Source organism: Effusibacillus consociatus, from assembly GCF_042652925.1.
In the GTDB taxonomy this organism is placed as follows: Bacteria; Bacillota; Bacilli; order Tumebacillales; family Effusibacillaceae; genus Effusibacillus; species Effusibacillus consociatus.
Map to the genome: position 1 here is coordinate 1 of NZ_JBHSHC010000097.1, position 56,700 is coordinate 56,700.

61 protein-coding genes and 3 pseudogenes are annotated in these 56,700 nt (G+C 47.6%); 53 read left to right on the plus strand and 11 right to left on the minus strand.

The window, feature by feature from the left end; translation table 11 throughout:
- Positions 1–130 precede the first annotated feature (130 nt).
- From ACFO8Q_RS12410 to ACFO8Q_RS12425, 4 genes are all read left to right on the plus strand, one after another.
- A complete protein-coding gene (locus tag ACFO8Q_RS12410; protein ID WP_380026102.1) occupies positions 131–283 on the plus strand; it encodes a hypothetical protein in 153 nt (50 codons plus the stop codon).
- A gap of 125 nt (positions 284–408) precedes the next feature.
- Entirely contained in the window at positions 409–822 is a 414-nt protein-coding gene (locus tag ACFO8Q_RS12415) for an RHS repeat domain-containing protein (protein ID WP_380026103.1), read from the plus strand.
- Between the two features lie 100 nt (positions 823–922).
- Positions 923–1,105 carry a hypothetical protein gene (locus ACFO8Q_RS12420; RefSeq protein WP_380026104.1) on the plus strand — a complete coding sequence of 61 codons (183 nt, stop codon included), beginning with the start codon at positions 923–925 and terminating at the stop codon, positions 1,103–1,105.
- Between the two features lie 145 nt (positions 1,106–1,250).
- Positions 1,251–1,580 carry an SCP2 sterol-binding domain-containing protein gene (locus ACFO8Q_RS12425; protein ID WP_380026105.1) on the plus strand — a complete coding sequence of 110 codons (330 nt, stop codon included), beginning with the start codon at positions 1,251–1,253 and terminating at the stop codon, positions 1,578–1,580.
- An 87-nt stretch (positions 1,581–1,667) separates the two neighbouring features.
- Here ACFO8Q_RS12425 and ACFO8Q_RS12430 read toward each other — a convergent pair whose 3' ends face one another.
- Together ACFO8Q_RS12430 and ACFO8Q_RS12435 are read right to left on the minus strand one after the other, a co-directional pair.
- On the minus strand, positions 1,668–2,942 hold the full coding sequence (locus ACFO8Q_RS12430; RefSeq protein WP_380026106.1) for a cation:dicarboxylate symporter family transporter: 1,275 nt from the start codon (positions 2,940–2,942) through the stop codon (positions 1,668–1,670).
- A 305-nt stretch (positions 2,943–3,247) separates the two neighbouring features.
- A pseudogene (locus ACFO8Q_RS12435) lies at positions 3,248–5,129 on the minus strand (gamma-glutamyltransferase).
- Positions 5,130–5,350: 221 nt separating this feature from the next.
- Between ACFO8Q_RS12435 and ACFO8Q_RS12440 the strand changes: the two are divergent.
- From ACFO8Q_RS12440 to ACFO8Q_RS12455, 4 genes are all read left to right on the plus strand, one after another.
- Positions 5,351–7,393, plus strand: a complete 2,043-nt coding sequence (locus tag ACFO8Q_RS12440) for a molybdopterin-containing oxidoreductase family protein (protein ID WP_380026107.1) — start codon at positions 5,351–5,353, stop codon at positions 7,391–7,393.
- The gene (locus ACFO8Q_RS12445) at positions 7,383–7,535 is read left to right on the plus strand and encodes a hypothetical protein (protein ID WP_380026108.1); all 153 of its coding nucleotides are present in this window, start codon (positions 7,383–7,385) and stop codon (positions 7,533–7,535) included. Before ACFO8Q_RS12440 ends, ACFO8Q_RS12445 begins: the two co-directional genes overlap by 11 nt.
- Positions 7,536–7,578: 43 nt before the next feature.
- Positions 7,579–8,703 (plus strand): tRNA 2-thiouridine(34) synthase MnmA, encoded by a 1,125-nt coding sequence (gene mnmA / locus ACFO8Q_RS12450; protein ID WP_380026109.1) that lies wholly within the window; start codon positions 7,579–7,581, stop codon positions 8,701–8,703.
- A gap of 121 nt (positions 8,704–8,824) precedes the next feature.
- Positions 8,825–9,283, plus strand: coding sequence for an MFS transporter (locus ACFO8Q_RS12455; RefSeq protein ID WP_380026111.1), 459 nt, complete (start codon positions 8,825–8,827; stop codon positions 9,281–9,283).
- Positions 9,284–9,330: 47 nt separating this feature from the next.
- Here ACFO8Q_RS12455 and ACFO8Q_RS12460 read toward each other — a convergent pair whose 3' ends face one another.
- The 3 genes from ACFO8Q_RS12460 to ACFO8Q_RS12470 all read right to left on the minus strand — a co-directional run bounded on the left by ACFO8Q_RS12460 (position 9,331) and on the right by ACFO8Q_RS12470 (position 10,582).
- A complete protein-coding gene (locus ACFO8Q_RS12460) occupies positions 9,331–9,954 on the minus strand; it encodes an undecaprenyl-diphosphatase (RefSeq protein ID WP_380026112.1) in 624 nt (207 codons plus the stop codon).
- Between the two features lie 153 nt (positions 9,955–10,107).
- On the minus strand, positions 10,108–10,245 hold the full coding sequence (locus ACFO8Q_RS12465) for a hypothetical protein (RefSeq protein WP_380026113.1): 138 nt from the start codon (positions 10,243–10,245) through the stop codon (positions 10,108–10,110).
- Positions 10,246–10,435: 190 nt separating this feature from the next.
- The gene (locus ACFO8Q_RS12470) at positions 10,436–10,582 is read right to left on the minus strand and encodes a putative holin-like toxin (protein WP_380026114.1); all 147 of its coding nucleotides are present in this window, start codon (positions 10,580–10,582) and stop codon (positions 10,436–10,438) included.
- Positions 10,583–11,048: 466 nt separating this feature from the next.
- On the opposite strand from ACFO8Q_RS12470, the gene ACFO8Q_RS12475 reads away from it, so the two are divergent.
- The 10 genes from ACFO8Q_RS12475 to ACFO8Q_RS12520 all read left to right on the plus strand — a co-directional run bounded on the left by ACFO8Q_RS12475 (position 11,049) and on the right by ACFO8Q_RS12520 (position 18,723).
- Complete coding sequence (locus ACFO8Q_RS12475) at positions 11,049–11,231, plus strand: class I SAM-dependent methyltransferase (RefSeq protein ID WP_380026115.1); 183 nt, start codon at positions 11,049–11,051, stop codon at positions 11,229–11,231.
- 131 nt (positions 11,232–11,362) lie between these two features.
- Positions 11,363–12,406 (plus strand): low-specificity L-threonine aldolase, encoded by a 1,044-nt coding sequence (gene ltaE / locus ACFO8Q_RS12480; RefSeq protein WP_380026116.1) that lies wholly within the window; start codon positions 11,363–11,365, stop codon positions 12,404–12,406.
- A complete protein-coding gene (locus tag ACFO8Q_RS12485) occupies positions 12,407–13,762 on the plus strand; it encodes an AAA family ATPase (protein ID WP_380026117.1) in 1,356 nt (451 codons plus the stop codon). It abuts the gene before it with no gap.
- Positions 13,740–14,417 carry a YczE/YyaS/YitT family protein gene (locus tag ACFO8Q_RS12490; protein WP_380026118.1) on the plus strand — a complete coding sequence of 226 codons (678 nt, stop codon included), beginning with the start codon at positions 13,740–13,742 and terminating at the stop codon, positions 14,415–14,417. The genes ACFO8Q_RS12485 and ACFO8Q_RS12490 overlap by 23 nt, the downstream gene beginning before the upstream one ends.
- Positions 14,414–14,821, plus strand: coding sequence for a cysteine metabolism transcriptional regulator CymR (gene cymR / locus ACFO8Q_RS12495; protein ID WP_380026119.1), 408 nt, complete (start codon positions 14,414–14,416; stop codon positions 14,819–14,821). The genes ACFO8Q_RS12490 and cymR overlap by 4 nt, the downstream gene beginning before the upstream one ends.
- A gap of 152 nt (positions 14,822–14,973) precedes the next feature.
- On the plus strand, positions 14,974–16,110 hold the full coding sequence (locus ACFO8Q_RS12500) for a cysteine desulfurase family protein (protein ID WP_380026120.1): 1,137 nt from the start codon (positions 14,974–14,976) through the stop codon (positions 16,108–16,110).
- Positions 16,111–16,198: 88 nt separating this feature from the next.
- Positions 16,199–16,702, plus strand: coding sequence for a PRC-barrel domain-containing protein (locus ACFO8Q_RS12505; protein WP_380026121.1), 504 nt, complete (start codon positions 16,199–16,201; stop codon positions 16,700–16,702).
- 16 nt (positions 16,703–16,718) lie between these two features.
- Entirely contained in the window at positions 16,719–16,910 is a 192-nt protein-coding gene (locus ACFO8Q_RS12510; protein WP_380026176.1) for a hypothetical protein, read from the plus strand.
- A gap of 25 nt (positions 16,911–16,935) precedes the next feature.
- On the plus strand, positions 16,936–17,772 hold the full coding sequence (locus ACFO8Q_RS12515; protein WP_380026122.1) for a DUF116 domain-containing protein: 837 nt from the start codon (positions 16,936–16,938) through the stop codon (positions 17,770–17,772).
- Between the two features lie 81 nt (positions 17,773–17,853).
- Positions 17,854–18,723, plus strand: a complete 870-nt coding sequence (locus tag ACFO8Q_RS12520) for a UbiA-like polyprenyltransferase (protein WP_380026123.1) — start codon at positions 17,854–17,856, stop codon at positions 18,721–18,723.
- Between the two features lie 82 nt (positions 18,724–18,805).
- Here ACFO8Q_RS12520 and ACFO8Q_RS12525 read toward each other — a convergent pair whose 3' ends face one another.
- Entirely contained in the window at positions 18,806–19,606 is an 801-nt protein-coding gene (locus tag ACFO8Q_RS12525) for an aspartate dehydrogenase (protein ID WP_380026124.1), read from the minus strand.
- Between the two features lie 291 nt (positions 19,607–19,897).
- Here ACFO8Q_RS12525 and ACFO8Q_RS12530 point away from each other — a divergent pair, with 291 nt between their 5' ends.
- Complete coding sequence (locus ACFO8Q_RS12530; protein ID WP_380026125.1) at positions 19,898–20,572, plus strand: GntR family transcriptional regulator; 675 nt, start codon at positions 19,898–19,900, stop codon at positions 20,570–20,572.
- A gap of 25 nt (positions 20,573–20,597) precedes the next feature.
- Here ACFO8Q_RS12530 and ACFO8Q_RS12535 read toward each other — a convergent pair whose 3' ends face one another.
- Positions 20,598–21,728, minus strand: a complete 1,131-nt coding sequence (locus ACFO8Q_RS12535) for a hypothetical protein (protein WP_380026126.1) — start codon at positions 21,726–21,728, stop codon at positions 20,598–20,600.
- A gap of 502 nt (positions 21,729–22,230) precedes the next feature.
- Between ACFO8Q_RS12535 and ACFO8Q_RS12540 the strand changes: the two genes are divergently transcribed.
- From ACFO8Q_RS12540 to ACFO8Q_RS12640, 21 genes are all read left to right on the plus strand, one after another.
- A complete protein-coding gene (locus tag ACFO8Q_RS12540) occupies positions 22,231–22,974 on the plus strand; it encodes a creatininase family protein (RefSeq protein ID WP_380026127.1) in 744 nt (247 codons plus the stop codon).
- Between the two features lie 266 nt (positions 22,975–23,240).
- Positions 23,241–24,695, plus strand: coding sequence for a hypothetical protein (locus ACFO8Q_RS12545; protein ID WP_380026128.1), 1,455 nt, complete (start codon positions 23,241–23,243; stop codon positions 24,693–24,695).
- A 225-nt stretch (positions 24,696–24,920) separates the two neighbouring features.
- A complete protein-coding gene (locus ACFO8Q_RS12550; protein WP_380026129.1) occupies positions 24,921–25,640 on the plus strand; it encodes a TenA family transcriptional regulator in 720 nt (239 codons plus the stop codon).
- A 100-nt stretch (positions 25,641–25,740) separates the two neighbouring features.
- The gene (locus tag ACFO8Q_RS12555; RefSeq protein WP_380026130.1) at positions 25,741–27,204 is read left to right on the plus strand and encodes an aldehyde dehydrogenase family protein; all 1,464 of its coding nucleotides are present in this window, start codon (positions 25,741–25,743) and stop codon (positions 27,202–27,204) included.
- Between the two features lie 34 nt (positions 27,205–27,238).
- Positions 27,239–27,718, plus strand: coding sequence for a GlcG/HbpS family heme-binding protein (locus tag ACFO8Q_RS12560; protein ID WP_380026131.1), 480 nt, complete (start codon positions 27,239–27,241; stop codon positions 27,716–27,718).
- Between the two features lie 26 nt (positions 27,719–27,744).
- Positions 27,745–28,323, plus strand: a complete 579-nt coding sequence (locus ACFO8Q_RS12565; protein WP_380026132.1) for a chromate transporter — start codon at positions 27,745–27,747, stop codon at positions 28,321–28,323.
- Positions 28,320–28,850, plus strand: a complete 531-nt coding sequence (locus ACFO8Q_RS12570) for a chromate transporter (protein ID WP_380026133.1) — start codon at positions 28,320–28,322, stop codon at positions 28,848–28,850. The genes ACFO8Q_RS12565 and ACFO8Q_RS12570 overlap by 4 nt, the downstream gene beginning before the upstream one ends.
- Positions 28,851–28,880: 30 nt before the next feature.
- Positions 28,881–29,564, plus strand: coding sequence for a GntR family transcriptional regulator (locus tag ACFO8Q_RS12575; RefSeq protein WP_380026134.1), 684 nt, complete (start codon positions 28,881–28,883; stop codon positions 29,562–29,564).
- 3 nt (positions 29,565–29,567) lie between these two features.
- On the plus strand, positions 29,568–29,840 hold the full coding sequence (locus ACFO8Q_RS12580) for a DUF1450 domain-containing protein (RefSeq protein ID WP_380026135.1): 273 nt from the start codon (positions 29,568–29,570) through the stop codon (positions 29,838–29,840).
- A gap of 15 nt (positions 29,841–29,855) precedes the next feature.
- Entirely contained in the window at positions 29,856–30,194 is a 339-nt protein-coding gene (locus ACFO8Q_RS12585; protein WP_380026136.1) for a 2Fe-2S iron-sulfur cluster-binding protein, read from the plus strand.
- Positions 30,195–30,371: 177 nt separating this feature from the next.
- Positions 30,372–31,436: an AI-2E family transporter gene (locus tag ACFO8Q_RS12590; RefSeq protein WP_380026137.1), complete on the plus strand. Its 1,065-nt coding sequence runs from the start codon at positions 30,372–30,374 to the stop codon at positions 31,434–31,436.
- 113 nt (positions 31,437–31,549) lie between these two features.
- Positions 31,550–31,810 (plus strand): IreB family regulatory phosphoprotein, encoded by a 261-nt coding sequence (locus tag ACFO8Q_RS12595; protein WP_380026138.1) that lies wholly within the window; start codon positions 31,550–31,552, stop codon positions 31,808–31,810.
- Positions 31,807–32,220 (plus strand): Holliday junction resolvase RuvX, encoded by a 414-nt coding sequence (ruvX, locus tag ACFO8Q_RS12600; protein WP_380026139.1) that lies wholly within the window; start codon positions 31,807–31,809, stop codon positions 32,218–32,220. The genes ACFO8Q_RS12595 and ruvX overlap by 4 nt, the downstream gene beginning before the upstream one ends.
- A 12-nt stretch (positions 32,221–32,232) precedes the next feature.
- On the plus strand, positions 32,233–32,505 hold the full coding sequence (locus ACFO8Q_RS12605) for a DUF1292 domain-containing protein (RefSeq protein WP_380026140.1): 273 nt from the start codon (positions 32,233–32,235) through the stop codon (positions 32,503–32,505).
- Between the two features lie 84 nt (positions 32,506–32,589).
- Positions 32,590–33,639: an endolytic transglycosylase MltG gene (gene mltG, locus ACFO8Q_RS12610; RefSeq protein ID WP_380026141.1), complete on the plus strand. Its 1,050-nt coding sequence runs from the start codon at positions 32,590–32,592 to the stop codon at positions 33,637–33,639.
- A 72-nt stretch (positions 33,640–33,711) separates the two neighbouring features.
- Positions 33,712–33,912 carry a hypothetical protein gene (locus tag ACFO8Q_RS12615; RefSeq protein ID WP_380026143.1) on the plus strand — a complete coding sequence of 67 codons (201 nt, stop codon included), beginning with the start codon at positions 33,712–33,714 and terminating at the stop codon, positions 33,910–33,912.
- A 31-nt stretch (positions 33,913–33,943) separates the two neighbouring features.
- A complete protein-coding gene (locus tag ACFO8Q_RS12620; RefSeq protein WP_380026145.1) occupies positions 33,944–34,573 on the plus strand; it encodes an O-methyltransferase in 630 nt (209 codons plus the stop codon).
- A gap of 240 nt (positions 34,574–34,813) precedes the next feature.
- Positions 34,814–35,524 carry an MIP/aquaporin family protein gene (locus ACFO8Q_RS12625; RefSeq protein ID WP_380026147.1) on the plus strand — a complete coding sequence of 237 codons (711 nt, stop codon included), beginning with the start codon at positions 34,814–34,816 and terminating at the stop codon, positions 35,522–35,524.
- 61 nt (positions 35,525–35,585) lie between these two features.
- On the plus strand, positions 35,586–37,088 hold the full coding sequence (gene glpK, locus ACFO8Q_RS12630) for a glycerol kinase GlpK (RefSeq protein WP_380026148.1): 1,503 nt from the start codon (positions 35,586–35,588) through the stop codon (positions 37,086–37,088).
- A gap of 157 nt (positions 37,089–37,245) precedes the next feature.
- Positions 37,246–38,913: a glycerol-3-phosphate dehydrogenase/oxidase gene (locus tag ACFO8Q_RS12635; protein WP_380026150.1), complete on the plus strand. Its 1,668-nt coding sequence runs from the start codon at positions 37,246–37,248 to the stop codon at positions 38,911–38,913.
- A 47-nt stretch (positions 38,914–38,960) separates the two neighbouring features.
- Positions 38,961–39,521 (plus strand): glycerol-3-phosphate responsive antiterminator, encoded by a 561-nt coding sequence (locus tag ACFO8Q_RS12640; protein WP_380026153.1) that lies wholly within the window; start codon positions 38,961–38,963, stop codon positions 39,519–39,521.
- A gap of 320 nt (positions 39,522–39,841) precedes the next feature.
- On the opposite strand, the gene ACFO8Q_RS12645 is transcribed toward ACFO8Q_RS12640, so the two are convergent.
- A complete protein-coding gene (locus tag ACFO8Q_RS12645) occupies positions 39,842–40,177 on the minus strand; it encodes an efflux RND transporter periplasmic adaptor subunit (RefSeq protein WP_380026155.1) in 336 nt (111 codons plus the stop codon).
- Between the two features lie 195 nt (positions 40,178–40,372).
- Here ACFO8Q_RS12645 and ACFO8Q_RS12650 point away from each other — a divergent pair, with 195 nt between their 5' ends.
- Together ACFO8Q_RS12650 and ACFO8Q_RS12655 are read left to right on the plus strand one after the other, a co-directional pair.
- On the plus strand, positions 40,373–42,130 hold the full coding sequence (locus tag ACFO8Q_RS12650) for a peptidoglycan D,D-transpeptidase FtsI family protein (protein ID WP_380026157.1): 1,758 nt from the start codon (positions 40,373–40,375) through the stop codon (positions 42,128–42,130).
- 96 nt (positions 42,131–42,226) lie between these two features.
- Positions 42,227–42,655 carry a hypothetical protein gene (locus tag ACFO8Q_RS12655; RefSeq protein ID WP_380026159.1) on the plus strand — a complete coding sequence of 143 codons (429 nt, stop codon included), beginning with the start codon at positions 42,227–42,229 and terminating at the stop codon, positions 42,653–42,655.
- Positions 42,656–42,877: 222 nt separating this feature from the next.
- Here ACFO8Q_RS12655 and ACFO8Q_RS12660 read toward each other — a convergent pair whose 3' ends face one another.
- Both ACFO8Q_RS12660 and ACFO8Q_RS12665 read right to left on the minus strand, forming a co-directional pair.
- Complete coding sequence (locus ACFO8Q_RS12660) at positions 42,878–42,970, minus strand: putative holin-like toxin (RefSeq protein WP_380026161.1); 93 nt, start codon at positions 42,968–42,970, stop codon at positions 42,878–42,880.
- A 109-nt stretch (positions 42,971–43,079) separates the two neighbouring features.
- Entirely contained in the window at positions 43,080–43,304 is a 225-nt protein-coding gene (locus ACFO8Q_RS12665; RefSeq protein WP_380026163.1) for a DUF1450 domain-containing protein, read from the minus strand.
- A gap of 297 nt (positions 43,305–43,601) precedes the next feature.
- On the opposite strand from ACFO8Q_RS12665, the pseudogene hppD reads away from it, so the two are divergent.
- The 11 genes and pseudogenes from hppD (at position 43,602) to ACFO8Q_RS12720 (ending at position 56,061) form a co-directional block, all read left to right on the plus strand.
- A pseudogene (hppD, locus tag ACFO8Q_RS12670) lies at positions 43,602–44,554 on the plus strand (4-hydroxyphenylpyruvate dioxygenase).
- A 13-nt stretch (positions 44,555–44,567) separates the two neighbouring features.
- On the plus strand, positions 44,568–45,509 hold the full coding sequence (locus tag ACFO8Q_RS12675; protein WP_380026165.1) for a hypothetical protein: 942 nt from the start codon (positions 44,568–44,570) through the stop codon (positions 45,507–45,509).
- 17 nt (positions 45,510–45,526) lie between these two features.
- Positions 45,527–46,804, plus strand: a complete 1,278-nt coding sequence (gene fahA / locus ACFO8Q_RS12680) for a fumarylacetoacetase (RefSeq protein WP_380026167.1) — start codon at positions 45,527–45,529, stop codon at positions 46,802–46,804.
- 34 nt (positions 46,805–46,838) lie between these two features.
- Entirely contained in the window at positions 46,839–47,996 is a 1,158-nt protein-coding gene (locus ACFO8Q_RS12685; RefSeq protein WP_380026168.1) for a homogentisate 1,2-dioxygenase, read from the plus strand.
- Positions 47,997–48,007: 11 nt separating this feature from the next.
- Positions 48,008–49,129 carry a histidinol-phosphate transaminase gene (gene hisC / locus ACFO8Q_RS12690; protein ID WP_380026169.1) on the plus strand — a complete coding sequence of 374 codons (1,122 nt, stop codon included), beginning with the start codon at positions 48,008–48,010 and terminating at the stop codon, positions 49,127–49,129.
- Positions 49,126–51,237, plus strand: coding sequence for an aromatic amino acid hydroxylase (locus ACFO8Q_RS12695; RefSeq protein WP_380026170.1), 2,112 nt, complete (start codon positions 49,126–49,128; stop codon positions 51,235–51,237). Before hisC ends, ACFO8Q_RS12695 begins: the two co-directional genes overlap by 4 nt.
- Positions 51,234–51,924, plus strand: a pseudogene (locus ACFO8Q_RS12700) (amino acid permease); the annotation flags it as partial. The gene ACFO8Q_RS12695 and the pseudogene ACFO8Q_RS12700, both read left to right, overlap by 4 nt.
- A gap of 214 nt (positions 51,925–52,138) precedes the next feature.
- A complete protein-coding gene (locus ACFO8Q_RS12705) occupies positions 52,139–53,272 on the plus strand; it encodes a plasmid pRiA4b ORF-3 family protein (RefSeq protein ID WP_380026171.1) in 1,134 nt (377 codons plus the stop codon).
- Between the two features lie 104 nt (positions 53,273–53,376).
- Positions 53,377–54,579 (plus strand): HEAT repeat domain-containing protein, encoded by a 1,203-nt coding sequence (locus tag ACFO8Q_RS12710; protein ID WP_380026172.1) that lies wholly within the window; start codon positions 53,377–53,379, stop codon positions 54,577–54,579.
- Positions 54,580–54,620: 41 nt separating this feature from the next.
- Positions 54,621–55,439, plus strand: coding sequence for an NYN domain-containing protein (locus tag ACFO8Q_RS12715; RefSeq protein WP_380026173.1), 819 nt, complete (start codon positions 54,621–54,623; stop codon positions 55,437–55,439).
- Between the two features lie 37 nt (positions 55,440–55,476).
- Positions 55,477–56,061, plus strand: coding sequence for a Uma2 family endonuclease (locus ACFO8Q_RS12720; RefSeq protein ID WP_380026174.1), 585 nt, complete (start codon positions 55,477–55,479; stop codon positions 56,059–56,061).
- 287 nt (positions 56,062–56,348) lie between these two features.
- Here the strand turns inward: ACFO8Q_RS12720 and ACFO8Q_RS12725 are convergent, their stop codons facing one another.
- Positions 56,349–56,624 (minus strand): hypothetical protein, encoded by a 276-nt coding sequence (locus ACFO8Q_RS12725; RefSeq protein ID WP_380026175.1) that lies wholly within the window; start codon positions 56,622–56,624, stop codon positions 56,349–56,351.
- Positions 56,625–56,700 lie beyond the last annotated feature (76 nt).

The window sequence follows — 56,700 nt, forward strand, 5'->3', positions numbered from 1 at the left end:
CTTCTTCAGCCGGGAAGATCGGGAGTTGTTTCAGGTTCTCTCGCACGGCGAGTTCAACATCAACGGACTTTAGAACAAGTCGATTCGCAAGCTGCTGCCTGAACTTAGTCCGGCTTCGGTTTCCCGTATCTTGAAGCGCCTTCGTGTTCACGGGATTGTGAAGAAAGTCCCCGGTACAAGGAAGTACTACCTGACCAAGCTGGGAAAGAGCGTCATTACGCTCGGTCTCAAAACCAGGGAACTCTTCATCATTCCCGGACTGACGGAAGTTGCTGCAAACTGATTACCCGATCATGTGACACGGGCTGTTTACGGCAGCCTTGCTTTAACGCTGTCTTTTCAAGGTTTTTACGAGTTTCTTTCCACTTTTCGAAGATCTTTGAATTTAAGAGCCTAAGAACAGGGATCTTGAGCGAGCAAAGGAAAAGAAAAGTTGAACGGAAACGGACTCTTACAAGCGGAGATTTGAACCGCAGTAAACAACTAATATCCCTTGATCCGTCCGAATTCTACTATCTCCAAGACCGTTTAGGCTCCGTCATCGGTTTAACCGACCCAACCGGGAAGATGATCACCAAATATCATTACGATGAGTTTGGTATCCCGCATCCGAGCAAGAAGTTTGACAAGAACTGGCCGGGTCCGAACAACACATTCGGTTATACGGGATTGGAGTACGACTATACAACCGGTTTGAACTATGCCCGTGCCCGTTACTACATGCCGGAGATAGGACGGTTTATCTCGAAGGATCCGGTCCAGGGAATTGCCCAACTGCCTTTGACCCAAAACGGATATACCTATACGGAGAATATCCTATAAATTAGTTGATCCTTGTTCTTTCGAGGTGTGAAGGATATTGTAAAATCATATCGAACTCTGTAGTCAGGAAATTCTTATCAATTGAAGCGGGTAGGGGAACATGTCTGGAACTAAGCATTGGATACGGCTAATCGGTTATGTAAGAGTGGGAGAACACCGAGGGGTGCTTTATCAGCATGTACATAACAAATCACTCTGGAAATGGAGAAATTGCATCGTCAAAGCTGATGATTACCGATCCGCCATTCAGAAGCTGAATGAGCAAAACGTCATTCCAAAATAAAGGCAGCGGATGCAAATTGGGGTGAGGACTCTGACGAAAAACGTGTGAAGTTCCTATTTTTTTGCGTAAAGAAGCGCCCAAATTGCTGAATTCCGTGTATAATGAAGAAAACTGGCTGATTAGTCAAAAGTGAGGAGGTTGTTTTATGTCAGTTCAGGAAGTGTTCTCCACCTTAACAGAGAAAATGAATACTGTGCCAAATGGAATTGCAGGTGTCAATACGGTGTATCAATTCGATTTGAGCGGGGATCAGGGCGGCACCTACCAATTGAAAATCGAGGATGGGAAAGCCGAGTATGTACAAGGGACTTCGTTTGATGCGAAATGCAGCCTTCAGATGTCCGATGAGAGCTTTTTAAAACTGATGAAGGGCAAACTCAACCCGACAATGGCCTTCATGACCGGCAAGTTAAAAATTAACGGGGATGTCGGATTGGCAATGAAACTCCAATCGATCCTTCAGAAATATCAATAACATGAAGACAGCAGAATAGCTTCGCTATAAAGAAAACGACCTTGGAGAATTTCCCGCAAGGTCGTTTTCTTTATGCTTGTAAGTGCTTTATCTCGCAGCGCTGCTGCCAGCTTGAATGCTTTTCAGATACTGCTGAGCCTGCTTGGTGTCATATTGACCTTCCCATTTTGACATTACGACAGCTGCCAATGAGTTCCCCATTACGTTAACTGCAGTACGTGCCATATCCAAGATCCGGTCGATCCCTGCAATGAACGCCAAACCTTCTACCGGGATGCCGACAGAACCAAGGGTTGCCAACAATACTACAAAGGATACGCCCGGTACACCCGCAATACCTTTTGAAGTAACCATGAGCACCAGCATCAGAGTGATTTGTTGACTCAGTGACAAATCAATTCCATACATCTGCGCGATAAAGATCGCAGCGAGTGCCTGGTACAAGGTAGAACCATCGAGATTAAACGAATACCCGGTAGGGATCACGAATGACGTAATTGCTTTCGGGCAGCCGAACTTCTCCATTTTTTCGATAAGCTTTGGCAGTACCGTTTCAGAGCTGGCTGTAGAGTACGCCAGAAGAAGTTCGTCTTTCAAAATCTTGATGAGGGTGACAATGCTTGTACCCGCCATCTTTGCGATTACGCCCAATACAACTGCCACAAAGAATAACATGGAACCATAGACAGTCAGAACGAGTTTTCCAAGCGGAATCAAAGATGCAACGCCAAATTTGGATACGGTGACTCCGATCAGGGCAAATACGCCGAATGGAGCAAACTTCATGATTTGATTGGTTACCCAGAACATTGTGTCGGCGACACCTTCAAAGAAATGAATGACAGGCTTCCCTTTTTCGCCGATTGCGGCCACACCCAAACCAAACATCACAGAGAAGAAGATGATTGCCAGCATATCCCCGTTTGCAAGGGACTGTACGATGTTTTGGGGAACTATATTCACAAATGTGTCCGCCATGCTGTGGCTTGCCTTGTCGGCAGTATCTACGTATTTCTTAATGTCTGTTTTGGCCAGTTCAGCCAGATTGATACCGGAACCCGGTTTGAACAGATTGGCAGCCAACAATCCGACGACAATTGCAATCGTAGTCACAATCTCGAAGTACAGAATCGTCTTTCCGCCAAGTTTACCCAGTTTTTTGGTATCCCCAACGCCTGCGATTCCGATAATCAGAGTGGAGATGACAATCGGGACAACAATCATCTTAATCAGGCGGATAAAAATGTCGCCGATCGGCTTTAAATACGTTGCAACCTCCGGGCTGCCGTAGAAGACAGCACCGACGATAATACCGAGCACGAGCCCAACGAGGATTTGTGCTGCCAAACCAAATTTTTTCATTACTTTCACCTCTCGATTCTATTTATGTTGATTGAACATTCCAATCGGTTGTTTGGCCGCCGGGTGACTGTCGAATACTGAAACAACGGTTCCCCTACCAACCCCGGATCGGAATTGTGAACTGCATATAACATGCATTGTAAAAGCATTGTAAACGGTAACCTACAAAAAACGACTTGAATCGACAAAATGAAAATTTATTGGTCCAATTTTTTTTGAGGCAATTCAATTCAGCAACGCATAGGCGGGTATACCACAAAAAGACTGCCGTTAAATCCGGCAGTCTTTTCCTTCAGACGGTTCAATTATTTCGTGATCCGAAATTTATCATCCTTGTAGTAATCCTGTACATCGGTGTTTGAGGATTGAGGCAGCTCCTTTGCAAGAAGAACTGTCACACTGGCTGCATCCCAGGAAACTTGATAACCTAATGACTCGGCGATCTTTCGAACCGGGAGGTAGGACTTTCCATCAATTTCAACTATGTCTTTTTTATAGGTTCCCGTATTTTTCATTCCGAGACCTACCAGCAGCTTATCGGAGAGAATATAGCTCTTTCCGTCCTTGAGCAGCATCTGACCAGCATAGTAAGGGAACACAACACCGTTGATTTTCAGGGTAAACGGCCCTTTGTCCGGTTGTGGAACCTCTTGCGGTTGATCGACTGTAAATTTTACATTGTCTACTCCAAGAACTGTTCCTTGCCGGGTGTTATCGGCACCGCCATACATCTTGTTATTCTCAAAATCATAGATTACAGCCTGCACGTTTCCTGTTCAATTCCGGCTTCCCATCGCACCGTGGGATAGCTGCTCGAGTAAATGCGAGGTGCAAGGATGGCATCCTGAATCGGCATCTTATGGTCAATGACATTCATTATGGTCTGCGCAACAGAGGCGATAATGGTCGGACCACCCGGAGATCCAAGCGACATAAACGGCTTTCCATCCTTTAAAATCAATGTGGGTGACATACTGCTGCGGGGACGCTTGCCGGGTTCAACTTGATTGACTCCACCGGGTGTTGCGTCAAAATCGGTCATCTCATTGTTCAACATCAATCCATATCCCGGAACCATAATACCGGATCCGAACACCTGTTCAATCGTCGTGGTATAGGAAACCATATTGCCCCATTTGTCCATGACTGAGAAATGAGTGGTTTGACCGATTGGTTTCTGTTCGTTATCTGCTTTGATTGTTACAGACGGCTTTTTTGTGTCGTATTTCCATGGATCCCCGGCTGTTACTGCAGCGTTTGCAAGGTCCGGGTTGATCAGTTTTCTTCTTTCCTTGGTGTATTTTTCATCCACGAGCCCCAGTTTCGGTACAGAATAAAAATCTTCATCGGCCATATATTTTGCACGATCCGCATAAGCCAAATGCATGGATTCAAGTAAACGATGCAGGGTATCGACCGAGTTCAGACCCATTTTCTCTACATTGTAACCTTCCATTAATTTCAGGATTTGAAGCACGGTTAACCCGCCTGAACTCGGAGGAGCCATCGAAACGACTTCGTATCCCCGATAGTCGGCTCTTACCGGCTCTCTTTCTTTCACGGTGTAATTTTTCAAATCTTCGGAGTTCCGTTTGGCGCAAATACTTGGGCGGCTGTACCATACTTTTGCAGCTTCTGAACCTCTTCTTTGATGTACTGGGCGGTAATCCAATTGACAGGTACCCCTTTTTCAGCTTGCTCAATTGCCGGATCGATCACTTCCGCCAGCTTCATGGAACCGTATTTGGTTAAAGCGGTCTCAACTCCCTTAAGGGTACCGGGAACACCTACCGCTTTTCCGTTGGTATGACGCTCATCAAAAGGAACAGGCTTTCCATTCTGATCGAGAAACAGCTTCGGATCGACGTTTTTGGGAGCCGTTTCGCGGCTGTCGAGAATGGTGATTTTGTTTTGATCTTTCAGGTAGATAAAACCGCCACCGCCAATACCAGACATCATCGGTTCCACAACATTTAACGACAATTGAATTGCCGCTGCCGCGTCTACCGCATTCCCACCTTTCTCCAGGATCATTTTTCCAGCTTGTGCCGCTAAGGGATGGGAAACTGCAACGATTCCCTTTGTTGCTGCCGGCATTTTGTCATCTACACCGGGCACCTGGGCAAAAGCAGGTGTAATGCTGGACAGCGTAAGGGCTGCCAATAGAAGCAAAGATTTTAATTTCATACAATCCCTCCTGAAAGTTATTCAAATATGTAAAGATTTCCTGAAGAAATTCTAAATCCGAATCTACAGAAAACTACTGAAACCTACAGGAAATAAAATTTAAAGAGTGAATTTTTTTTATTTTCTCTCTTGCCAGGGAGAATTTTGGGTCTGTTCCAGTAATTTACTCTTCTGATACACTAGAGGAATGAAGGCGTTTTGAATGGAGGGAGGGAACTGTGATGCAAGAGTTGAAAACGGTTTGTCCCCACGATTGTCCGGATACCTGTTCGATCATTGCGAAGGTGGAGGACGGGAAAGTCGTCTCGACAAAAGGAGATGCGAATCATCCTTTTACTCGGGGAGCTCTTTGTACCAAGGTACGTCACTATGACGAGCGGATTTATTCACCTGATCGGGTTCTATATCCAATGAAAAGAGTGGGAGCAAAAGGAGAAGGGGTATTTCAGCGAATTACATGGGACGAAGCTCTGCATGCAATTGTTGAGAAGTTACAAAATACGATCGACACATACGGCGGCGAGTCTGTACACCATTTTAAAGGAAGCGGAACCATGGGACTGATTCAGTCCAATATTCACTTTCCGTTCCTCCATAAAATTGGAGCCAGCCGAGCGCGTGGCGGGTTATGCTGTCCGGCCGCCGGCATCGGTTGGAAATATACAGTCGGCGAGAATGTCGGGAATCGGCCGGAGTCCGTCGCCCATACGGATCTGCTGATCGTCTGGGGCATGAACATGGCGTCCACTAATATGCACATGCTCGCTTTTTACCAGCAGGCGAAAAAGAACGGAGCAAAAATGATCGTGATCGATCCCTATCGACACCGCACGGCGAAACAGGCAGATTGGTTCATCCCGATTCGTCCCGGGACAGATGCCGCGTTGGCGCTTGGGATGATGCATGTGTTGGTGGAAGAAGGAATGACGGATAACGACTATATTGAGAAATATACTTTTGGATTTGAGGAACTGAAAAAGGAGCTTCCTCGCTACACCCCTGAATATGTGGAAGAGATTACCGGCGTACCGGCTGATGATGTGCGGAAATTGGCTCGCATGTACGGGCAGGCGAGAGCCCCTTTTATACGGATGGGAATGGGATTATCCCGTAACCGGCGCGGCGGAATGATTGTCAGAACCATAGCTTGCCTGCCAGGATTGATCGGGGCTTTTCATAAAAAAGGCGGCGGGGCCTTGATGTTCACCACAGGTGTGTTTCCACTGCGTACTGAGGCGGTAACTCGCCCGGATCTGCTGCCGAAACCAGCCCGGGTACTCGATAAAGTTCGGCTCGGTCACAGTTTGCTGGAGGAGCAGGAGCCACCTGTTACATTTCTGTTTGTCACGGGGGGCAATCCGGCGCTGTCCTGCCCGGATCAGGGGGCGGTTCGAAAAGGGCTTGCACGGGAAAATCTGTTCACGGTTGTGCATGAGCAGTTCATGACGGATACGGCGAAGTTCGCGGATATTTTATTGCCGGCGACAACGTCATTTGAATCCTATGACGTTTATCAAAGTTTCGGACATACGTATTTCCAAAAAGCGGAACCTGTGATATTTCCGATTGGCGAAGCATGGAGCAACCATGATTTTTACTGCGCTCTTGCGCGAAAAATGGGCTTTGCTGATGACGTGTTTACCAAACCGATACAGGAGCTGGCTTTGGAACTGCTGCCCGACACAATCACAGATGCCCAAAAGGAAGCGTTTCTTGCCGGAGAACCGGTAGAGCTTGTTGAAATCGAGAAATTTTTCGAGGGAGGATTCCCAACTTCATCGGGAAAACTTGAATTTTATTCGGAACAGATGGCAAGGGACGGATATCCTCCATTACCGACATACAGTGAAATCGAAGACGGGGAAGACGAAGGTGACCTTCATTTATTGACGCCGCCTGCCCACTATACTCTGAACACATCGTTTGGCGGAGTTCAGTCGCTTCGTGAGAAGGAAGGTCGGCCGACGGTCCGGATTCATCCGGAGGATGCGAAAGTAAGGGGCATCACAGAAGACGGATGGGTAAAGGTATACAATGACCGTGGAAGTATTCGTTTATGGGCGCGGTTGGTTGAGGATGCACCGCGTGGAGTAGTGGCTGCGGAAGGTGTTTGGTGGACGGCGCATGTGCCGGATGGCAATCCGTTGAATCTGCTTCCAAGTGACCGGCTAACCGATATGGGATGGGGCAGCACGCTGCATGACAATCGTGTTCGGGTCAGGAAAATTAACAAGGAGGAAGAGGTGGGCTGCCGTGAAGTATGAATGGTCAAAATCCATGCCTGTGGTACAAGTACGAATCGCCCGTCCTACCGATCAATTGGCAAAAGTGGCCGAGTTTTATAAAGAGGTGCTATATGCCCGCCCCTTGAATTTATGGTATAACATGGTGGAAAGCTATTTCTGAATGAGATGGCTGACTGACTGCAGGAGTAAGGATGGCGATTGCAATGAACAAGAGACCTGAAGATACACGTGTCATTTGCGGGATGTCCGGTGGAGTCGACTCTTCCGTAACCGCGCTGCTCTTGAAGCAGCAGGGGTATGATGTTGTTGGAGTCTTTATGAAGAACTGGGACGATACGGATGAGTTCGGGCACTGTACGGCAGAAGACGATTTTCACGATGTCAGACGCGTCTGTGACCATATCGGGATTCCCTATTACACGGTAAATTTTGAAAAAGAATATATGGACAAGGTGTTTGCCTATTTTCTTGACGAGTATCGAAAAGGGCGGACTCCAAATCCTGACGTCATGTGTAACCGCGAAATCAAATTCGGGGAGTTCCTGGAAAAGGCGTTAGACCTTGGAGCGGATTACATTGCGACCGGTCACTACGCCCGGGTGGATTTTGTCGATGGGGAATACCGCTTGCTGCGGGGGGCGGATCCGAATAAGGATCAAACCTATTTTCTGAATGCTTTAAATCAGTATCAGCTTTCCAAGGCTATGTTCCCGATCGGACACTTAACGAAACAACAAGTGCGGGAAATTGCGTTGGAGGCAGACCTGCCGACCGCGAAAAAGAAAGACAGTACCGGGATTTGTTTTATTGGCGAACGGAATTTCCGGGAATTCCTAAGTAACTATCTTCCCGCAAAGCCCGGTGAAATGCGCACCTTATCAGGGGAAGTGATGGGACGTCATGAAGGCTTGATGTACTATACGCTGGGGCAGCGGCATGGAATCGGGTTGGGCGGTGCGGGTGATCCCTGGTTTGTAGTCGACAAAGACATTGAAAACAACATTCTTTACGTGGAGCGGGGTTCCGATCATCCCCGTCTGTACTCCAAAGGGCTGTTTGCGACAGATGTCAATTGGGTCAGCAATAAAATGCCTGAGGAACCTTTCACATGTACGGCAAAATTCCGCTACCGTCAACTGGATCAAGGGGTAACTGTGTACCGGAAACCGGATACCACATGTGATGTCATTTTTGATCAGCCGCAAAAAGCGGTTACACCCGGCCAGGCAGTCGTGTTCTATCAAGGGGAATTGTGCCTTGGCGGCGGGATAATTGACAAAGTGTATAGAGAACTGCCTGCGTCGTACGAAGCGGCAATGTCAAAGTGATGAGTAATGTGAGAGACTCTAGGGTGGAAGGCGAGTCTCTTTTATTTTCAGGTAAAAAAAGGTGAAAAATATGGCAGTATAATCCGACTCTCAAAAGAAGCAGTTTTTGGGGATGAACTCTGTGATTTTAGTCCTTGGATTCGTGAGTTTATTGACCGATCTCTCCAGTCACATGATCGTTCCCGTTCTTCCTTTGTTTCTTACGTCAGTGCTGCATGTTCAGGTCGGGACTGTCGGGGTGATCGAAGGAATTGCGGAGAGCACGGCAAGCGTCCTCAAATTGTTTTCCGGCTGGATTTCCGACCGGTTCGGCCGAAGAAAGCCTCTCATGGTGGCGGGGTACGGTCTTTATTATGCAGCGACGGAAGGAATTCAAAAAGCATACATAGCGGATTTGGTTCCCGAAGGACAACGAGGCACGGCAATGGGAACGTTCAACGCCTTGACAGGTGTGGTGGCATTGCCCGCAAGAGTGTTGGCGGGTTTTCTTTGGCAATCGTTTGGACCCGCAGCCGCTTTCGGCGTGAGCGGTTTGCTGGCCGTTTTTGCTGCGATCTTGATGGTGATCTTTCGCATTTAGAAACAAAAAGAGTTCACGGATGGTGAAATCCGTGAACTCTTTGATTGTTAAACGTTTTTCTTCTGATCATACCGGTAAACGGTGTATTGTTGGAAAAACGGAAGGCACGAAGCAATTTTGGCATATAAGCGAAAGACTAATTGTATTATTGGCTCGAGTATATTTTTAGATTTCATCACCAGAAGGCTTGTTAATAGGGCAAGAATCGCACCGCCAGCTACATCTGCGGGATAATGAACGCCAACGAATACGCGAGATACTGCTGTTAAAATCGCGAAACCTAAAACGATGTACTTCCATTTATGATTTTGCATTGCCATTACGATAGCTATTGAAAAAGCCAAAATGGCATGGTCGCTTGCAAAAGAAGACTCTGACGCAGAATGCGGAATCAGTTGATGCACAGTGTGATCCACAAAGGGACGTGGATGCCAATAAACATTGTTAATCACTAAATTACAAGATAATGCAAGTAAAGAACATATCGCTGCGTACAGTGCAGTACGTTGATTCCGTTCACGTAAATCGTGTTGCTTACTGCTAAACCACATCAACACTAAAATGACCGCAAAAATAAGTTGGGCGTTATCGGCAATGAAAATCATAATCCGGTCAAGCAAAGCGTAATGCTCCGCCCACCTATTTATCAACTGAAACAGTTCGTAATTCACGATTGCTCATCTCCAAACCAGCGTGTTTTTTTAACTTAGACCTGTCTATGATACTAAATTTCTTTTAGTTTTCCTAGCCGTGGTGTGAGATCGATCATCGATCGGACGTATTATGGTATAATTGTTAAGAACTGGCACAACAACGTGCAAGCACTACTGCGAAATTACCAGATAACCTATAAAAACGGTAAACAGGCAGACGGGAAGCAGAGAAACCAAGGCAGCCAAAGATTTGCCGGCAACTGCCAATATCGAGATCACGAGTGAAAGCAGTGTTAGAGGCCACAGCATGGGAATCCTCCTCTGGCGGTTCAACTTTTGAACAGAATATGGTAAACTGGGAACATAAGCTTGACCACGCTGCATATAGTACTAATAGACCGCAGGTGCTGGAACACCTACGGTCGGCACAATAGTCGCCCTCCAAAGGGCTGGCTCGTGCGGAAAGGATAGACCGCTTCCTACCTACCCAAAGGGCGGTCTATTTCCTTTTTTGGAATGACAGTAAGGAGACGATCAACAGCCCAAATGCAATCATCAGGGAAATTGATTCGTATTCCGTCATTAGATCACCCCCTTCCGGGAGGGGATGAGCCGACTGCCCTTGGGAGCCGATTCTATTGTACATAGACTAGTATAGCATATTTTTCCATACCAGCAGAGAAGAAAAGTGGCCGTCTCACTAGAAAACGGACGCTTTTTTTCTACAACGGAACATTTAACATACATGAACGCTAGCGTTTGCACGCTTATATAGATACGGATGGAAATAATGCCTTATCACGGCGTTATTTTAGAATTTTTAATGGGATTTATTCAAATAGCGACTTGGGAGGGTATTACTTCTTACAAAACCATCGGATACGCCGGGTTTTCCCCCAGATAAGATCCTGAAAGTCCTTTATTTCTTTATTTACGAATCAAATGGGGAAAATAACATCCCGAAAGTCCGTTAGTCACCTTTGAAAAATCAGAGGTCGAGGTCTTGGAAAAACCTGTTAGTTGATTTGTCCGTGGCAGTTTTTTTACGATCCCTGTTACAAAAGAAGTAAGGATTTGGTAAGTGGAATTGCTTTAGAAGGGAAAGGAGCAGAATGAACGGGAGCTCGAAAAATACTTGGAATGCCAGTTTCTACGATGAGAAAATCAGTTTTGTTTCCCAAGACATTCAGTTTGCAGTTGAGAATGCCGAGACATTTCGCATAGATGAACAATTTGACTCTGTATTCTCCAATGCTGCCTTGCACTGGATGAAACAAGCGGAAAAAAGCGACTGAGAGCGTTTGGCTCGCATTACGTCATGGCGGTAAAGTAAAGCTTACAACTTCCCCCAGATTTTGTTACAATAAAAAAATCAGAGTTAATTAGTCGGAATAGACATTCAGGACCGAACGGGGATGGGGAAACGATGAAAAAGATCGATCTGCGAAGCGACACAGTAACGCTGCCGACGGAGGCAATGCGCAAAGCGATGACAAACGCCGAACTGGGCGATGATGTATATGGTGAAGATCCCACCGTAAACCGTTTGGAGGAGGCAGCGGCCGAAAAGCTTGGGAAGGAAGCTGCCCTTTTTGTTACAAGCGGTACGCAAGGAAATCAAGTAGCGATTCTGACTCATGCAAGAGCCGGGGAGGAAATTCTGCTTGAAGCAGACTCCCACATTTTTTACTATGAAGCGGCTGCTGCATCTGCTCTGGCTGGTGTTCAAACGCGTACAATTGCAGGGATTCGCGGTGCAATGCACCCCAAAGATGTGGAACAGGCGATTCGCGGTGTTAACATTCACTTCCCGCGAACCGCATTGATCTGTCTCGAAAATACGCATAACCGGGCAGGCGGGGCCGTTCTTTCACTCGAAAATATGAGAGCGGTCTATGAGGTCGCCCAGCGCAAACAGGTTCCGGTTCATCTTGATGGGGCAAGGGTATTCAATGCGGCAGTTGCTCTAGGAGTAGACGTCGGTGAAATCACTCAATATGCTGATACCGTCCAGATCTGTTTCTCCAAGGGGTTGGGGGCTCCAGTCGGGTCTGTTCTGGCCGGTTCACGGGAATTTATTGAACAGGCCAGACAATGGCGGAAGCGTCTGGGGGGAGGCATGCGCCAAGCCGGGGTCATTGCGGCACCGGCGATTGTGGCGTTGACCGAGATGGTGGACCGCTTGGCGGAAGACCACGCGAATGCGAGGAACCTTGCGGCTGGATTGGCGGAGATAAAAGGGGTTCAGGTGAATCCGGATTCTGTTGAGACGAACATTGTGATTGCAGACGTGTCCGAAACCGGCCGTTCCGCATTGGAAATCCTGGATTTGCTTGCGCAAGAAGGTGTGCTGGCTGTTGATTTCGGCGACACACTGGTTCGTTTCGTCACCCATAAGGACATCAGCACCTCCGACATTGAAGAAGCGATTCACAGGATCAACCGGGTCATACAGGGAGTTGTCGTATAAATGGACCTTTTTTCTTTGCAGGCGGAAGAATCACAAAAAGGGATGGCCCCGCTGGCTGCCCGAATGCGCCCGCGAACCCTGGACGAATTGATCGGACAGGAAGAGATCGTGGGGCCTGGGAAGCTGTTGAGGCGGGCCATTGAGGCGGATCAGCTGTCCTCGATTATTCTGTATGGGCCGCCGGGGACCGGTAAGACTACAATTGCAAAGATTATTGCCGGACATACGAAATCCTATTTTCATACCTTAAATGCGGTCACCGCCGGAGTTGCCGACATTCGCCAAGTGGTGGAGGAAGCGAAGAACAGGCTGGCGATGTACAACCAGCGAACCGTTTTATTTGTGGATGAGATTCACCGGTTTAACAAATCGCAGCAGGACGCTCTCTTACCCCACGTCGAGGACGGGTTAATCATCTTAATCGGGGCAACAACCGAGAATCCGTTCTTCGAGGTGAATGCGGCGCTTTTGTCCCGCTCGCAGGTGTTCCCGCTTTCCTTGTTAAGCGAAGACGATCTGAAGCGGGTGGTTCGCAAGGCATTGGCGGATTCGGACAGAGGATTAGGCCATTTTTCGGTAAAAATGGATGAGCACGCACTTGATCATCTGGTGCGATATGCTGACGGGGATGCCCGCCGTTTGTTAAATGCAGTGGAATTGGCGGTGCTGTCGACGCCACCGGATGAAGACGGAACGATTCATATATCGCTTGATGTGGCTGCCGAGTCAATTCAGAGACGGGCAGTTCGTTACGATAAATCGGGAGATCAACATTACGACACCATTTCTGCATTTATTAAATCGATCCGCGGTTCGGATCCGGATGCCGCCTTGTTTTGGCTGGCGCGTATGATTGATGCGGGTGAAGACCCGAGATTCATAGCGAGGCGGCTTGTAATCTCCGCTTCGGAAGATGTGGGGAACGCGGATCCTCAGGCATTGCAGGTGGCAGTGGCCGCTTTTCAGGCTGTGGAATTGATCGGGATGCCGGAAGGACGAATTATTCTGGCGCAAGCTGTGACCTATTTGGCTTCCGCGCCCAAGAGCAATGCTTCCTATATGGGAATTAACAAGGCGTTAAGCGAAATACGAAATGGCGGGTCTGTCGAGGTTCCGCTTCATTTAAGGGACGCTCATTACAAAGGTGCTGCTCAACTCGGTCACGGTAAGGGATATTTGTATCCGCACGATTACCCGGGTAATTTTGTAGAACAGAATTATTTGCCTGAATCACTTCGTGGAAGACAATTTTATCGTCCCGCGTCAAACGGCTATGAGAAAAAAATTCGGGATTACCTTGAAACGATTGGAAAGCTTAACCCGGAGGATAAATATGGGAATCCAGACTCATACTAGTCCTACTCGTGTTCAGCGGATTGTTTTCACCAATTTGCTGGCAGTCAAAAGGCTTTTCGTGTTTATTCTTGGGCTTTTGATTATGTGTTATGGGATTGTGGCGGTGGTCAATGCCGGCTTCGGCGTTTCCCCGTGGGATGTGCTGCATCTTGGGATTTCACAAAATACCGGGCTGTCGTTCGGCAGGGTATCTCAGCTTGTCGGACTGGTGATTTTGGCAAGTGCAAGCATACTCATGAAAAAGTTGCCTTCTTTTGGCGCTATCGCTAATATGATACTGGTCGGTGAGTTTATTGATCTGTTGATTCACTTTCAACTTGTACCTCAGTGGGAGCATTGGGCAGCGAGAATCGGCCTCTTTGTCGGAGGGCTTTTCATCTGGGGATTTGGCACAGGTGTCTATATTCAATCACAATTGGGGGCGGGGCCGCGCGATTGGCTGATGCTTGCCTTCCACGAAAAAACGGGATGGGCGATTCGCTGGGTGCGCACGTTCCTGGAAGTGACAGCCGTCACCCTCGGGCTTTGGCTAGGCGGACCGTTCTCATGGGGGACGATCGTATTTTCACTGACGATAGGTCACTCCACGGAGTTCGGATTTCGAATGGCGAAAAAATTGTTCGGCCGTTTTACAGAGAGGAGAGAAGTTGCGTGAAACTTTCAACGAAAGGTCGGTATGGCGTTACTTTGATGGTGGATCTTGCGATGTATCAGGGAGAGGGACCGATTTCTCTCAAATCGATTGCGGAGCGGGAAGAGCTTTCGGAACATTATCTGGAACAATTGATCGCGCCGCTTCGTAATGCGGGACTTGTCCGTTCTATCCGGGGGGCGTATGGAGGATATGTTCTGGCGAAAACGCCGCAGGAAATCACGGTCGGGGATATCATCCGTGTTTTGGAAGGGCCGATCACAATCGTGGAAGACCCGGAGGATGAATTAACCTATTTATGGGAGAAGATACGGGATGCAATTAATCAAGTATTGGATTCGGTGACACTAGCGGATGTTGCGGAACGGAAGAAATCAGGTGGCGACAACTTTATGTTCTACATCTAACAACGCCCATTAAAGTGACGAAAAGCGGAGAAGCAAACAACGGGAACCGCGACTCCGCGCGCAAGGTCACGCTAAGGGCTCAAGCCCAAGTCGTGCCATGTTAATGGGGACCCGAAAACAACGGACTTAAGAAGAATCAAAGGTGATGAAATGTGATCTATCTCGATAATGCGGCCACGACTCCTCTGCACCCGGCTGTGCGAGAGGCAATGGCGCCATTTTTGGAAACTGAGTACGGCAATCCGTCGAGCATGCATGCTGTGGGCCGCAAAGCCAGAAAGGCAGTCGAGCGGGCAAGGGAGCAGGTTGCCAAAGCCATCGGCGCCGATCCGGCTGAAGTGATTTTTACCAGCGGCGGGACCGAGTCCGATAATGCGGCCATTATTGGGGCTGCGCTGGCCAACCGGGATAGGGGGCGCCATATCGTTACGACGACGATTGAGCATCACGCTGTCCTTCATACGTGCGAATTTCTTGAAAAAATCGGGTTTGAAGTGACCTACGTATCCCCTGGCCGAGAGGGAATTGTAACAGTGGACGGGGTTGTTTCTGCCATTCGTCCGGATACCACTGTCGTTTCCGTGATGTATGTCAACAATGAAACGGGAGCGATACAACCTGTTCAGGAAATCGCACAAGCTTGTTCTGAGCGCGGGGTTCTTTTTCATACGGATGCCGTACAAGCTGTCAGTCTTCTGCCGATTGATGTAAAAGCAAGCGGCTTTCACATGTTATCGTTGTCCGGACACAAGCTGCACGGCCCCAAAGGAATCGGTGCCCTCTACGTCCAGAAAAAAGCGGTCTGGAGCCCAATCCTCCACGGTGGTTCGCAGGAGCGAAAAAAACGTGCCGGAACAGAAAATGTGCCTGGGATCGTCGGGCTCGGGGCAGCCATACAACGAACAATCCACCACCGGCAGGAGAATTATCTTCACATTCAGGAATTGCGTGATCGAATGCTGGGAGTACTGATGGAAAAAGTGGAATTTCTGACAGTGAATTCACCGCGGCATGCAGTTCCTTCGATTCTGTCGGTTTCTTTCCCGGGTGTTTCCGCCGATTCTATGCTGATGAATCTCGATTTTGCGGGGATTGCGGCTGCCAGCGGGTCTGCCTGTACGTCCGGATCCTTGCAGCCCTCGCATGTGCTGACTGCCATGGATTTGGACGTCCATTGTGTCAAATCGGCTATCCGGTTTAGCTTTTCGGAGCAAAACACCCTTGGAGAAATAGAAGAGGCGGTACACAAAACCGCTCAGATCGCCAACCGGTTGAAACGCAAAGGTTGAAACGCAAAGGTTGAAACGCAAATAGGTAAGGAATGAAGATGCCCGATATCGGGCATTTTTTATTTAGAATCGGGCAGGAGGCAAAGTCATGAAACGAAGTGGGCTATGGATCGGGCTCCCTGTGATCGAAGTGCTTGAGGGTACCAGGATCGGAGAAGTAGTGGATGTCCTGTTTGATCCTGACAATCATGCTTCAGCGCTCCTGATCAAAAAAGACGGTCTCTTGGCCGGCCAGGGAATCGTTCCGTTGACAGATCTCAAATCCGTTGGGGAAGATGCAATCACAATCGAATCTGCGGATGTTGTGAAAGAATGGGAATCAAAGGAGTACACAAAATGTTTGGTGACAGGTGATGAAGCTCTGACAGGAAAGGAACTGTACACGGAAGACGGAACAATGCTGGGGACAGTGGCAGATGTTTACATCGGTACACAAAGGGACAACATAGTAGGGTATGAAGTGTCGGACGGCTTACTTGCCGACTTGGTGACCGGACGCAAGTGGATACCCGCAACGGATGTACTGCAGATCGGGAATCAGATGATTGTAAAAGCCAACACCAAGTTAACTGACCTTCCACTGAACACATAGGAGTGAATGCACCTTGATGCGCTGTCCCAATTGTAATTGCCGTGACATTGGAAAAATTGGAACCAACCAATTTTATTGCTGGGAATGTTTTGTGGAATTCAATGTTATCGGTGAGGAGGTCAAACTGTATCAGGTTGAGGAAGACGGATCGTTAAGTCTGTTCGATGATCTTCCGGATATCGAAACACAAGTTCAACAAACTGGATAAGTCAGAGTTATAGGAGGTACCGCTAATGCCAAATCATGATTCTGCCACAACTGCCGAACAGGTTCCTGCACGCAAATTAGGTGACACATGGGAAGGGTGGGCCGGCGAGATCGAGGAGAACAATGGAGATCTTGCTACCTCTCCCTGGTACTTCCTCGGTTTTTATTCTGCCGCATTGCTTATGATTCATGGAATCGCATGGTTCCTCTGGTTTTTGGCCGAACCCCGACTTGCCGAAATCGGGACATGGGTCAAAAACACGGTACTGATCGGCGGGCTCAGCGTGATAATCGCAATGGATGCGGGCCTGCTGTTAGTGACGGCAACCATACTTACCGGGAAAAATTTTGTCCCTTATTACAAAGGAAAGCATGTTGCTTTATCGCCCCTTTTGCCTGTGATTGTAAAGATTGGGTCGAAATTTGGACTTTCCAAAGACCGGATTTCCAACTCGCTGCTGCAAGTTGGAAATCGAATTACGGCAGCCAATACAAGGCGAATTCAATCGACAGAGCTGTTGATTCTGCTTCCCCGCTGCTTAACGAAAGTCATGCGTGACTCCATCAATGAAATTGCCGGACGTTACGGAGTGATGGCACACGTTTGCGGTGGCGGGCAGCAAGCTCGTCAGCTCCTCGCAGAGAAGAAGCCAAAAGGGGTTATTGCTGTCGCGTGCGAGAGAGATTTGATGGCGGGGGTGCAGGATGTAGGGGCCGCCATCCCCGTTATTGCAATTGCTAACAAACGTCCCGAAGGTCCGTGCCGGAATACTCATATCGATTTAGTGGAAATGGAAAATGCGTTCCGCTCATTTCTTGGTGAAGCGCCTCTCCAAAGAGATGAACCACTGGCAGTTCAATAATTCACCGACAACGCTTGACAAGCCTCCTTCCCTGTCGCTTAATGGAAATGTGACTGAAGTGACATCCGGGAGGTTTTTTCTTTGTCCAAAATCCGTTTATTTCTTGAAATGATCAAGTTTGAACATACAATCTTCGCCTTGCCCTATGCGTACATCGGGATGATCATGGCCAGCTTCTACAAAAATGGGACGTGGCCGGGCTGGGACAAATTTTTTTGGATTACGATGGCCATGGTGGGGGCCCGAAGCGCTGCAATGGCGCTGAACCGTTTGATTGACAAACGGATTGATGCAAAGAACCCTCGCACAGCCGATCGGGAATTGCCGCGCGGCGCGATTTCAGGTTTGGAAACCGTCGGATTTATCGCAGTTTCTTTCCTCCTTCTTGGCGTATCCGCATGGATGTTGAATCCGCTCTGCTTCTATCTGATGCCGGTTGCCGTGTTTTTCTTGGTGGTTTATTCCTATACCAAGCGGTTTACCTGGGCGTGCCATTTGGTGCTCGGGATCACGGATGGGTTGGCACCCCTCGGTGCATGGATTGCGGTAACCGGCAGTTTTGATATTCCGGGCTTGCTTTTGGCCGGAGCCGTTGCCGCTTGGATTGCTGCGTTTGACATCATTTACGCTTGCCAGGACGTTGAATTCGATCGTCGGGAGGGGCTGTATTCCATCCCGAGTCGATTTGGCATTGCCGAAGGCTTGTGGATCTCCCGTGCTTTGGACGTCCTGACGATCGGACTGTTCCTGCTCATCCCTTTATATGTGTCGCTGGGAACGATCTATTACGTTGGTGTCGCTGCTGTCGCTGTACTTCTGGCATATGAACATTTGATCATCTCGCCAAAGGATATGTCACGGATTGACATTGCCTTCTTCAAGGTCAACAGCATAGTCGCGACCGTAGCGTTTGTGTTCACCTTCACGGATATTGCGTTAAGGCTGTTGTGACAAGTCAACGGCCCCAATACACAAGTCACGGGATCCGACTTCCGTGTCCCCAATCGCCAATAGATGGTGGAACGAAAGCTTGTTACAAACCGATCATCAAAGGTGTGGACAAGTTCTTCAACACCTTGGCAATACTCATCGCCACGATAAAACCGGTTTTCGGATTGGCAGAAGGGGTATTCCTGATTTGCAATTGAATCTCTCCGAACTTGCCGGAGGCAGAAATCTCATGAGTATTGTGAGTAATAGTCGGATCCACGAAAACTCTGACTGTTGTTTTCTCAAAGCCGATCCCTGCGAGGCTTAAAGCGGCTGAAACATTCACGCTTTCGGGAAACAGTCGAGCTGATTCTCTGGCCGGACCTTCAAAAACACAGACGGGATCTTTCACCTGTTCCAGATTTACCTGTTGTTCCACAATCGTACCGTACCAAGCCCGGGGAGGCTTTCTGGTGGTTAACGTGACGTGTTTGACAGGACCCAAGGCTCCTGCTGCGATTCGATCCAGTCCACCTACTGCGGCCGAAGGAATGATCAGACGTTTCCCTGTTTTGGATGCTGTTTTCAGAATCTTTTCGTATAACTCCTGATCCGCAAAGGCTCCCACACTAACAGCAAGAAAATCACTGCCGCTTTGCAAACAAGGTACCGCAAAGTTCTTTACAGCTTCATGACCGGCTGCTTCAATAACGATATCCAAACCGCTACTGAAGAAACGTTCCGCATCGTCTTCAATAAGATTGGCAGGGAGGTCAGATACGATTTTATCTTTATTTCGAACCAACACTGCGCACAATTTCACATTACCCGCTTGACCGGTTTTAATATACTCCGCAACATCTTGCCCAATAGTGCCGTATCCGATTATTCCGACTGCAAGCATGAGAGACCTCCTATTGGTTTTTGGAATATTGTATACCAAATATAGACCCATTCTATCAGAGCCGGAAGAAAAGGGTCAATCGTTTCCGTCGAAATCTTTCCCTGAAAAATTGACCATCAGTTCAAAAATCGGCTCTTATATTGTTACTCCTTGGCTTGGGTGCCGGTAAGGGTATAATAGTAGAAGGACACCGATCTTTGCTGTCGAAGTGGTACAAAGGTTAAGTTGTGAATCAGTTTGGAACAGAGCGGTTCATCAATATCAGAAGCGGTTGATAAGGAGAGTTGAAGGTTGGACAAAGAGAATGAAAACCACTGGGATCTTGAAAATTTGACTCCTATTCGGGATAAAGTGTATCAATATATAAAAAAAGCAATTATTGATGGTGAATTAAAAGCCGGAGAACGGATTGTGGAACGGGAACTGGCCGAGAAGCTGAATATTAGCCGCACTCCGATTCGGGAAGCACTGTTTCGTTTGGAATCACAAGGATTTGTTAAAACTCTTCCCCGCAAAGGAGTGGTAGTGTCGCAAATGTCCCCCGATGAGATTGTTGAAATATTCACAATGCTTTCTGTGTTAGGGGGATTGGCAGTTAAGTTGGCTGCTCAAAAAATCAACGATGAGCGAATGTTTCAATTGGATTTGTTAATTGGCGAGATGAATAGTGTGTTGTCGGGTCAAGATACGACTAAAGATAAGGATCAGTTTCACTTGGATATTGTTGAGTCGATCTACAAAGCGGCACAAAGTCCCAAATTATATGAAATCGTAAGCAGTTTGTTTGAATATATCCGGGCGTTTGCCCATCTGAGCCATGAACAACCTGGCCGAAGAAAACAAGCATTGCAGGAGCACCTTGAGATCGTCCGGGCCATCAGGAACGGAGAAGCGGAACTGGCAGAAAATTTAATGAAGATTCATATTGAAAATTCAAAGAAAGCTTACCTGGCAGCGTATAAATAAGTGAGAGAATCACACCTGCTGTTCATTATAAAATCAGCAATATGAGAAGCAACATGCTCAAGAAGCATATAGTGAAAGGCCAACTCCAGACAGATATCCGGTAAGCACTTTCCTTGGTTATAGAAGACATAATGCCTAGAGTAGCGTTAAAAGGCCCCATGATAAATGTAGCTACTGCTCCCCCCAGTAAAGCTATCGTGAGACCTTCTGCAGACACGGCAAGAGCGGCTGGATTCAGTGACTGGGCCAACAGGGTAATGGCTACCACGGGGTGCATCCCCAGATAAGCTAAAAACAGAGGGAAGAGCGGCAAGAGTATCAGAAATAATTCAACGCCGATACTGTGTTCGATCTGAAGAACCAACCTATTAATGATTTCGCTGTAACCGGATAGCTGTAAAGCTTTCACAAAAAAACCGGCGCTTAAAAAGATCGCAAACTGCTCGGCCATCTTGGGGATCTGTTGACTGATATGATTCCGGACTCCTTGCATAAACCCCCTGCTTTGTCGTAAAAGGATTGCCCACAAAGCGGCATAGGGGAAACTTGTCAGAGCAACTGTGATAACCAGTCCAAACGGGAACAACCACTCGAGAAGTATAATTAGCGTAATAAATAGAGTGATTGAAAAAGCGATTTGGACCAATTTACGTTTTGATGCATGAACCTCCCGGTTAAAAGAGGATTCAACTGCGGCCGCCAATTCCCTTTGAACAATCGCTTTTTCCGGATCAATACGGGAATTCAGGATCCAGTCCAATACCAATCCACAGACACTGATGCCAAATAGCAGCGGGAACATTTGAAGCCAATTTACTTTGGTAAGGTCCATCACGATTCCAACAATCGGGGCAACTGGAGTCCATAAAATGGGCAGTGCGTATCCATGAATAATCCCAAGCGAAGTAAATCGTTTGACATCCCGGATCCCGAATTGGGCAACAGTGTCCTTGACGCTGTAGTACATCATAGGCAGTGTAGCCAAATTCAGAAAACTGCTTAAGAAGAATGCCAAACCAGAGATAGTCCGGTAAAGCTGCTGAGGAGTATTCACACGATGATGAAGCACATGTTCAACTGCGGAACCATACCCACCCAGTGTTATGGGAAGCGCAAGAAATGGGATCATGGTAAATAGAGTTAATAGATTTAGCATGCCCCCAAATGAAGTCAGATATGAGTGCCATCCCACGTGTTTCGACCATAACATCCAGGTTCCCGACAGAAGAAATAATAGCGACAGGCTTTGCGCCAAGCGGGAAGAACGGGGAATTGAAATGAGAATTGCTACAATCGACAACAAGGATATAGCAGAAGCCAGACTGTCAAGACCCCACATTACAGAAATCAAATAAAGAAGAACAACGGAGATAAACGTAATTGTATGCATAGGATCACCGAATGATGTTTAGTATTTAGTATATTGTATACCAAATATAAATTCCTGAAAACTATTCTTTCACCAATTCTGCTATATCGGACCTTTTACTATATCAGACCAAGGATTGAGGCTCACTGGAAAAATTTAATACCGGAAAAGAAGAAATATTTTATTCAAAAAATATTCATAGTTTCAGAAATATCTGATATGATGTTTTTAAACTTGGTATACAATGCGCAATTTGAATATATTGGCAGATTCGATGGAGGTTTCGGACATGAAAGCTTATTTGCTGACAGAAATGACTTGGCCGGAAGTAAAAGAAGCTTTGCAGACAGTTAAGCTTGCGATCATTCCCATTGGCGCACACGAACAACATGGTCCCCATATGAAGGAAAGTTGCGATGCGGTACTTGCTACCGAAATGTCCAATAAATTGGCAGAACGGCTTTATCCGTATGTGTTGGTTACTCCTACAGTTAACATGGGTGTATCGATTCACCACATTAATTTTCCCGGGACAATCACACTGCAACCTGATACGTTAATCCGTGTGCTGAGAGATATGGTGTGGTCTTTAAAGCAACATGGAATCAATAAATTTTTGTTTTTAAACTCTCATGGGGGGAACCAATCTACCCTTAGTGTAGCTTGTACAACTTTAACCCACGAGTTAGGTGTTCAAATTTATTATGCAAAAACTACAGCATCGGCTAAGGAAGCAATGAAAAAGCATATTTCTTCGACTCTTTATGGGCACAGTTGCGAACGAGAGGTTTCTGAAGCTTTGTATCTGGCTCCGCATTTGATCCATATGGACAGATTGGAAAAAGGTGATATTCGAGAAGGTCAATGGAGATTGCTTCGTCCGGGAAACGCAATTCAAGGAACCTATCAGTATGAAGAAATGACAGCCAACGGATGCATTGGTGATGCTACAAAAGCAAGCTATGAAGCAGGTCAAGAGATGGTTGAGGAAGCCTTGGATAACTTAACTGAGTCTTTGCTGCAATTCCTGTAAGAAAGATGAATAGATTAACTTTATAATTCTTATCACTCCCTAGAAAACGCTTACATTATTCTTCTTCTCAAAAAGTTATTCCATTGTTAGATTATCTGCCAAAAAAGATAGATGGAACTTGATTAACGTTGATAGGCTAATAGTCATTAAAATGTTTTTTAAACTTATTGAGGGAGGTGAGTTTTAGGGGGACAGATTTAATCAGAATGGATTTATGGAGTGTTTCAAACAAAAAGTCAAAAAATTCTGGAAGAAGGTGTTCGTGAATGACGTTGACGGCAGCACACTGGCTTTATGCACTGGTAACCCTGGTTATTATTGTCACTATGTTGTTCCGCCGAGGGGTAGTGCTTCCTACTTTGGTTGGAACATTGCTTGTGGCTTCGGTTTACAAGGGAAGTTTCGTAGGCGGGCTTCAGGCAATTTTTAATGCCAATTTGGTTGCAGCGAAGGAACTGTTTAGTATTTTTCTGATCATTACCTTCATGGTCGCGCTTCTGCATTCCCTTAAAGATCTGGGAGCGGATAAGCGGATGATTGCCCCGATTCAGAAAGTAATGACCAATGGACACGTGGCTTTCTGGGTTCTTGCGGGAATTACGTATTTGATTTCCCTGTTTTTCTGGCCAACACCGGCGGTACCCTTGATTGGAGCACTCTTGATTCCGGCTGCAATCCGGGCGGGACTTCCGGCTATGGGTGCCGCTATGGCAATTGCATTGGCAGGTCAAGGCATGGCGCTTTCTTCTGACTATGTAATGCAGGTTGCTCCAATGTTGAGTGCAAAAGCAGCAGGGGTTGACAAGGCTCTTGTCGCTGACCGCGGGATGATTCTTTCGCTCATCACGGGTGGCACTGCCATTATTCTTTCTTATGTCTTAATAGCAAAGCAAATGAGAAAAGCGGATGATCAGGCAATCGAACGAGAACTGGGAGTGTTAGGTTCTGATCAAGCCGCGCTCGAAATGGCTGCCGCATCAGAAGCATCTGGGGATAAAACAGTAACCCGACTTCAAAAATGGGGAAAACTGTTTGCTGTTCTGGTTCCCCTATCGATGCTAGCCATTATGATCTATATGGTTCAGACTAAATTCAGCGGACGTATGGGCGGATTTGAAGGTGGAGACGGAGCCGCCTTTATCGGTGGAGTAGCAGCATTGTTACTGGTTTTAGCCTCCGTTGCTTATGGACGCGTTCATGCATTGGACAAAATTGGTGATCATATTACTGAAGGCTTCGTATTTGCTTTTAAAGCTATGGGACCCGTTGTTCCAATTGCTGCATTCTTTTTCCTGGGCAGTGGAGATTTTGCTGGTTCGATCCTTTCCTTGGGTAAAGATGCCGCTGTACCTTCGTTCCTGTTTGATCTCGTCAAATCTGCCCAAGCTGTTGTTCCGTCCAGCGGGTTTTTGACAGCATTCGCAATTTTAATAGTAGGGATTATAACTGGACTCGATGGCTCCGGTTTCTCCGGATTGCCATTAACAGGCGGTCTGTCCGGAGCTTTGGCAGGCAGTTCGAGAGTAGATCCTGCAACGTTAGCCGCCATCGGACAAATGGGAGCTGTTTGGACAGGAGGCGGAACCATTATAGCTTGGTCTTCGCTTGTTGCGGTAGCCGGTTTTGCGGGAGTATCTGTAATTGAATTGGCACGTAAAAACTTTTTGCCTGTAATGGCTGGTCTAGTATTGTCAACTGTTATTGCTCTAGTTATCTGGTAAAACAGTTCGAAATTTTTTAAAAAACAGTTGACTCAGGGCAAAATTGCCCGTAATATGAAATTAAGGTTTTTGGTATACCAAATACCAAATAGAAATAAGTTCATCATAATCAAATGTAATTGAATCAACAGGAAAAGGGTTCGATAAACAATCTTAAACAAATTTGGTATACAATATGCAATTTTATTCTGAATCCTTTTCCTGAAAAACAAGGAGGAGTCAAAAATGGCAGAAATGTTATCCCGTGAAGAATTCCGCAAGCAGTTGGAAGAAGCGATTAAAGGGAATCACAGTCAGGCGGCCCCGTTCAGCGTGGCATGGTCGAGCGGCCAATTGAAACGTGGACACTTTGCACGTTGGGCAGAGAACCATTACCACTATGTCGGACCTTTCGCTGACTACCTCGCTTACATTTACGCAAATACACCTGATAAATTAACCGATGCGAAGGATTTCATCCTTCAGAATATGTGGGAAGAAGAATTGGGTGGTGACAGACATACCGATCTGTTGATCCGTTTCGCTGAGGCGTGTGGTACAACCGGTGAACGGGTAACGGATCCCGCTAACATGTTGCCAACCACCTTGGGACTTCAAAGTTGGTGCTATGCTGTAGCGATTCGCGAACACTTTGTCGTTGCAACCGCAGCCTTGATTGTCGGACTCGAATCACAGGTACCGGATATCTACCGGAAGCAGCTTCCGCCGCTCAAGGAAAAGTATGGTTTCACCGACGAGGAAGTCGAATTTTTCGATCTTCACATCGTTTCGGATGAAATCCACGGTGAGCGCGGTTATCAAATTGTTCTTGACTATGCAAACACTCCGGAACTGCAACAACGTTGCTTGGAAATTGTACGGACCGGCGCGAAGATGAGATGGATGTATATGGATGGACTTTATCGCGCCTATGTACAAGCGGATCTTGAAAAGGTAGAGGCATAGAATTCCAGGATGCTGAAACGGCAGTTTTCTCACGAGGGAAACTGCCGTTCGACTAAATAGATTCACACATGAACAAGAAAATGGAAAAGAAGGTGGCAGTATGATCGGAACTGCGATTTCCACTTTTAAAAATTACATCGACGGACAATGGGTTGATTCTTCAAGCAATAACACTTTTGACAGCATCAACCCGGCAGATAAAGAAGATATAGTCGGACGATTTCAAGCTTCTACAGCAGAAGACGCTAATCAGGCGATCCGTGCAGCTGAAAAGGCATTTCCGAACTGGGCAAAAACTACTCCTTCCAAACGGGCTGAAATTCTAAATAAAGCGGCTGACATTCTTGAAAGTCGATTGGAAGAGATCGCCCGGGAGTTGACAAGGGAAGAAGGAAAAGTCATCTCAGCCGGTCGCTTGGAAGTGAAACGCTCGGCCGCCACTTTACGCTATTATGCTGTCGAAGGTTTAAGCTTTACAGGCGAAACATTTCCGAATGATGATCCCGCTGCCATGGTTTTTACAGTGCGGGAACCGTTGGGTGTCATATCAGTGATCACTCCGTGGAACTTTCCGGTTTCAATACCGGCCCGCAAGATTGCACCCGCTTTGATGACCGGTAACACTGTGGTATTCAAGCCGGCTTCCGATACGCCTCTGATGGGATTGCGATTGACAGAAGCGTTTGTGGATGCGGGAATTCCGGCAGGTGTACTGAATTTTATTACCGGATCTGCCTCAAAAGTTGGAACTCCCCTCGTTACGGATCCGGCTATCAAAGCGGTAACATTTACGGGATCCACGCAAGCGGGAGAAGCAATTCATCGTTCGGTGTTTCTGACGACCCGGACCCAAATGGAATTGGGCGGCAAGAACCCATTGCTGATAATGGAAGACGCCGACTTGGATCAAGCGGTTGAACTGACCATTAAAGGCGGGTTTGAACTTACAGGGCAGGCGTGCACCGGAACTAGCCGGGTTATTGTAATGCGATCCGTTCATGATGAGTTTGTTGCCAAGCTGGTTGAACAAACAAGCCGACTTAAAATCGGAAATGGTTTTACCGACGGTGTGCAGATTGGACCTTTAGCGAATCAAAGTCAGCTTGATACAGTTCTTGAATATGTGGCAATTGGTCAGGAAGAAGGGGCCACCTTGGTTTATGGTGGAGATCACTTGACACATGATGAATTTGGTAAAGGATATTACGTAAAACCCGCGATTTTTACAGGTGTAACTCCTAATATGCGAATCGCCCAGGAAGAAATCTTTGGCCCAGTCGTCGCAGTGATTGCGGTTGACAGTTTTGAAGAGGCGATGCAGGTTGCAAACCACGTTGAATACGGATTGTCTGCTTCAATCGTTACAAAGAACTTGGAGAAGGCACAAACGTTTATTAAACAGGTTCAATCCGGAACCGTAAAAGTCAATCGCACGACAACCGGTAATCTGATCAATGCGCCGTTTGGCGGATTGAAAAAATCCAGTACTTCGACGTTCCGTGAATCCGGTCGTGTTGGATTGGAGTTCTTTACACAAACGAAAACCGTGTACTTCGGGTATTAATCAACAGTTGGCAAGTTCTAAGGAGGAGACAGAAATGAAGCAGGTATTTAAGCTGGAGTTGGCGGATGCGAAGCTGATGATTGAAGCTGCAAAGAAAAAGGCGGCCGAAATTGGAGCGTTTGAAACGATCGCGATTGTAGATGACGGTGGCCATTTGATTGCTTTGGAACGGATGGATGGTGCAAGAATTACCGGCCCGGAAATCGCTGTGGCAAAAGCATTTACAGCAGCCGGCCATAAACGGTCGACACACTTGTTTAACACTCAGCCCAACGGACCGGCTTTGCCGGGTAACGAGGCGTACGGAATACAATTGATGTTTCCTGGCAAGTTCGCCATCTTCGTTGGAGGATTTCCGATCGCAGTTGACGGTGAAGTGATCGGGGGAGTTGGAATCAGCGGCGGCAACGGTGAGCAGGATACTGCCGTTGGTACTGCAGCTCTGGCAGCTCTTAAGGACGTATTGGCCCCTCAAGGTCATACCGTGATCGCGGAAGCGAATATAAAACTTTAATTCACCTCAGAAAAGAAGGGATCTTTATGTCATACAGGCAACTGGTCATCGGATTCGCCAGATCGGGGGTTCTCGGATATGGAGGAGGACCTTCGGTGATCCCGTTAATCCGGTATGAAGCGGTAGACAAGTACAAGTGGATGAGTGATGATGATTTTGGTGATGTTCTTGCTTTGGCCAACGCACTGCCAGGTCCTATCGCAACCAAAATGGCTGCCTATATCGGCTATAAAGTAAAAGGTTCTATGGGTGCTGTTGTTGCGATCTTGGCCCATATACTTCCCACTATAATCGCTATGATAGGGCTTCTCGGTTTTTTATACGCACTTAGGGAATCCTCCATAGTCAGCGGAATGATCCGGGCGGTCGGACCGATCATTGGAGTGATGTTGACGGTAATGGCATATGAATTTTTCACGAAAGCGTGGAAAGGCTCCGGCCCAACGGGTGCAATCATCCTGACTGTTGTCAGTTTAGTGGTATTGCAAGGATTAGGAATCCATCCGGCGATCCTGATTGCCGTTTTTCTTGCTGCCGCGTTCATCCGTGCAACTGTTAAAAACAACTCCGCTTCAACAGAGAAGGGGAGAGTGCAGAATTTATGATTTATTTCGAATTGTTCTGGGCATTTTTCATATCCAATATTCTCGGTTATGGCGGCGGACCTCCGTCCATTCCATTGATTCAGAAGGAAGTTGTAGATCACTATGGATGGCTTACATTGAAAGAATTTGGAGACTTGCTTGCTTTGGGGAATGCACTTCCTGGTCCGATCGCGACAAAAATGGCAGGTTTTGTCGGTTATCAGGTAGGCGGTTTGCTAGGAGCTGCCGTTGCTCTGATTGCCACCGTTCTTCCTTCAGCTGTGGCTGTGATCATACTGTTTAGATTCGTAGATCTTTTCAGGGATGCTCCGCAGGTAAAAGCGATGACAAGGGCGGTTCAACCCGTTGTGGCAGTTCTGCTCGCCGTGCTTGCGTACCAATTTTTCATAGATGCTTGGCATGGAAACGGTTTTTTGCACACCGGCTTCTTGGCAATCGCCGGTTACGTGGCTCTTGAGGTCGCAAAGATTCATCCCGCTTTTGTGATTACAGGAGCACTGGCTTATGGTGCCCTATTTCTAAGTTAATCAGCATTGGCTGAAGGGAGGTGCAGCTCTGTGCTTCGGCAGGAACAATCACTATGGGTAACAGAAGAATTGGTGCCGATCCGGGATAAAGTATATCAATATTTGAAGAGTCAAATTGTAAATGGACATTACAAAGCGGGTGACCGGTTGGTTGAGAGGGAGTTGGCAGAGAAGTTAGGCATAAGCCGAACTCCTATCCGGGAAGCACTATTCAAGTTAGAATCCCAGGGCTTGGTCATGACGGTACCGCGTAAAGGAGTGGTAGTGACTCAAATCTCGCAAGAAGAAATTGAAGAGATTTTTACTATTCTGGCATCCCTGGAAGTGCTCGCGGTGAGATTAGCCGCAACAAAGATGGATCCCCAAACAGCAACCGAGTTTGATGAAATCATTCAAAAAATCGATCAATTCCTGGTGGATGATTTGGTCGAGGAAATTGCTCAATTCCATATCGAGATTAACGAACAAATTTATAAGGCGGCCAAAAGTCAGAGACTGTATGAAATGTTAAGCGGATTGCTTGATTATATTCGCGCATTCGCCCATCTGGGACACATAATGCCGGGCCGAATGGAGCAAGCGACGAGGGAACACCGGAACATCATGGAAGCTGTAAGAAATCAAGAAGTCGAACTGGCTGAGAACCTGACCAAAATTCATATCGAAAATTCAAGAAAAGCATATATACGGGCTATACAAGGCAAGGAGGTGTAAGACGTGGCAATCCGTATTGAAGTTTGCCAAACCAACTTGGCCAAGCACGCTTCCACAGCCAAAGTTTTTGACAGATTACAAAGCGAGTTTCCCAATATGGAATTTAACATCGAGTATATCGAAATGAAGTGTGGAGGGATTTGCGGAATCTGTAAAAATACCCCTTACGCATTGGTAAGCAAAAAGTTTATTACAGGAATTTCAGCAGATAACTTTTATGAGAATCTAAAAAAATATCTTCTCGGGTTACTGGCGGAAAATCCGGTCCCAAGATAACAGGAGGTTATCGTTATGGCACGGATTCATTTTTCAGGTACTAATAAATCGATTGAAATTGAAGATGGTAAAGAAACAAACATTTTACGAACTTCCATTCGATATGAGGGAGGCATCCCATATCGTTGTGGAGGGGGGTTATGCGGCACCTGTAAAATTCATATAGACGAAGGGACGGAAAACCTGACGTCCATCAAGAAACTGGAAGTAGCCAGATTAGGAGACGATCTGCAAAAGGGTTACCGGTTAGCGTGTCAAACCTTCGCAAAAGGAGATGTAACAGTTTCTTGGGATTCAAACGTAAATGTAAAGGTTCCTCCGAAGATAAGAGAACTGTGGGAGAAAGCTGAATAAGAGATGCAGTACCAAAAACGAGTGCATCCGATGCACTCGTTTTTGGTGTTCGCCAACCGCGAACAGCCGTATACGGGACCGCATGTACTAATAGAACCTGGACAACTGGCATATACTTGTAACAATTGGGCGCACACTTGTCCGGACTTCGGCTCTTTATAGGGGGGACATACCTGTATGGAAAGGGCCCCGCGAAATCGTTCGATCGAAATTGCACTGTTGGTGCTGTTGATATTGGGCTGCGTATTTTTACTGACCCAGATGAGCGGTTTATTACGTGGCATCTGGGTTGTTTTTCGTGCGGTGCTGACTCCGTTTTTGATCGCCGTCGTGATTTCGTACATGCTGAACCCGATCGTAACCAAGCTGGTCGATCGGGGGGTGCCGCGGGGTGTAAGCGTCATTCTCATTTATTTCGTGTTTTTCACCGTATTGGCTGTCGTTCTGGTTAATACAATTCCCGTTTTTATTACGCAGCTGAAGGAGTTCGCGGAAACCCTTCCGTCGATCATTGAACAGGTGGAGACATGGAGTAAAAACCTTGATGACGGCGCACGAAAGATGCCGGAAGCGGTACATAAGGCGATTGATACCAACCTGGTGGCCTTCGAAGAAGCGGTAACCCGATACATTACAAACTTTCTGGGATCACTGGGAAGCACTTTGGAGCAGGTGCTGACCGCGCTTGTGATTCCGTTCCTTGTCTTTTATATGCTGAAAGATTTAAAAGTGATGGAACGGACGGTTGTCACGATCTTTCCCACTCGGCATCGCAAGGAATTAATTGACCTTGTGAAATCAATTGACGAAGCGCTCGGCAACTATATTCGCGGACAACTGCTCGTGATGCTGTTGATCGGAATACTTGTATACGCGGGGTATTTGATTGTGGGTATGCCGTACAGCTTGATGCTTGCGTTATTCGTGGCGGTCACCAACATTATCCCGTATATCGGTCCGTTTATTGGAGCCGCCCCGGCGATCATTCTCGCTTTTACCATTTCTCCGATTATGGCTTTGAAAGTCACGATTGTGAATCTGATTGTCCAGCAGCTGGAAGGGAATTTTATTGCTCCGCAGATTGTCAGCAAAAGTTTAAATTTGCACCCGCTTTTGATTATTTTTGCTCTGCTTCTAGGCGGTGAAGTGGGCGGGATCATGGGGCTGATTCTCGCAGTTCCCGTAGTGGCTGTTCTAAAAGTGATTTTCGAACATATTGTGGAACATTACGTGAGAAGATAGTAGAAACTTGGCCGAATGATAAGTTTTCTTTTAAAAAAAAAGAGGAAATTCACGGCAAAAAGGCGAATAAGTTGCCAAGGGTTCTGTTAGACTACCAAAAAGAGGTGTCAGCTATGACTTCACATCTCGATAAAACGATGATGTTTTCGGGAAATAAAGACGATGCCAATGAGGCACAACGGGCACTTCTTGTTGCCTACGAAGCGTTGAAGGTGAAAGGATACAATCCGATCCACCAGATTGTGGGGTATTTGATTTCGGGCGACCCCGCCTATATAACGAGCCATAACGATGCACGCAATACCGTTCGGAAAGTGGAAAGAGACGACTTGATCGAGGAATTGGTGCGTGCATATCTCGCGGATCGCACATGATTGGACGCCTGATGGGGATTGACTTGGGGGACGTCCGTATTGGAGTTGCCGTAAGCGACCCGCTTGGAATGACCGCACAAGGAATTGAAGTGATTCGCCGCCGTTCTGAAACTGAGGATCTTAAGCAGATTGGCGAGTTGATTCGGCAATACGAAATTCAGAAAATTGTTCTTGGATTTCCAAAAAATATGAATGGTACGATCGGACCCCGAGGGGAAATCACGCAACAGTTCGCACGGCTGTTGGAAGACACGTTTGGGCTGCCCGTAATCCTTTGGGATGAAAGATTGTCCACAATGGCTGCCGAAAGAATGTTGATTGAGGCGGATGTTCGTCGCGACAAGCGAAAAAAAGTGGTGGATAAAATGGCTGCCGCCATCATCCTGCAAAATTATCTAGATTCAATTTGATGAGGTGTGACGATGAGCGAAGTACAAAGCGAAAACATTATCACCTTAACCGACGAAGACGGTGGAGAGCACGAATTTGAAGTGCTTGAAGTACTCGAAGTGGAGCAGAAAACGTATGCAATCCTTCAGCCGACCGATACAAAGGATGATGAAGCCATCATCCTGCGGGTAGAGAAAGACGAGGATGGCAATGAAGTTCTCGTAAACATTGAAGATGACGACGAGTGGGACAAAGTAGCAGAGATGTACGATACTTTGCTGTTTGAAGAATTGGACCAGGAATGAAATACAGAAGGTTTGGAAACCGGACGTCAATCGTCCGGTTTTTTGCTATACTTGTAATAATGTGTTGTTGGAAGGAGGATTCCATTGGATTCCGCAAGATTTTTAATTTCTCCACGATCACGAGCAGCAGCCGGTACATTTTTGATTCTTGCAATCCTTGCAATATACGGTTGGTTCCAATGGCTGCCACCACAAAAATCCGGTCAAACCGTCACCGTGGAGATCCCGAAAGGAGCTACATCCCAACAGATTGCCGATTTGCTTTCTGAGAAAGGATTAATTAAAAATTCGTTTGTGTTTCGTGCCGTAGTTTTATGGACCGGACAAGCAGCTTCCTTACAAGCCGGTACTTATGCGATTCCGCAGGGGGCCACGATTCCGGAAATTCTTGATGTGATAACCAAAGGAAAGGTAAGAGTCGATACCGTTCGCTTTACAATTCCCGAAGGGTTTACCATCGAGCAAATCGCCGACATCTTGGCACAAAAAGGGCTGGTCGACAAGCGGCGATTCCTGAATGAAGCGGAAAACGGCACGTTTGATTATGACTTTATAAAAGAGATTCCTCAGAAGCAGGGCATGCGCCACCGTTTGGAGGGATATTTGTTCCCGGAAACCTACGAAGTGAAAAAAGGAGCAACAGAACGTGAAATCCTCGAACTCATGTTACAACAGTTTGGAAAAGTTGTGACTCCCGAGATGCGGGAGAGTTTTAGAGCGCGTGGACTGACTCTGCACGAGGCGATTACCGTGGCCTCTCTTGTGGAGAGGGAAGCTCGGGTGGCGAAGGAACGTCCGGCCATTGCAGGGGTGATTTTTAACCGACTGCAGCATAAACCGCCTATGCTGCTGCAGATAGATGCCACCATCCAATATGTGGTGGGCCAGAAGGATGAATTGCTCCTCAAGGATTTGGAAGTGGACAGTCCTTATAATACTTATAAACGGGAAGGATTGCCGCCGGGACCGATTGCCTCTCCCGGGAGGGACAGTTTACATGCAGTTGCCTCTCCCGAAAAACATGAGTATCTCTATTACGTAACAAAGAAAGACGGTTCTGGAGAACACTACTTTGGTAAAACGCTTGATGAACACAATCGAAACATTGCCAGAAGCGAACAGCAGCCAAAGTAATTAATTGCTCTTTGATCGTGCAAAATAGAACCAAAATGATGATCCCACTGGGATATATAAGGGGTGTGCACGATGGCAGAAAATGAGCAGCCAAACGAACCTTTTTTACCGGATGAAGTTGAACAGATCGTCACCGATTATTTGCTTGGCGAATACGAACTGGAGAAATTGGAACATGGATTCCTGCCGCCCGTTATCAGTGGAGAACCCTGTCCTGAACAGCAAGCAGCGTTCGGCCAAGCAGAGTTCGGCATTGAAGAGACGGTGGAATAGGAGATTGATCACCGCTTAAAGGATGTTAGCTATGGACAATGAGTTAAGTGCTTATATTCAGGGCCTGATCCCGGCACGCGATGAGCTGCTGACCCGGATGGAACAGAGTGCGGAAGAAAAGGCGATTCCGATCCTGGATCTGGAGACCTCCCAATTGCTGAGAGTGTTACTGCGCCAACTGAACCCGAAAAAAATATTGGAAGTTGGCGCGGCAATCGGTTATTCGGCGATTGTCATGGCGCAGTCCTGCAGCGCGAAGATTGTTACAATCGAACGGGATCGGGAGAGGGCGGAAGAGGCGCTGGAGAACATTCAGGAGGCTGGTCTGCAGGACCGGATTGAGCTCCTGGTCGGGGATGCGTTCGATATTCTTCCCACGCTTTACGATTCTTTCGACGTTGTGTTTTTGGATGCGGCGAAAGGGCAATATCCCAGGTTCCTCGAACTTGTGCTGCCGCTTTTGCGTGCGAGTGGAACACTTTTTAGCGATAATGTGTTCTTTCACGGACTCGTCGCCGGTCCTGAACAAGTAAAACACAAAATGCGAACGATTGTGGCTCGTCTGCGGGAATATAACCAAATGCTGGCGATCGATTCCCGCTTGGAAACCGCCTTTGTTCCGATCGGTGACGGGTTAGCCGTCTCCGTAAAAAAGGGGTAACTTCCTGACAAGCGAATTAGAATTTGAATGTAAGGGTTTACATTTCTGAAACCTTCCCTTATAATTAATCTCACAAGTCAATAGTACATGCTGTGAGAATATGAGAACAGCCGATATCTGAAGGGTGCCGCCCTTCATTAGGATATTGGCTGTTTTTTGTTTTCTCCGGGGAGGTGGAATGGGAGCACTGGTTTCATTTTTATTCTTTCTCTTCTTAAAAGATAAAAGGGAGGTCAAAACATGTCACCGTTTTTGGGAGAAATTATTGGAACAGCGTTATTAATCATTTTTGGTGACGGTGTAGTGGCAGGTGTCCTGCTCAACAAGTCGAAAGCGCAAAATTCAGGTTGGATTGTGATTACATTCGGTTGGGGATTGGCGGTTGCTGTAGCGGTATATGCAGTGGGCGCCATCAGTGGAGCCCATTTAAACCCGGCCGTGACAATCGGACTCGCATCAATCGGAAAGTTCCCGTGGGAACAGGTTCCTGCTTATATCCTTGGACAGATGATTGGAGCTTTCCTGGGGGCTGTTCTTGTGTGGCTGCACTACTTGCCGCACTGGGGTCAAACGCAGGAGAAAGATCTTAAGTTGGCAGTCTTCTGTACAGGTCCGGCTATTCGCAGCACAGGAGCCAATCTGATTAGTGAAATCTTCGGTACGTTTATTTTGGTATTGGCGATCCTGGCGATTGGGGCCAACAAGTTTACAGAGGGCTTGAATCCGTTAATTGTAGGATTTTTGATTGTGGCAATCGGTCTTTCTTTAGGCGGAACAACTGGATATGCGATCAATCCGGCGCGTGACCTTGGACCTCGTATTGCACACTTTGTACTGCCGATTGCAGGCAAGGGAAGTTCTGACTGGGGCTATGCATGGATACCGGTCGTGGGCCCGACCATCGGCGGAGTTTTGGGAGCACTTTTCTACGCTTCTGTTTTTGGCGCATAAACTAGTAAACTACTAATATACTAGTCACAGACAATAACCTTAAAACCGGGGGGATTCGGCAATGGAGAAACGTTATATCATGGCACTTGACCAGGGAACAACCAGTTCCAGAGCGATTTTGTTTGACAAAGCGGGTAACATCGTGGGTATGGCGCAAAAAGAGTTTACTCAAATCTATCCCAAGGCAGGTTGGGTAGAACATGATCCGATGGAAATCTGGGGAACGCAAAGCGGAGTTGCAAGAGAAGTACTTGAAACCAAGGGGATCCGGCCGCAAGAAGTAGCCGCAATCGGGATTACCAACCAACGGGAAACCACAGTCGTTTGGGACAAAAACACCGGCAAACCGGTCTATAACGCCATCGTTTGGCAGGATCGCAGAACCGCAGGCATTTGCGATGAAGTAAAGGAAAAGGGGTTAGAGCCCTATATCCGGGAAAACACCGGTCTCGTGGTGGATGCATACTTCTCCGGAACCAAGGTGAAATGGATTCTTGATAATGTGGAGGGTGCACGGGAAAAAGCAGAGAAAGGCGAATTGCTGTTTGGCACCATCGACACATGGTTGATTTGGAACCTGACTCGTGGAAAAGCACATGTAACCGACTACTCGAATGCCTCGAGAACGATGTTGTATAACATCAAGGAGTTGAAATGGGATCAAAAAATGTTGGATGAGCTCGGCATTCCAGCTTCCATGCTTCCGGAAGTCCGTCCGTCAAGCGATACCTATGCAGTGACCGATGCGCAAACATTTGGCGGAGCCGAAATTCCTATCGCAGGTGTTGCAGGGGATCAACAAGCGGCGCTGTTTGGCCAAACCTGTTTTGAGCCTGGAAAGGCAAAGAACACATATGGAACCGGCTGCTTCATGTTAATGAATACCGGAGAGAAAGCGGTTTCTTCCAAATCGGGGCTTCTAACCACGATCGCTTGGGGAGTAGACGGCAAAGTCGAGTATGCTTTGGAAGGAAGCATCTTTATCGCAGGAGCGGCTGTTCAATGGCTGCGGGACGGGTTGCGACTGATTGACTCGGCTCCCGATTCCGAATACTATGCCGGCAAGGTGGAAGACACGGATGGTGTTTATGTCGTTCCCGCTTTCGCAGGATTGGGGGCACCTTATTGGGATATGTATGCGCGTGGTGCGATTTTCGGATTGACCCGTGGGACAAAGAAAGAACATATTGTAAGAGCCACCTTGGACTCGCTGGCTTATCAAACGAAAGACGTTTTGAGCGCAATGGAAAGCGATTCCGGCATCAAGCTGCAGGCTCTGCGTGTTGACGGCGGAGCCGTAGCGAACAATCTGTTGATGCAATTCCAGGCCGATATTTTGGGAGTGCCGGTTGAACGTCCGGCTGTAACGGAAACCACGGCTCTCGGCGCAGCTTATTTGGCAGGATTGGCAGTCGGATTCTGGAATAAAGAAGAAATTGCAAACAACTCCCAGTTGGATCGAGTGTTTGAACCGCAAATGGATAAAGAAACACAGTCCAAACTGTACAAGAATTGGAAGAAAGCGGTTAAGAGAACCATGAATTGGGAGAAGGATGAAGAGTAGAAATCCTTGGATAACTCCTGTATAATGAGGATTGAACAATAAAACAGGTTTTACGGTCTGAGATGATGAGACGACCACAGCACAGGTAGCTATTGTTGAGAATAGTTGCCTCTGTTGTGGTCTTTTGTTTTACTTGGCAAAGGAGAGACGGAGAAAAATGAAAACAGAGCGAAAACTTTCATCTCATAACAGAAAGAAAGACTTGGCCGCGATGGCGGCTCAACAATTGGATTTATTGGTGATTGGCGGTGGGATTACCGGTGCCGGGATCGCTTTGGATGCAGCCTCCCGCGGCTTGAATGTGGGATTGGTGGAAAAACAGGACTTTGGGGCGGGAACAAGCAGTCGATCCACCAAACTGATTCACGGCGGACTTCGTTATTTGAAGCAGGGGGAAGTCAACCTTGTTAGAGAAGTCGGAAGAGAGCGGGCCATTTTGTATCGAAACGCTCCGCACATTGTAATTCCGGAAAAAATGCTGCTGCCGTTAGTAGAACACGGGACGTATGGCAAGTTCGCCACATCCATCGGATTGTGGGTTTATGATTTCCTGGCGGGAGTCAAGAGAGAAGAACGACGCGTGATGCTCTCCAAGCAGGAGACGGAAGAACATGAGCCTCTGCTTCGGAAGGATATTCTGAAAGGAAGCGGGCTTTATATCGAGTATCGGACGGACGATGCAAGGCTGACGATTGAAGTCATGAAAACTGCAGCTTCCTACGGGGCCCTGTGTGTGAACTATGCAGAAGCTGCCCGGTTTCTGTATCAGGATCAAAAGGCAGTTGGTGTGGAAGTGACAGATCTTCTCACCGGGGAAAAACACCAGCTTTACGCGAAGAAAATTGTAAACGCAGCCGGACCTTGGGTGGATCAATTACGGGAGAAAGACAAGTCATTATATGGAAAACGTCTTCATCTCACAAAAGGAGTGCACCTGGTGGTTCCACGGCACAAGCTTCCCTTGCGGCAATCGATTTATTTCGATGTTCCGGACGGACGCATGATCTTCGCAATACCTCGTGACCGTTCGACCTATATTGGAACCACCGATACGAATTACCAAGGAAATTTAGAAAAACCGCGGGTCACAAAAGAAGATGTTACCTATTTACTGCAAGCGGTCAACAATATGTTCCCGTCAGTGAACCTGAAAGAGACGGACATTACTTCAAGCTGGGCCGGACTCCGCCCCCTCATCCACGAGGATGGAAAGTCCCCATCCGAGCTGTCGAGAAAAGATGAAATCTTCCATTCTCCGTCCGGGTTACTTACGATAGCCGGCGGGAAGCTGACAGGATTTCGCAAGATGGCAGAACGTGTCGTGGATCTGGTTGTTGAGCAACTCCAAAAGGAAGAATCGAGAAACTTCCCCGGCTGCACTACGGATCGGATTGTTTTGTCAGGGGGACACTTTTCGTCTCCGGAACAAATTCCGGACTACGTCAAAACCCTTGCGGCAAGAGCGCAACAACACGATGTAAACGAAGAACACATTCGGGGGCTGGTTGGCAGATATGGAACCAACGCAGAGAAGGTAGTCGAGAAGCTGGCGGAATACAGATCGGCAGATTCTGAAAAAGATCCCGAATTACTTTTACTGCAGGCGGAGCTGTGGTATTGTATCGAAGAAGAAATGGCTGTCAATCTGAACGATTTTCTTATTCGGCGGACCGGAAAACTGTTCTTTCAGCGTGAAACGCTTGAACCGGTCTACCGGATCCTGCTGGAAGAAATGGTGAAAATGCTTGAATGGAATGAGGAACAAATACTTGCCTTTCTGCAACAGTTTGAAGAAGAATTCCGAAATGCCATAAATTTTATTTAAAATATGGAGTACAATCCAATCAAACTGACAACGAGGTGACAAGCCTCATGAAGCCATTTACTGTGATTCCCGCTGTCCGGGGATTTAAGGAATTAGAGAAAGCAGCATCCGCACCTTCGGATACAATTTTTCTGCTCGAAGGCGAGATCATACACATGCGCAATATTGTGGAGATCGCAAAGAGGTCTAAGAAAAAGATTTTTCTTCATTTGGATTTGATCAAAGGAATTAAAGAGGACGAGGCGTCTATTCACTATCTGGCCAAGGACATTCAGATCGACGGAATCATCAGTACGAGAACATCCAGTCTGGTGCATGCCAAAAAATACGGATTGGCTACCGTGCAGCGGGGGTTCCTGATTGATTCCCATTCCGTCAAGACGATCTTGAAAACGGCAGAAAACGGAAAGCCAGATTATATAGAACTTCTTCCGTGTTATTCTTACCCGAAGATTGCCGAGATCAAAGAGGGAACGGGAGCGGATATCATACTCGGAGGATTCATCGATCGGGAAGAAGATGTGGTAACGTCTTTTAACGCCGGCGCTATAGCCGTATCAACCAGCAAAACCCAGTTGTGGGCCTATTCGCGGGGGATTACGGGCTAACGGGTTTCTGGTTTTTGAAGAGGTCGCCCTGTTGGGGCGGCTTTTTTTCATTCTGGCACTGCATGAGCTTCTGTCTGCAATTTGCCAGTGCGGCTGTACATCTTGCCAATGACTCTCTACATTTTGCAAGTTCAGCAATGCATCTGGCCAATTTGGTTTGTTCCCCGGTAAGTCGCGTTCTTTCCTCTGTCAATTTGACAGTCAATCTGGATATTTCAGCCTCTAGCTTAAGGATCGATCTGTTGATTCTTTCAATTTTTTTCCTGCACCTCTCAATTTGTTTCCGATGTGGATTGAGCGTCCCTTTGCCTGACATTCCATCATGATCCTTTCTTGCGGGAGTGAAGGCACTTGACAAGATCACTCAAACATTTTCGCAGTTCCAGTTGACAGAGTTCCAGTTCAGTTCGACATAGTTTTAATTCAGCTTGACATTGTTCAAGTTGTGCTTTGGTCCTTTCTGTTTCAGCTCGTGTCAGGTCAATTTGAGCCTTCAGCTGGGCTTTTTGCACACTCCGTTGTTTCAGAAGTATTTGAGCTCTTTTCAGTTCTTCAAGACACTTCTTAAGTTCTGCGCCAGAAGTGGGCAAATCATCGCTAAATTTCTCAACTCGACTGCTTTTCAGCTCCTTTTTAAATATTCGTATTGAGGACATCACAGTTCCTCCTGTAACGGTTTTGAAATATACTCATCGTTTATATTATTACTATTCGCTCTCGAAACCGTGTGCTTCTGACAAACACGACCTTCCGGATTGATCTGCGGGGAAAAGATAAATTGCTTCCAAGTGTTTGAAGATTCCTTCTTCCGTCTACACTGAGTACTATCTCAGTGTGGACGGGGTGAAGATATGAACTTGCAGCCTTCGGTTCAGAGACGATTGGTGACACTCCTTGCTCTCTTCACGATCGGAGCGGTCGCCCTGTTGGGACGGCTTTTTTACATTCAGGTGTGGGCGAGAAACGATCTGCAGGGACGGAATCTGGTTGCCGCTTCGATTGAGCAGCGACGGGAAACGTTCGTGATTGATTCCGGACGAGGCGATATTCTTGACCGCAACGGACAATCCTTGACCGGTTCGCGGATTCGGGGTGTCCTCGTAATGCCGCTTTGGAAGAAAGGTGAACTGGATCCAAACAAAGTTCAGGAGCTTGCGTCGATTCTTCAGGCAAGGCCGGAAGAAGTGCAAAAGGGGTTGTTGAAGATCGACCGTCCTTCCTTGCTTCGGCTGCCAGGGAGAGACGGGAAAGACCAGGTGGTGGAACTGAGCGAGGACCAGGCGAATGCCGTGAACAAACTGGAATTGCCGGGCGTTTACGGGAAGGAAATAAAGATCCGTTACGATGAAAACTCACTAGCCCGCCATGTGGTCGGATTCATCGGCCAAGACCCGGAACTGGTCGCAGGGATGTTCCAAGGGAAATACCGTCCGGATGAAAAGATAGGCAAAATGGGGCTGGAGTTTCTATTTCAAGATGATCTCCGCGGCCTGGGAAGAAGCAAGACGATCTCTTATTTTATCGATGGGGAGAAGCGGCCGGTGAACGGACTCGGCATTCGGATGACAGATGAGGAGAATAGGGCCCTCTCTGTGAAGACCACGTTGGATATCGATGTGCAAAAAGCGGTCGAATCGGCCATGGACAAGCACGGTTTACGAAAAGGGTCTGTCGTGGTGCTTGATCCCAAAACGGAAGACATCCTGGCAATGGCCAGCCGGCCGCAGTATGACCAAAATGCACCGATTCAGCGCAATGAGTACCCGTCCAATAAGGCAGTTGAGGCAGATTTTCCCGGGTCTGTGTTCAAGGTTGTGATTGCGGCGGCCGCACTTGAAAAAGGGCTGGTTCATCCAGGCGATGTCTACGATTGCCCCGGATATATCGAAATTGGCGACGGGAAGCTGAATTGCTGGAAGGAACAGGGACATGGACGAATTACAGCGGAACAAGGATTTGCCCAGTCCTGTAACGTGGTGTTTGCAAGTCTTGCCATGAAGTTGGGGCGCCCCGCGATTGAAGAATATGCAGCGAAAATGGGTCTCGGCCAACCCGCTGCCGAACCTGTTGATGGCAAGCCGCAGTTGTATGGGGAAGATCCAGGGCGGATTTTTATAAAAAAGGAAACATCGTCCCGACTATTAGCCAACACGGGAATTGGGCAAGAGGATGTAAGGGTCTCTCCTTTGCAAGCCGCACACATGATGGCATCCATACTTAACGGGAATCAGGCGGGTAAACCACGGCTTGTAACAGAGTTACAGACCAGTAATGATGGAATGCTGTACAAATCATTCGAGAAAAAGGTACAGCCAACACCCTACCTCGAGAAAGCTACCACTCAAGAATTGCAGCGTTTGATGCGGCAAGTCGTGGCTTCACCGAAGGGAACCGCTCATTTCCTGCAATCGGCCAAGGTTCCGATCGCGGGGAAAACAGGAACTGCCCAAACGGGCAATGCGAATCTCCACCATCATTGGTTTGCCGGCTACGCACCCGTTGACAAACCGAAGTATGTAATTGTCGTTATGGCGGAAGATGTCGCATCGGATTTGGGAAGCCAACTGGTACAAAATGTGACGAAGGAAATCGTAGATAAGTTGTTCTAAACCCATGTCCATAGGACTTGGGTTTCTTGTTTCGACGGCAGTTCTGGGGTATAGTGGAGGCTCCGATCATTTTCTGTTTTAGGAGTGAATGCCGTCGTGACAACTGAAACAATGGTACAGGAAGAGAAGCAATCGCAGCGGAAACTGCAGATCGAAGAAAAGATTCTCCGCTACTTTCAGAACAAGGAAATTGCCAACGAGCGGAAGGAAGAAAATAAAACCTTGTTTGAGGAAATTGAACAGTTCTTCGAAGAACTGGAAGAAGAGGAAATGGTCTTTCAATTGCCGAACGGGGAGTACGGGGTTCTCACCAAGAAGGCGACAATCCGTGAGGTATTGGACAAAGAAGCTCTGGCTCACGAACTGCTGATTGCAAAAGATGAGCTGAAGACTCCGTTTGATTTCTCAATGCTTACCTCGCAGGGCAAGTTAACCCCGGACATGATCTCTCGACACACCTCCACGGAGACCACCATTAAGGTCAAGCTGTCCAAACGCAAGAAGAAACCGAAAATGAAGAAATAAAAGATTGAAGAAACCTCAGAGGGGCCAGTCGCAGCAGCCGGGCTCGGATTGAAAGGATGCAGCGGCTATGGTAAACTACAGGTATAAAAGAATATGCGAATTCGTATAATAAAAAAGGGACTGTAAGTGCGGGAACACTTACAGTCAAGTACAATAGCTGCCCCTCTTGGGGTCGGCTCTTAACGGGTGAATAGACCGCCGAGTTGTCAGCTCAAGGGCGGTCTATTTTCTTTTTCTGTCTGACAGCAATAATGCGACCAACGAACCGAAAGCAATCATCAATGAGATCGCCTCATAAACTGTCACAGGACTCACCCCCTCTCTACGGGGATAAGCGGACCACCCTTGAGGAGCATATTCTATTGTACAAGATCAAGTATAGCATAATTTTGGAATAAATGAGAACGCATGTTCCTGCCCTCTTCTATTTCATTAAAGTCAAATCGAGCTTACTTAGCAGTTCCTCATACGTACTAACTGTAACTGCCTTTCCATCCACTACAGCAAATGCTTCCAGATAACACTGGCCGCAATTTCCCAAGCAGTCTTGCTCGATTACTTGCAGGTTTGGATTTTTCAATGCCTTTGCTTTTATATCGTCTGACCCATTCAAATAGTTTGACGTGCAAAATTTAATAATGTTTTGCATTCTTATTCCTCCGTTTGGATGGAAGTTGTCCAAACCTAATGATGGATTCATTATATTTTGAAAAGTGGTCCGCCCGCAAAGATCTGCAGCAAAGTAGAAACGCTTTATAAAAATACCATTTTAACGAGATAAAGCGTTTGTGCATTTCTGTATTTTCACATCACTGTATGTTTTTGCTGGATTTTTTAAAGGTTTATATAATGGCGGTAGTTTCGAAATTTTTGAAATTCATAATCTAGTTGGAAAACAGGAGGTTATGATTCATGCAAAAAACATACTGTACTTGAAAAAAACGTACTGGGGCAGGAGTTTTTCCCGATCGAAGATGTGGACTACGTTGAGTTTTATGTCGGGAATGCCAAGCAGACGACTCATTTTCTATGCAAAGGATTCGGTTTCCGGCCTGTCGCTTTTGCCGGATTGGAGACCGGACAGCGTGATAAAGTTTCCTACGTACTGGAGCAGCGGTTTCCCGCGGGGCCATTGCGATCCTGGAACCCCAGGAATACACCGATGAACAGGGAACAGTGAAAAAAGCGATTATCGGAACATACGGAGATACCGTTCATACGCTTATTGAGAGAAAAGGCTACATAGGTTTGTTCATTCCGGGTTACAAAGCTGTCGAATTCGAAATTCCATTTGAAGAAACCGGGTTGATCGGAGTCGACCATGTGGTAGGAAATGTGGAGCAAATGGAAGAATGGGTGTCTTATTATGAAAAGGTTATGGGGTTCCAGCAAATGATTCATTTTGACGATGAAGATATCAGCACGGAATACTCCGCACTCATGTCAAAAGTCATGCACAACGGCGGAAGAATCAAATTTCCCATTAACGAGCCGGCTGAAGGCAAGCGCAAGTCCCAAATCCAGGAGTATCTTGATTATTACAATGGTGCGGGGGTCCAGCATATAGCTCTATTAACTGACGATATAATTGCTACGGTAAAAGCTCTTCGCGCGAATGGAATCGAGTTCCTCGATACCCCGGATACCTATTATGAAGTTTTGAGTGAACGTGTAGGCAAGATTGATGAGGATATTCAAAAGCTGCGTGACCTGAAAATCCTGGTGGACCGGGATGACGAAGGGTATCTGCTGCAAATCTTTACCAAGCCGATTGTCGACCGGCCGACCTTATTCTTTGAAATTATCCAGCGCAAAGGCTCGAGAGGATTCGGAGAAGGAAATTTCAAAGCGTTGTTTGAATCAATCGAAAGAGAGCAAGCCCGGAGAGGAAACCTGTAGAAAGGGTGATACGATGCAACCCAGTTTACGCTCGTTCCTGGAGCAGCTGATCGATTACGCCGGTCTGTTCCCACCTGCAAGCCTGCCGCTGGAGGCGGCGATACACAACTTCGCTGCCTACCGGGGCAGCACAGATGCCTGGATGCTGGGACGCTTTATTATGCCGGCGTCGCGGTTGGCCGAACTCGACCGGTATGCACCGATATTTTCGGCTGAGTCGCCACTGGCGTGTGCGGTTTTGGGACGTAAGAGCGAGAACGCTTCGGCCTGCAGGGAAGGGCTTCGTGCCGACCTTGAGCAAGTTGCAGTCTTTTGCAATCGGCACGGAGAGGATGTAGAGGTGAAGGTGTTCGAATTGCCATTGCCGCCTGCTCCACCAGAGCGCGGGCTCCTGGAGACGATCGCAACGGAGACGGGCGGGCTTGGTCTGCAAACTTTTTGTGAAGTAACGGTGCCGTTCGAGGATTCCTGGGAGCAAAACATGCTGACCGCTCTCGACGTCATCGCTGCCCACAACTCCGCAGGGGAAGCGGTGCTCGGCGTCAAGTTCCGCACCGGCGGTGTTACCGCTGAAGCGTTTCCTACACCCGCCCAGGCGGCTGCGGTAATCGTTGGCTGCCGAGATCGTAGGATCGAGCTGAAGTTTACCGCCGGACTCCACCATCCCATCCGGATGTACCGGGATGAGGTGGGGACGCGGATGCACGGCTTTCTCAACGTCTTTACCGCAGGGATGCTGGCCCATGTCCATAACCTGGACGCTGCAGTGACGGCGGAGATCCTCGCCGACGAGTCACCGGACAGCTTCTCCTTTACGGCAGAGGGACTGGCATGGCGCGACCTGACGATTTCAGTTCCCGAGATTGCGCGGCTGCGTTCCACGGCACTTCGTTCCTACGGCAGCTGCAGCTTCGACGAGCCGCGAGATGACTTGCGGGGGCTCAGGATTCTATAAGCGGAGGAGGATTTGAGATGGAACGTTCATTTATCGAAGTGAGACCTGATTCCCATTTCCCAATTCAGAACCTCCCTTACGGCGTATTCCGCCCGCGGTCTGGCGGCCCAGCCCGCATCGGCGTCGCCATCGGGGATTACGTACTGGACCTGTCGGTGCTCGAGGATGCAGGGCATTTCAACGCGACCGCTCTAGCAGGTACGGGGGTCTTCGGTAAGCATTCACTCAACGAGTTCATGGCCTTGGGGCGACCAGCCTGGCGAGCCGCCCGGGAGCAGGTCCGGCGCTTGCTAAGCGCCGACGCGCCGACCCTGCGGGACAACACTGCCCTTCGGGACGCGGCGCTTCTGCCGCAAAGCGACGTGGAGTTGCTGCTTCCGGCCCAGATCGGAGACTACACCGATTTCTATGCCTCAAAAGACCACGCGACGAATGTGGGAATCATGTTCCGCGGCAAAGAGAATGCCCTAATGCCAAACTGGGTTCACCTGCCAGTCGGCTATCACGGACGGGCCAGTTCCGTGGTGGTGAGTGGGACAGATGTACGCCGCCCGCTCGGCCAGATGAAGCCGCCCGATGCCGCTGCGCCCATGTTCGGGCCCTGCCGTCAACTTGACTTCGAGCTGGAGTTGGGCTGGTTTATCGGCCCCGGCAACGAATTGGGGCAACCGGTCCAGATTGAGCACGCTGAGGAGCAGATCTTCGGGCTTGTGCTGGTCAACGATTGGAGCGCCCGGGATATCCAGGCTTGGGAGTACCAGCCGCTCGGCCCGTTCCTTGCCAAGAACTTCGCTACCTCAATCTCGCCCTGGGTGGTGCCGCTTGATGCATTGGAGCCTTTCCGGGTCACGGGCCCAGCGCAGGATCCGGAGCCGCTGCCTTACCTGAAACAGCCCGGAAAAGGAGCGTTTGATATTCATCTGGAGGTATACCTAGAGAGCGATAGGATGGTGAAGCCACAGATCATCTGCGCAAGCAACGTCCGCCATCTCTACTGGAGTATGGCCCAGCAAATTGCCCACCACAGCATTGGGGGCTGCAACCTTCGTCCTGGCGACCTGATGGCGTCGGGAACGATCAGCGGGCCGGACAAGGATTCACGGGGCTGCCTGCTGGAGCTCACTTGGCGCGGAACCGAACCGATTCGTCTCGACAACGAAGAAGAGCGGGTATGGCTGGAGGACGGGGATCGGGTGACCATGACCGGATGGTGCCAGGGCGAGGGCTACCGGATCGGATTCGGAGAAGTGACGGGGCGTGTGCTGCCGGCACAGCCATCAGGCGCTGTGAAGTGACGTGCGGATTCTAAAATGAGGAGGCCTTCGAAATATGCCGTTTTATCGCCAAATGGGGCAGATTCCCAGAAAGAGACATACCATTTTTCGAAAAGAGGACGGATCCCTTTATCGTGAGCAAGTCATGGGAACCAAAGGTTTTTCCGGCATTCAATCGATTCTCTATCATCATTATCCTCCAACCGAAGTACTCAAAGCGGAACTCCATTCAAACTGCACAATCGAATTTGAAGAACAGGAGGCCCTTCGTCATCGTCACTTTCTGACCAACATGTACAAGGAACAAGGGGATGCTGTCGCAGGCAGACAGTATGTGCTGGGGAACGAAGATCTGTTGATCGCGGTTGCCAATCCTACAGAACCCATGGACTATTTCTACCGAAACGGAGACGGGGATGAACTGTTGTTTGTGCATACGGGGACAGGGAAGGTTGAAACGATGTTTGGAACCTTGACCTACCGGCCCGGGGATTACATCGTCATTCCGATTGGTACAATCTATCGGATTTTGCCGGATGAGGGAGATTCGAAGTTTTTAGTTGTGGAAACGAACAGTTGGATCACCACGCCAAAGCGTTACCGGAATGCGCATGGACAGATTCTGGAACACAGCCCTTTTTGTGAAAGGGACATTCGAGGACCTGAAACGCTGGATACGTATTCGGAAACCGGCGAGTTTGAAATCAGAACCAAATCAAGGGGATGGATGCATTCCCATATCTTGAGCCATCATCCTCTGGATGTTGTGGGATGGGATGGGTTCTTGTACCCGTGGATCTTTAATATCGAAGATTTTGAGCCAATCACGGGGCGCATCCACATGCCGCCGCCGATCCACCAAACATTTGAAGGGAACAATTTTGTCGTATGTTCTTTTGTTCCGAGGCTGTATGATTATCATCCGGAGGCAGTTCCAACCCCTTATTTCCACAGCAATGTCGACAGCGATGAAGTTCTGTATTATGTCCAGGGCAATTTCATGAGCCGCAAAGGAGTCGGGGAAGGTTCGATCACCCTGCATCCCTCAGGAATTCCGCATGGACCTCATCCAGGCACAATTGAAGCGAGTATCGGGAAAAAAGAAACGATCGAATTAGCAGTCATGATTGATACCTTCAGGCCTTTGCGGGTGGTCAACCAGGCCCATGCTCTAGAGGATCCCCAATATGTATACAGTTGGCTTCATAAATAGGAGGATGTTTCATGCGAATCGGAGACAAGATCCCTGCTCGAAAAGAATTGGACAATCTCAGCGTGTATATTGCCGGGAAGCCGATCGAAGAAGTGCAACGCGAATTGGGGCTTCACACAATTATCAAGTTAGCATCCAATGAAAACCCTTTCGGCTGCTCTCCATTGGCCAAAGACGCCATGATTCGCGAAATGGAACAAATCGCTTTGTATCCTGAGGGAATGGCACCTGCACTGGCGGAAAAATTGGCCAACCGCTTCCACATAGACAAAGAGAACATAATAGTGGGCAACGGTTCAGATGAGCTCATCCGTTTGTTGACACGGAGCTATATCCGCCCCGGCGATGAAGCTGTTATGGCGGATGTGACTTTTCCTCGGTATGAAACGAACGTATTGATCGAGGGCGGTACACCGGTGAAAGTTCCCCTGATTGACGGTGTTCATGATCTCGACGGGATGTATCAGGCGATTACGGAAAAGACGCGGATGATTTTTGTGTGCAATCCAAATAACCCGACTGGAACTGTCGTTGACAAAAGCAAATTGCAGTTATTCATCGAAAATGTACCGCCGAACATTTTGCTGATCATGGATGAGGCTTACTATGAGTACGCAACCGGTGAAGCCTATCTGGAGACCCTTCCTCTGCTTGGCAAATATCCGAATCTGGTAATTCTTCGCACATTCTCCAAAATCTATGGATTGGCTGCATTGCGGATCGGGTATGGGTTGATGCATCCTTCCATCATCCAGGAACTGATTAAGGTGAAGGAACCCTTTAATACCAATCGGCTGGCTCAGGCGGCTGCCATAGCTTCTCTGGACGATTCCTCCTATGTGGAATTCTGCGTGCGTAAAAATCAGGAGGGTCGGATCTACCTGGAAAATGGGCTTGCAACAATGGGATGGTCCTGTTTCCCCTCCCATGCCAATTTCCTCATGGTGAAACTGAACCGCTCAGGAAATGAAATCTTTCAATCGCTTTTGCAGCAAGGAGTCATCGTTCGCTCGGGGGGCACACTCGGATACCCCGAAACGATCCGTGTATCCATTGGCAGGGAAGAAGAGAATGAGGAATTCATTAGGGCTTTGCAGCAGCACAATCCAATATTTCGGGAGGTTCCACAATGAGTGTTCAAATGGAACAGGAAATTTCAATTGTACCTGCTCATCTCAGACAATTTGTAGTTGAACAGCACTATGAAAATTATACGGCAGTCAACCAGGCGGTTTGGCGGTTCGTGATGCGGCAAAACAAGCATTACCTGGGACAGAGGGCTCATCACGCCTACCTGAACGGATTGCGGGAGTCAGGGATTGGGATCGATTCCATCCCGAACATCCAGTACATGAGCCAATGTTTGTCCCGCATCGGTTGGTCGGCCGTGACTGTTGACGGATTTATTCCGCCCGAAGCGTTTATGGATTTTCAAGCACACCGGATTTTGGCGATTGCGGCCGATATTCGAACGCTTGATCATGTTGCGTATACCCCGGCCCCCGATATTATCCACGAAGCAGCCGGGCACGCCCCGATCATTTTAGATCAAAAGTACCGTTCTTACCTGCAGCTGATTGGGGAAGTGGGAGCCAAAGCGTTTTCTTCAAAAGCCGATCACGAGGTGTACGAAGCCATACGTCTTTTATCAATCGTGAAAGAAGACCCAACGGCAACTGCCGACCAAATCGAGACGGCGGAAACGGAACTGGAGCGGGCGGTGAAAGCGGTCACAGAAACTTCGGAAGCCGCCATGGTGTCCCGTTTATACTGGTGGACAGTCGAATACGGGCTGATCGGAGATGTGAAGAATCCGGCCATTTACGGTGCAGGATTGCTCTCCTCAGTCGGCGAAAGCATCAGCTGCATGCAGGAGGATGTCAAGAAGATCCCGTTTGACTTGGAGACTTGCATCCAAACGAGCTACGATATCACAAAACCACAGCCGCAGTTGTTTGTTTGCCGTGATTTTGACCAATTAATCGAAGCGGTCCATCAGTTGGAGAAGCAGCTGGCTTTTCGGATCGGTGGAACCTATGCTTTGAAAAAAGCGGTCGAATCCTGCAACACGGCAACTGTTGTGTACAGTTCCGGCCTCCAGGTGAGCGGTACATTCAGTGAACTTGTATACGACGGCAACGGAGAAGCGATCTATCTGAAGACGGCAGGGCCTACTGCACTGGCATTGAATAACCGAGAATTGGCAGGTCACGGAAAAGAATATCACAACGAAGGGTTCGGATCACCGATCGGACGTCTGGCAGACATGGAAGCTCCACTGGAAGAATTAAGCGACTCTCAGCTTGCTGACATAGGAATTCAAATTGGAAGCCATGCAGATTTGCACTTCGCTTCCGGAATTGAGGTACGGGGAATCGTTCGGTCGGTCGTTCGAGAAAACGGAAAGATTCTGCTGATTTCCTTAGACAAATGCACCGTAACGTACCGTGACAAGACGCTTTGTCAAGCGGAATGGGGGCTGTATGACATGGCAGTCGGGGCATCCATTGTATCCGCTTACCCGGGAGCCGCCGATAAAGAGCGTTTCCAATCGGGAACCCATCAGCCGTCCAAATTGAAAACAAAGAAATTGCAACTGGATGTGAAGGAACAAAAACGGAACGCTCTGTACAAAGAAATTCGTGATCTCCGAACCAGTTTGGAAGGAAACCTTCCGGATAGCGGTTTGTCGATGCCAGATGTTGAAGAGATTCTGGTTTCGGTCGATTCCCAGCTGGAAACTGATTTCCCCGATGACTGGCTGCTCCGCCTTGAAATACTGGAAATTATGACGGAACAATCGATTTTACCGGAATTACAAGCACGTTTAGGCGAGCAACTCCAGGAAGCAATGAACAAAAATGCGGATTTGCAGCCGTTAATTGCAAACGGTTTGGCACTTTTGAGACAAGAACGGTGGAAGGAGCGAAAGCGCATGAAACTGACCGAAGAGGAGAACGCAGCAAATCTTCCTCGCATACCGAACTGGCAGCGTCTTGATGAAAAGTGGATTCAACGCAAATACAAATTCCCTGGTTTTCTTGATGCAATGGCATTTGTTAACAAGGTGGCCGAACTGGCTGAAGCGGCCGACCACCATCCATTCATCAGCATTGATTACAAAGTGGTCACCCTGAAAATGTCGAGTTGGAACGCCGGCGGTCTGACGGAACTGGATTTCAACCTGGCCGAACAATTCGACGCCTCCTATAGCCAGTCCGTGAAAGGGAGGACACCATGAATCTCTTTCGAAAAAAATCAATTTCTGGCCTGCTTGCTAAAGATGACAGCAGAGGTTCTTCTTTGAAAAGAGAGCTGGGAGCATTTGATCTGACAATGCTGGGGATTGGTGCCATCATCGGAACCGGAATTTTTGTTTTAACCGGGATTGCTGCCGCCGAGCACGCCGGCCCGGCTCTTGTGTTATCCTTTGTGCTAGCCGGACTTGCCTGTGTGTTTGCCGCTCTGTGCTAGTCGGAATTTGCTTCTGCAGTGCCTGCAGTACTTCATCAGCGGTTGCCAGCGGATGGTCAGGCTACTGCCAGTGTATTTCGTGGTCAGTGCCATTCTTACAGGGATTGTTCCTTATGGGCAGTTAAATGTGAAAAATCTTGTCGCGTTTGCCCTTCAATACATCGACCAAGATTGGGTGGCCGGATTCATTTCGCTGGGAGTCATTATTGGGCTTACAACCGTTTTGCTCGTAATGATCTATGCGCTGACTCGCCTGTTGTACTCGATCAGCCGCGACGGATTGCTGCCGAAAGCGTTATCCCGGGTCAATCTCCAAACCAGAACCCCGGTATTGAATACCTGGGTAACCGGCACGCTGGTGGCCTGTTTTGCCGGATTGATTACCCTGAACAAACTGGCCGATCTGGTCAATATCGGAACTTTATTTGCATTCATCGTGGTGTGCTTTGGGATTCGGGAATAGATCGCGGAGTTATCAGCTCAGGCGGTCTATTTTCTTTTTCTTTCCGACTTTTGAAAAACAAATTTGCAAAATGTCCATTATAGAGGACGAATTTGCAGTAGGCAGACTGGCTAAAATCAAGTGATGGAATCGGTCAAACGCTATGGTACACTACTATTATAGACAACAGATTCTAATGTTTCTTCGACAAGGGAGAGTAAAGGTAATGATTTATCAATTTCATGCATCCATAAAAGACATCACACCGTCCATCTGGAGAAGATTCCAGGTGGATGGTTCGGTGACTTTTGACCAACTCCATGCTACCCTGCAGATCGTTATGGGTTGGGAAGATTATCATCTCTATCAATTTAGCGTTGGGGGGAAATCCATTTCGATTCCTGACCCGCACTATCCCCGTTCCAGACAAGAACTTAACGCAAAACAAGAGAGACTGGACAAGCATTTGCATCTGGAAGGGCAAAAAGCGGAATATCTTTATGATTTTGGGGACGGCTGGGTTCATGAGCTCGTTCTTGAGAAGATCCTTCCTGAAGAGGACGGGCAAATGCATCCCGTTTGTTTGGAAGGGGAACGAAATTGTCCGCCTGAAGACAGCGGGGGAGTCCCAGGGTACCAACATATCCTGGAAGTCTTGAGAGATCCCCGTCACCCTGATTGGCGAGACATTGTTTCCTGGTTGACACCGGGGTTTGACCCCCAACATTTCAGCCCGGAGGAAGTGAATTCGCTTCTTGAAAAGAAAGCAAAAAAACTGGCTCCCAAGCAAGAGAAGACCCGGGAATCTTCCAGGAAGCCGGTCAAACTGACCGTTGCCAAACTCAGAAAGGAACTGCAAGCCCTGTCCAAAGAAGAATTAATCGAGCTCCTGGCGGGTTGCTTCAAGGTCAACAAACAAGCCGAGCAATTTCTAAGCACCAGATTCCTTGGCGAGCAAGCGGTTGAGGATCTATTTGCAGCCTGTGCAAAGAAAGTGGAAGATCAGTTCTTCCCGGAAAGAGGCTTTGGAAAACTGAAACTGGCGGAAGCGAAGAAAGCGATCCAGGAATTTGAGATGATTACCGGAGACAAAAGGCGGACTCTTGAATTAAAGCTGCTGTATGTAGAACAGGGGGTTCTGTTCACAAATACGTTCGGGGATATTGACAGCCGATTTTATAGCAGTATGGAGAGCATGTTTGCTTCGATAATTGATATGATCAATCAGGAAAAGAACCGGGAGTTGTTTGATGAGTATGAAGACCGGTTGGCGGCTGTCCTCAGAGATACATCCGACTTGGGATGGGGCTTTCATGAAAACCTTACGGATATTTTTTATGGGGCGGCATGGATTGAGTGAATCCACGAACACTGGCTGCTTTTTCTGGTGAGGGCCTTTTTTTCAGCTTGGTTCGTGTATAATGGAGCTTATATACATTGAATGACGAAGGGGATTTATTCAGAATGTTGACTTTCAATGAAGTGAAACCGCTTCTTCTGCATGAAGACAAAGATGTTGTAAATGATGCATTGCAATATTTTGCGGATAGTTACCTGTATGACGAGGAACTCCTGCCCCTTTTTTTGCGGAGATTCCAATCCGACCCTGAAGGGTTGTATCTGCATTACATCAAACATTTCCCCCAAACTCCGGAAACGTTGAACTTCATATTCAAATGGATGAGGGAGCATGATGTATTCAAATATCCGAATCAATTTGCCCATTTCTCGGTTGCCGTTTCCCATAGTGACCTGTCATTGTTGGAGGGTTACAAGGATCAACCGCCAGCTATCCTGAAAGAATGTCAAAAGACAATCCAACAACGATATGAGCTGTCACAGACAGACACTTCCGTTCTTTGGGATAAACTGCATGAAGTGATTGACAGTGGGTTTGAGAAGTACATAACGGACTTTGACAGTGCATATGGAGATTTGATTGTAGAGGAATTGGCAAAGAGAGCAGATGTTGATGCTGACAGAGTCCTAGCCGAACTGAACAAGGAGTACCCGGAAACGCACTGGGGTTATGAACAGCATTTCTTCGCACAACTGGCCGGCAAGCTTCGTTTGGAGAGTGCCGTTCCCCGGTTGGTTGGATTCTTGGCGGATGAGTTCTTATCTGAGGCTGCAATTGACGCCTTGAGTCGGATACAAAGCAAGAAGTCTGTGGAACTGATGGAAGAACGATTTTTCGAAGGGGACTGGGAATTCCGCCTGTCTGCCGCCCATTTATTGGGCAGGATCAAACTGCCGGAAACCGAACAAGCACTGGCAAGGCTTTACCCGCAAGCTGAAGAAGAGGACATTGCCACGTTGTTGGCGGATGGATTCTGCAAACTATTCTCAAAAGAGCGGATTCCACTTGTGCAGGAGATGGTTCATCATGGGTATGAGGAATGGGTGCTCGACCTGGAACAATCCCTGTATGTGAACTGCTTGGCTAACGGGGTGGTTATACCCGAATTGGACGAATACAAAAGGAAAAGAGAGGACCGGGAAGCCAGAGAGAAACGTGAGGACAGCGGACCCTCAGGTCTTTTGGAGCGTACAAACCGATTGGGCCTACCTGCCAGTACACCTTACGTCAATCCAAACAAGATAGGGCGTAACGACCCATGCCCTTGCGGGAGTGGGAAGAAATACAAGAAGTGCTGTTTGGGTTGATCTATTTTAATAAAAAAGGATCGATATGGATGTTTGTTTGCGTGTTTATTGATTGGGAAAACATTGAAAAAACAGTGAAACAAGAGTTTGGTTCTGTCCTGAATTATGACGAGTTTGTTCAGGTAATCCGCGAAGTGGCGACCTCAAACGGTTCGCGTTTGGTGGGGATTCAAGCCTATGGAGATTTTGATAAAGGCACAGCGGGATTAATGAGCAAATTGGTCAACCTGGGAATCGAGCCAAGGCACGTTGTAACGAAAACAGCCACCGAATATTTGAAAGGTTCGACAGATATTGAGCTGAGTCTGGATATTTTGGAAACGATGTATAACTATCCCCATATCACGGATTTTATGTTTGTCTCCGGGGACGGAGATCTCAGACATGTAATCAAAAGATTGCAAAAGCAAGGCAAAAATTTAAGACTGATGGGATTCGAAAATCATACCAGCCAATTTATTATCGATACGATGAATGAATTCGTTTTGTTGGATCAATATTCAAATATTATGAGAAAAGTAACGGAAACGGAAAAGGAACTGAAGGCTCAGTCGCTGCTTTCAAATGAGTACGTTCAAATCATTATTGAACATGTTGATCGTCTTGAGAAAACCGGGGACAAAGATTTTATTGGATTGAATCTCTTAAGAAATCGTTTGTGCGATCATTACCCACATAGGGCGACGGATATTAGTGAGGCTTTAACCGATTGCATCGATTTTGAAATCCTTTCCGTATACAGGGTTCCGAACCCAAAGGATCCAAAACATCCTACCCGTGCCTGCAGACTGAATCGGGATCATAAAGTAGTGCAGCGCGTATTGGGGGGAAAGTTGCTCGGTGACAGACAGACGAGTTAGAATGAGTGTAGTAGTTCTCCGAAAGGAGGAACAAGTCATGAGTTTTCCAATAGAAAGACATGCACGTAAATACACCTACAAGGACTATCTAACATGGTCTGATGATGAACGATGGGAATTAATTAATGGAATGCCATACAATATGACACCAGCCCCTTCCACTAAACATCAAGATGTGTTAGGTGAATTGTTTACGGAATTTAGAGTTTACCTTAGAGACAAATCTTGTCGTGTCTTTGTTGCCCCATTCGATGTGAGGCTTTTTGCAGAAAACGACAATGATGAAAATGTTTATAATGTGGTTCAGCCTGATATTACTGTAGTATGTGAAAAATCGAAAATTGACGATAAAGGCTGTAAGGGAAGTCCAGACTTGATTGTTGAGGTCTTATCTCCTGCAACCGCCAAAAAGGACAAGAACGAAAAACGAAAACTCTATCAACAGGCAAAGGTTAAAGAATATTGGATTGTGGATCCATTAAACGAAACGGTTGAAGTGTTTATGTTAAAAGAAGATGGCAAATTTCATGACAGCGAAACATACTCCAAAGAGGATCAACTAAAGGTTGGCATTTTTGAGGATTTGACGATTGATTTAAAACTTATTTTCAAGGAAGGATAAACGAGGAGGGACGGTTGCTGACCGTCTAAGCTATCAACCGTAAACTACGTGCAGGATCAACCAATTAAAGTCAACAGGTGGGCGATAACAGGAAAAATTAAACCGCGAACGAACCCAAACAGACATTACCGACATACAAAATGGCAGGTGATTTACCCGTTGACACGCTGCTATTGTTGCGCATGCATTTTCATTTGTTTCAAATCAATGATCATGTTTGCCGTTTTAAGCAGGTAGAGACCGATTAGACCGTTGATATTCCATTGTTCATGAAGTGCGCCTACATCTTAATGTCCATTCTGAACGACTCCCCTCAAACCTCGAAGGGCTCGCAATTCAATTGTGATTTGCGGGTTAGGGGTCTTTTGTATGTAGGATGTATGGTACACAATCGTGTCATCCTTAGATTTCAATAGCTCCCGAGTTGCTTCCCTCGGGTCTTCGATTGAACGAATCAGCGCAACTTCGTCCACGACTTTCATATTTCCCTCAATATGTGATGCCAAAATTTCAAGTTTCACATACTGATCCGGATAAAGATCACGAATTTCATCCCATTTCATTACTAGTAGAGTCTGTTCAAAAAGCCTTGAATTTGTCTAAAAAATAAAAATACACCTGAGCAGAAAACTGGTAAAA

Excerpts from the sequence above, each read along its gene's own strand:
- ACFO8Q_RS12420 (WP_380026104.1), top strand. The coding sequence starts at position 923 with ATGTCTGGAACTAAGCATTGGATACGGCTAATCGGTTATGTAAGAGTG.
- ACFO8Q_RS12425 (WP_380026105.1), top strand. The coding sequence starts at position 1,251 with ATGTCAGTTCAGGAAGTGTTCTCCACCTTAACAGAGAAAATGAATACT.
- ACFO8Q_RS12430 (WP_380026106.1), bottom strand. The coding sequence starts at position 2,942 with ATGAAAAAATTTGGTTTGGCAGCACAAATCCTCGTTGGGCTCGTGCTC.
- ACFO8Q_RS12440 (WP_380026107.1), top strand. The coding sequence starts at position 5,351 with ATGCAAGAGTTGAAAACGGTTTGTCCCCACGATTGTCCGGATACCTGT.
- mnmA (WP_380026109.1), top strand. The coding sequence starts at position 7,579 with ATGAACAAGAGACCTGAAGATACACGTGTCATTTGCGGGATGTCCGGT.
- ACFO8Q_RS12465 (WP_380026113.1), bottom strand. The coding sequence starts at position 10,245 with ATGCTGTGGCCTCTAACACTGCTTTCACTCGTGATCTCGATATTGGCA.
- ACFO8Q_RS12470 (WP_380026114.1), bottom strand. The coding sequence starts at position 10,582 with ATGTACAATAGAATCGGCTCCCAAGGGCAGTCGGCTCATCCCCTCCCG.
- ACFO8Q_RS12475 (WP_380026115.1), top strand. The coding sequence starts at position 11,049 with ATGAACGGGAGCTCGAAAAATACTTGGAATGCCAGTTTCTACGATGAG.
- ltaE (WP_380026116.1), top strand. The coding sequence starts at position 11,363 with ATGAAAAAGATCGATCTGCGAAGCGACACAGTAACGCTGCCGACGGAG.
- ACFO8Q_RS12485 (WP_380026117.1), top strand. The coding sequence starts at position 12,407 with ATGGACCTTTTTTCTTTGCAGGCGGAAGAATCACAAAAAGGGATGGCC.
- ACFO8Q_RS12490 (WP_380026118.1), top strand. The coding sequence starts at position 13,740 with ATGGGAATCCAGACTCATACTAGTCCTACTCGTGTTCAGCGGATTGTT.
- ACFO8Q_RS12505 (WP_380026121.1), top strand. The coding sequence starts at position 16,199 with ATGAAACGAAGTGGGCTATGGATCGGGCTCCCTGTGATCGAAGTGCTT.
- ACFO8Q_RS12510 (WP_380026176.1), top strand. The coding sequence starts at position 16,719 with ATGCGCTGTCCCAATTGTAATTGCCGTGACATTGGAAAAATTGGAACC.
- ACFO8Q_RS12515 (WP_380026122.1), top strand. The coding sequence starts at position 16,936 with ATGCCAAATCATGATTCTGCCACAACTGCCGAACAGGTTCCTGCACGC.
- ACFO8Q_RS12525 (WP_380026124.1), bottom strand. The coding sequence starts at position 19,606 with ATGCTTGCAGTCGGAATAATCGGATACGGCACTATTGGGCAAGATGTT.
- ACFO8Q_RS12535 (WP_380026126.1), bottom strand. The coding sequence starts at position 21,728 with ATGCTAAATCTATTAACTCTATTTACCATGATCCCATTTCTTGCGCTT.
- ACFO8Q_RS12540 (WP_380026127.1), top strand. The coding sequence starts at position 22,231 with ATGAAAGCTTATTTGCTGACAGAAATGACTTGGCCGGAAGTAAAAGAA.
- ACFO8Q_RS12545 (WP_380026128.1), top strand. The coding sequence starts at position 23,241 with ATGACGTTGACGGCAGCACACTGGCTTTATGCACTGGTAACCCTGGTT.
- ACFO8Q_RS12550 (WP_380026129.1), top strand. The coding sequence starts at position 24,921 with ATGGCAGAAATGTTATCCCGTGAAGAATTCCGCAAGCAGTTGGAAGAA.
- ACFO8Q_RS12555 (WP_380026130.1), top strand. The coding sequence starts at position 25,741 with ATGATCGGAACTGCGATTTCCACTTTTAAAAATTACATCGACGGACAA.
- ACFO8Q_RS12560 (WP_380026131.1), top strand. The coding sequence starts at position 27,239 with ATGAAGCAGGTATTTAAGCTGGAGTTGGCGGATGCGAAGCTGATGATT.
- ACFO8Q_RS12565 (WP_380026132.1), top strand. The coding sequence starts at position 27,745 with ATGTCATACAGGCAACTGGTCATCGGATTCGCCAGATCGGGGGTTCTC.
- ACFO8Q_RS12570 (WP_380026133.1), top strand. The coding sequence starts at position 28,320 with ATGATTTATTTCGAATTGTTCTGGGCATTTTTCATATCCAATATTCTC.
- ACFO8Q_RS12585 (WP_380026136.1), top strand. The coding sequence starts at position 29,856 with ATGGCACGGATTCATTTTTCAGGTACTAATAAATCGATTGAAATTGAA.
- ACFO8Q_RS12590 (WP_380026137.1), top strand. The coding sequence starts at position 30,372 with ATGGAAAGGGCCCCGCGAAATCGTTCGATCGAAATTGCACTGTTGGTG.
- ACFO8Q_RS12595 (WP_380026138.1), top strand. The coding sequence starts at position 31,550 with ATGACTTCACATCTCGATAAAACGATGATGTTTTCGGGAAATAAAGAC.
- ruvX (WP_380026139.1), top strand. The coding sequence starts at position 31,807 with ATGATTGGACGCCTGATGGGGATTGACTTGGGGGACGTCCGTATTGGA.
- ACFO8Q_RS12605 (WP_380026140.1), top strand. The coding sequence starts at position 32,233 with ATGAGCGAAGTACAAAGCGAAAACATTATCACCTTAACCGACGAAGAC.
- ACFO8Q_RS12615 (WP_380026143.1), top strand. The coding sequence starts at position 33,712 with ATGGCAGAAAATGAGCAGCCAAACGAACCTTTTTTACCGGATGAAGTT.
- ACFO8Q_RS12620 (WP_380026145.1), top strand. The coding sequence starts at position 33,944 with ATGGACAATGAGTTAAGTGCTTATATTCAGGGCCTGATCCCGGCACGC.
- ACFO8Q_RS12625 (WP_380026147.1), top strand. The coding sequence starts at position 34,814 with ATGTCACCGTTTTTGGGAGAAATTATTGGAACAGCGTTATTAATCATT.
- glpK (WP_380026148.1), top strand. The coding sequence starts at position 35,586 with ATGGAGAAACGTTATATCATGGCACTTGACCAGGGAACAACCAGTTCC.
- ACFO8Q_RS12635 (WP_380026150.1), top strand. The coding sequence starts at position 37,246 with ATGAAAACAGAGCGAAAACTTTCATCTCATAACAGAAAGAAAGACTTG.
- ACFO8Q_RS12640 (WP_380026153.1), top strand. The coding sequence starts at position 38,961 with ATGAAGCCATTTACTGTGATTCCCGCTGTCCGGGGATTTAAGGAATTA.
- ACFO8Q_RS12645 (WP_380026155.1), bottom strand. The coding sequence starts at position 40,177 with ATGTCCTCAATACGAATATTTAAAAAGGAGCTGAAAAGCAGTCGAGTT.
- ACFO8Q_RS12650 (WP_380026157.1), top strand. The coding sequence starts at position 40,373 with ATGAACTTGCAGCCTTCGGTTCAGAGACGATTGGTGACACTCCTTGCT.
- ACFO8Q_RS12665 (WP_380026163.1), bottom strand. The coding sequence starts at position 43,304 with ATGCAAAACATTATTAAATTTTGCACGTCAAACTATTTGAATGGGTCA.
- ACFO8Q_RS12675 (WP_380026165.1), top strand. The coding sequence starts at position 44,568 with ATGCAACCCAGTTTACGCTCGTTCCTGGAGCAGCTGATCGATTACGCC.
- fahA (WP_380026167.1), top strand. The coding sequence starts at position 45,527 with ATGGAACGTTCATTTATCGAAGTGAGACCTGATTCCCATTTCCCAATT.
- ACFO8Q_RS12685 (WP_380026168.1), top strand. The coding sequence starts at position 46,839 with ATGCCGTTTTATCGCCAAATGGGGCAGATTCCCAGAAAGAGACATACC.
- hisC (WP_380026169.1), top strand. The coding sequence starts at position 48,008 with ATGCGAATCGGAGACAAGATCCCTGCTCGAAAAGAATTGGACAATCTC.
- ACFO8Q_RS12695 (WP_380026170.1), top strand. The coding sequence starts at position 49,126 with ATGAGTGTTCAAATGGAACAGGAAATTTCAATTGTACCTGCTCATCTC.
- ACFO8Q_RS12705 (WP_380026171.1), top strand. The coding sequence starts at position 52,139 with ATGATTTATCAATTTCATGCATCCATAAAAGACATCACACCGTCCATC.
- ACFO8Q_RS12710 (WP_380026172.1), top strand. The coding sequence starts at position 53,377 with ATGTTGACTTTCAATGAAGTGAAACCGCTTCTTCTGCATGAAGACAAA.
- ACFO8Q_RS12720 (WP_380026174.1), top strand. The coding sequence starts at position 55,477 with ATGAGTTTTCCAATAGAAAGACATGCACGTAAATACACCTACAAGGAC.
- ACFO8Q_RS12725 (WP_380026175.1), bottom strand. The coding sequence starts at position 56,624 with ATGAAATGGGATGAAATTCGTGATCTTTATCCGGATCAGTATGTGAAA.